At 60.3% G+C, this 56,981-nt stretch carries 55 protein-coding genes and 1 tRNA gene (1 of these 56 running past the window's edge); 22 read left to right on the forward strand and 34 right to left on the reverse strand.

Annotation, left to right across the window (positions count from 1 at the left end; translation table 11 throughout):
• Positions 1-439 precede the first annotated feature (439 nt).
• Both Q7S58_RS05375 and Q7S58_RS05380 read right to left on the reverse strand, forming a co-directional pair.
• Positions 440-2,104 carry an amidohydrolase family protein gene (locus Q7S58_RS05375; protein WP_304821626.1) on the reverse strand — a complete coding sequence of 555 codons (1,665 nt, stop codon included), beginning with the start codon at positions 2,102-2,104 and terminating at the stop codon, positions 440-442.
• A gap of 130 nt (positions 2,105-2,234) precedes the next feature.
• Positions 2,235-2,519, reverse strand: a complete 285-nt coding sequence (locus tag Q7S58_RS05380; RefSeq protein WP_304821630.1) for a DUF2277 domain-containing protein — start codon at positions 2,517-2,519, stop codon at positions 2,235-2,237.
• A gap of 253 nt (positions 2,520-2,772) precedes the next feature.
• Here Q7S58_RS05380 and Q7S58_RS05385 point away from each other — a divergent pair, with 253 nt between their 5' ends.
• From Q7S58_RS05385 to Q7S58_RS05405, 5 genes are all read left to right on the forward strand, one after another.
• Positions 2,773-3,807 (forward strand): zinc-binding dehydrogenase, encoded by a 1,035-nt coding sequence (locus Q7S58_RS05385; RefSeq protein WP_304821633.1) that lies wholly within the window; start codon positions 2,773-2,775, stop codon positions 3,805-3,807.
• A 13-nt stretch (positions 3,808-3,820) separates the two neighbouring features.
• The gene (locus Q7S58_RS05390) at positions 3,821-4,996 is read left to right on the forward strand and encodes an amidohydrolase family protein (RefSeq protein WP_304821638.1); all 1,176 of its coding nucleotides are present in this window, start codon (positions 3,821-3,823) and stop codon (positions 4,994-4,996) included.
• Between the two features lie 474 nt (positions 4,997-5,470).
• The gene (locus Q7S58_RS05395; RefSeq protein ID WP_304821641.1) at positions 5,471-6,034 is read left to right on the forward strand and encodes a hypothetical protein; all 564 of its coding nucleotides are present in this window, start codon (positions 5,471-5,473) and stop codon (positions 6,032-6,034) included.
• A 224-nt stretch (positions 6,035-6,258) separates the two neighbouring features.
• On the forward strand, positions 6,259-7,467 hold the full coding sequence (locus Q7S58_RS05400) for a CaiB/BaiF CoA-transferase family protein (protein ID WP_304821643.1): 1,209 nt from the start codon (positions 6,259-6,261) through the stop codon (positions 7,465-7,467).
• Positions 7,468-7,480: 13 nt separating this feature from the next.
• Positions 7,481-8,713: a CaiB/BaiF CoA-transferase family protein gene (locus Q7S58_RS05405; protein WP_304821646.1), complete on the forward strand. Its 1,233-nt coding sequence runs from the start codon at positions 7,481-7,483 to the stop codon at positions 8,711-8,713.
• Between the two features lie 63 nt (positions 8,714-8,776).
• On the opposite strand, the gene Q7S58_RS05410 is transcribed toward Q7S58_RS05405, so the two are convergent.
• From Q7S58_RS05410 to Q7S58_RS05460, 11 genes are all read right to left on the reverse strand, one after another.
• Positions 8,777-9,700, reverse strand: a complete 924-nt coding sequence (locus Q7S58_RS05410) for a DUF3800 domain-containing protein (RefSeq protein WP_304821649.1) — start codon at positions 9,698-9,700, stop codon at positions 8,777-8,779.
• Positions 9,701-10,026: 326 nt separating this feature from the next.
• On the reverse strand, positions 10,027-10,455 hold the full coding sequence (locus tag Q7S58_RS05415; protein WP_304821652.1) for a VOC family protein: 429 nt from the start codon (positions 10,453-10,455) through the stop codon (positions 10,027-10,029).
• A 75-nt stretch (positions 10,456-10,530) separates the two neighbouring features.
• A complete protein-coding gene (locus Q7S58_RS05420) occupies positions 10,531-12,165 on the reverse strand; it encodes a thiamine pyrophosphate-binding protein (RefSeq protein ID WP_304821655.1) in 1,635 nt (544 codons plus the stop codon).
• A 213-nt stretch (positions 12,166-12,378) separates the two neighbouring features.
• Positions 12,379-12,801 carry an ATP synthase F1 subunit epsilon gene (gene atpC / locus Q7S58_RS05425; protein ID WP_304821658.1) on the reverse strand — a complete coding sequence of 141 codons (423 nt, stop codon included), beginning with the start codon at positions 12,799-12,801 and terminating at the stop codon, positions 12,379-12,381.
• Positions 12,802-12,815: 14 nt separating this feature from the next.
• The gene (atpD, locus tag Q7S58_RS05430) at positions 12,816-14,246 is read right to left on the reverse strand and encodes a F0F1 ATP synthase subunit beta (RefSeq protein WP_304821661.1); all 1,431 of its coding nucleotides are present in this window, start codon (positions 14,244-14,246) and stop codon (positions 12,816-12,818) included.
• Positions 14,247-14,281: 35 nt separating this feature from the next.
• Positions 14,282-15,190 carry an ATP synthase F1 subunit gamma gene (gene atpG, locus Q7S58_RS05435; RefSeq protein WP_304821663.1) on the reverse strand — a complete coding sequence of 303 codons (909 nt, stop codon included), beginning with the start codon at positions 15,188-15,190 and terminating at the stop codon, positions 14,282-14,284.
• A 15-nt stretch (positions 15,191-15,205) separates the two neighbouring features.
• Entirely contained in the window at positions 15,206-16,747 is a 1,542-nt protein-coding gene (gene atpA, locus Q7S58_RS05440; RefSeq protein ID WP_304821665.1) for a F0F1 ATP synthase subunit alpha, read from the reverse strand.
• Positions 16,748-16,771: 24 nt separating this feature from the next.
• Positions 16,772-17,305 (reverse strand): ATP synthase F1 subunit delta, encoded by a 534-nt coding sequence (gene atpH / locus Q7S58_RS05445; protein ID WP_304821667.1) that lies wholly within the window; start codon positions 17,303-17,305, stop codon positions 16,772-16,774.
• The gene (locus tag Q7S58_RS05450) at positions 17,302-17,877 is read right to left on the reverse strand and encodes a hypothetical protein (RefSeq protein ID WP_304821669.1); all 576 of its coding nucleotides are present in this window, start codon (positions 17,875-17,877) and stop codon (positions 17,302-17,304) included. Before Q7S58_RS05450 ends, atpH begins: the two co-directional genes overlap by 4 nt.
• Before the next feature lie 37 nt (positions 17,878-17,914).
• Positions 17,915-18,385, reverse strand: a complete 471-nt coding sequence (locus Q7S58_RS05455; protein WP_304821672.1) for an ATP synthase F0 subunit B — start codon at positions 18,383-18,385, stop codon at positions 17,915-17,917.
• Between the two features lie 98 nt (positions 18,386-18,483).
• Entirely contained in the window at positions 18,484-19,029 is a 546-nt protein-coding gene (locus Q7S58_RS05460) for a polymer-forming cytoskeletal protein (protein ID WP_304821675.1), read from the reverse strand.
• 305 nt (positions 19,030-19,334) lie between these two features.
• Between Q7S58_RS05460 and Q7S58_RS05465 the strand changes: the two genes are divergently transcribed.
• Positions 19,335-19,739: a PPOX class F420-dependent oxidoreductase gene (locus Q7S58_RS05465; protein ID WP_304821677.1), complete on the forward strand. Its 405-nt coding sequence runs from the start codon at positions 19,335-19,337 to the stop codon at positions 19,737-19,739.
• A gap of 500 nt (positions 19,740-20,239) precedes the next feature.
• Here the strand turns inward: Q7S58_RS05465 and aroA are convergent, their stop codons facing one another.
• Positions 20,240-21,523 carry a 3-phosphoshikimate 1-carboxyvinyltransferase gene (gene aroA, locus Q7S58_RS05470; RefSeq protein WP_304821680.1) on the reverse strand — a complete coding sequence of 428 codons (1,284 nt, stop codon included), beginning with the start codon at positions 21,521-21,523 and terminating at the stop codon, positions 20,240-20,242.
• 182 nt (positions 21,524-21,705) lie between these two features.
• Between aroA and Q7S58_RS05475 the strand changes: the two genes are divergently transcribed.
• Positions 21,706-22,209, forward strand: a complete 504-nt coding sequence (locus Q7S58_RS05475) for a hypothetical protein (protein WP_304821684.1) — start codon at positions 21,706-21,708, stop codon at positions 22,207-22,209.
• 1 nt (position 22,210) lies between these two features.
• Here the strand turns inward: Q7S58_RS05475 and Q7S58_RS05480 are convergent, their stop codons facing one another.
• From Q7S58_RS05480 to Q7S58_RS05505, 6 genes are all read right to left on the reverse strand, one after another.
• The gene (locus tag Q7S58_RS05480) at positions 22,211-22,714 is read right to left on the reverse strand and encodes a heme-binding domain-containing protein (RefSeq protein WP_304821687.1); all 504 of its coding nucleotides are present in this window, start codon (positions 22,712-22,714) and stop codon (positions 22,211-22,213) included.
• The gene (locus tag Q7S58_RS05485) at positions 22,701-23,057 is read right to left on the reverse strand and encodes a cupredoxin domain-containing protein (RefSeq protein WP_304821690.1); all 357 of its coding nucleotides are present in this window, start codon (positions 23,055-23,057) and stop codon (positions 22,701-22,703) included. Before Q7S58_RS05485 ends, Q7S58_RS05480 begins: the two co-directional genes overlap by 14 nt.
• Positions 23,058-23,207: 150 nt before the next feature.
• Positions 23,208-24,443 carry an MBL fold metallo-hydrolase gene (locus Q7S58_RS05490; protein ID WP_304821693.1) on the reverse strand — a complete coding sequence of 412 codons (1,236 nt, stop codon included), beginning with the start codon at positions 24,441-24,443 and terminating at the stop codon, positions 23,208-23,210.
• Positions 24,444-24,448: 5 nt separating this feature from the next.
• Positions 24,449-25,480, reverse strand: coding sequence for a hypothetical protein (locus tag Q7S58_RS05495; RefSeq protein ID WP_304821697.1), 1,032 nt, complete (start codon positions 25,478-25,480; stop codon positions 24,449-24,451).
• Positions 25,481-25,483: 3 nt separating this feature from the next.
• Complete coding sequence (locus Q7S58_RS05500; protein WP_304821699.1) at positions 25,484-26,437, reverse strand: hypothetical protein; 954 nt, start codon at positions 26,435-26,437, stop codon at positions 25,484-25,486.
• A 135-nt stretch (positions 26,438-26,572) separates the two neighbouring features.
• Positions 26,573-27,592 (reverse strand): BMP family protein, encoded by a 1,020-nt coding sequence (locus Q7S58_RS05505; RefSeq protein ID WP_304821703.1) that lies wholly within the window; start codon positions 27,590-27,592, stop codon positions 26,573-26,575.
• Positions 27,593-28,195: 603 nt separating this feature from the next.
• Here Q7S58_RS05505 and Q7S58_RS05510 point away from each other — a divergent pair.
• From Q7S58_RS05510 to Q7S58_RS05520, 3 genes are all read left to right on the forward strand, one after another.
• The gene (locus tag Q7S58_RS05510) at positions 28,196-29,266 is read left to right on the forward strand and encodes a lytic transglycosylase domain-containing protein (protein ID WP_304821706.1); all 1,071 of its coding nucleotides are present in this window, start codon (positions 28,196-28,198) and stop codon (positions 29,264-29,266) included.
• Between the two features lie 349 nt (positions 29,267-29,615).
• A complete protein-coding gene (locus Q7S58_RS05515; RefSeq protein ID WP_304821709.1) occupies positions 29,616-30,704 on the forward strand; it encodes a Zn-dependent alcohol dehydrogenase in 1,089 nt (362 codons plus the stop codon).
• Positions 30,705-30,763: 59 nt separating this feature from the next.
• Positions 30,764-31,849 carry a Zn-dependent alcohol dehydrogenase gene (locus Q7S58_RS05520; protein ID WP_304821711.1) on the forward strand — a complete coding sequence of 362 codons (1,086 nt, stop codon included), beginning with the start codon at positions 30,764-30,766 and terminating at the stop codon, positions 31,847-31,849.
• Between the two features lie 381 nt (positions 31,850-32,230).
• On the opposite strand, the gene Q7S58_RS05525 is transcribed toward Q7S58_RS05520, so the two are convergent.
• Genes Q7S58_RS05525 through Q7S58_RS05535 form a run of 3 tightly spaced genes read right to left on the reverse strand, consistent with a single transcriptional unit; the run spans position 32,231 to position 34,411 of the window.
• Entirely contained in the window at positions 32,231-33,343 is a 1,113-nt protein-coding gene (locus Q7S58_RS05525) for an aldo/keto reductase (protein WP_304821713.1), read from the reverse strand.
• Positions 33,344-33,395: 52 nt separating this feature from the next.
• Positions 33,396-33,785 carry a VOC family protein gene (locus Q7S58_RS05530; RefSeq protein WP_304821715.1) on the reverse strand — a complete coding sequence of 130 codons (390 nt, stop codon included), beginning with the start codon at positions 33,783-33,785 and terminating at the stop codon, positions 33,396-33,398.
• On the reverse strand, positions 33,782-34,411 hold the full coding sequence (locus Q7S58_RS05535; protein ID WP_304821718.1) for a class I SAM-dependent methyltransferase: 630 nt from the start codon (positions 34,409-34,411) through the stop codon (positions 33,782-33,784). Before Q7S58_RS05535 ends, Q7S58_RS05530 begins: the two co-directional genes overlap by 4 nt.
• 198 nt (positions 34,412-34,609) lie before the next feature.
• Between Q7S58_RS05535 and Q7S58_RS05540 the strand changes: the two genes are divergently transcribed.
• From Q7S58_RS05540 to Q7S58_RS05570, 7 genes are all read left to right on the forward strand, one after another.
• Positions 34,610-35,392: an IclR family transcriptional regulator gene (locus tag Q7S58_RS05540; RefSeq protein ID WP_304821721.1), complete on the forward strand. Its 783-nt coding sequence runs from the start codon at positions 34,610-34,612 to the stop codon at positions 35,390-35,392.
• Between the two features lie 194 nt (positions 35,393-35,586).
• Complete coding sequence (locus Q7S58_RS05545) at positions 35,587-36,333, forward strand: electron transfer flavoprotein subunit beta/FixA family protein (protein WP_304821724.1); 747 nt, start codon at positions 35,587-35,589, stop codon at positions 36,331-36,333.
• Positions 36,334-36,454: 121 nt separating this feature from the next.
• A complete protein-coding gene (locus tag Q7S58_RS05550) occupies positions 36,455-37,429 on the forward strand; it encodes an electron transfer flavoprotein subunit alpha/FixB family protein (RefSeq protein WP_304821727.1) in 975 nt (324 codons plus the stop codon).
• A gap of 47 nt (positions 37,430-37,476) precedes the next feature.
• Positions 37,477-38,916, forward strand: coding sequence for a CoA transferase (locus Q7S58_RS05555; protein ID WP_304821731.1), 1,440 nt, complete (start codon positions 37,477-37,479; stop codon positions 38,914-38,916).
• 8 nt (positions 38,917-38,924) lie between these two features.
• Positions 38,925-39,884 carry an alpha/beta fold hydrolase gene (locus tag Q7S58_RS05560; RefSeq protein WP_304821734.1) on the forward strand — a complete coding sequence of 320 codons (960 nt, stop codon included), beginning with the start codon at positions 38,925-38,927 and terminating at the stop codon, positions 39,882-39,884.
• Between the two features lie 198 nt (positions 39,885-40,082).
• Positions 40,083-41,144, forward strand: a complete 1,062-nt coding sequence (locus Q7S58_RS05565) for an ATP-binding cassette domain-containing protein (protein ID WP_304821737.1) — start codon at positions 40,083-40,085, stop codon at positions 41,142-41,144.
• 66 nt (positions 41,145-41,210) lie between these two features.
• Complete coding sequence (locus Q7S58_RS05570) at positions 41,211-42,347, forward strand: amidohydrolase family protein (RefSeq protein ID WP_304821740.1); 1,137 nt, start codon at positions 41,211-41,213, stop codon at positions 42,345-42,347.
• 9 nt (positions 42,348-42,356) lie between these two features.
• On the opposite strand, the gene Q7S58_RS05575 is transcribed toward Q7S58_RS05570, so the two are convergent.
• Both Q7S58_RS05575 and Q7S58_RS05580 read right to left on the reverse strand, forming a co-directional pair.
• The gene (locus tag Q7S58_RS05575) at positions 42,357-43,127 is read right to left on the reverse strand and encodes a hypothetical protein (RefSeq protein WP_304821743.1); all 771 of its coding nucleotides are present in this window, start codon (positions 43,125-43,127) and stop codon (positions 42,357-42,359) included.
• 55 nt (positions 43,128-43,182) lie between these two features.
• The gene (locus tag Q7S58_RS05580; protein WP_304821748.1) at positions 43,183-44,229 is read right to left on the reverse strand and encodes a DUF933 domain-containing protein; all 1,047 of its coding nucleotides are present in this window, start codon (positions 44,227-44,229) and stop codon (positions 43,183-43,185) included.
• Between the two features lie 96 nt (positions 44,230-44,325).
• On the opposite strand from Q7S58_RS05580, the gene Q7S58_RS05585 reads away from it, so the two are divergent.
• Entirely contained in the window at positions 44,326-45,606 is a 1,281-nt protein-coding gene (locus Q7S58_RS05585; protein ID WP_304821751.1) for a hypothetical protein, read from the forward strand.
• A gap of 27 nt (positions 45,607-45,633) precedes the next feature.
• Here the strand turns inward: Q7S58_RS05585 and Q7S58_RS05590 are convergent, their stop codons facing one another.
• Entirely contained in the window at positions 45,634-46,743 is a 1,110-nt protein-coding gene (locus Q7S58_RS05590; protein ID WP_304821755.1) for a sensor histidine kinase KdpD, read from the reverse strand.
• A 97-nt stretch (positions 46,744-46,840) separates the two neighbouring features.
• Here Q7S58_RS05590 and Q7S58_RS05595 point away from each other — a divergent pair, with 97 nt between their 5' ends.
• Positions 46,841-47,011, forward strand: a complete 171-nt coding sequence (locus tag Q7S58_RS05595; RefSeq protein WP_304821758.1) for a hypothetical protein — start codon at positions 46,841-46,843, stop codon at positions 47,009-47,011.
• A gap of 99 nt (positions 47,012-47,110) precedes the next feature.
• Here Q7S58_RS05595 and Q7S58_RS05600 read toward each other — a convergent pair whose 3' ends face one another.
• Complete coding sequence (locus Q7S58_RS05600; RefSeq protein WP_304821761.1) at positions 47,111-48,415, reverse strand: hypothetical protein; 1,305 nt, start codon at positions 48,413-48,415, stop codon at positions 47,111-47,113.
• 8 nt (positions 48,416-48,423) lie between these two features.
• The gene (locus Q7S58_RS05605; RefSeq protein WP_304821764.1) at positions 48,424-49,092 is read right to left on the reverse strand and encodes a HEPN domain-containing protein; all 669 of its coding nucleotides are present in this window, start codon (positions 49,090-49,092) and stop codon (positions 48,424-48,426) included.
• 248 nt (positions 49,093-49,340) lie between these two features.
• On the opposite strand from Q7S58_RS05605, the gene Q7S58_RS05610 reads away from it, so the two are divergent.
• Complete coding sequence (locus Q7S58_RS05610) at positions 49,341-50,414, forward strand: hypothetical protein (RefSeq protein ID WP_304821767.1); 1,074 nt, start codon at positions 49,341-49,343, stop codon at positions 50,412-50,414.
• A 50-nt stretch (positions 50,415-50,464) separates the two neighbouring features.
• Here the strand turns inward: Q7S58_RS05610 and Q7S58_RS05615 are convergent.
• From Q7S58_RS05615 to Q7S58_RS05640, 6 genes are all read right to left on the reverse strand, one after another.
• Positions 50,465-50,547: transfer RNA gene (locus Q7S58_RS05615), tRNA-Leu, on the reverse strand.
• A 140-nt stretch (positions 50,548-50,687) separates the two neighbouring features.
• Entirely contained in the window at positions 50,688-51,083 is a 396-nt protein-coding gene (gene secG / locus Q7S58_RS05620; protein ID WP_304821770.1) for a preprotein translocase subunit SecG, read from the reverse strand.
• Between the two features lie 9 nt (positions 51,084-51,092).
• Positions 51,093-51,866: a triose-phosphate isomerase gene (gene tpiA / locus Q7S58_RS05625; protein WP_304821773.1), complete on the reverse strand. Its 774-nt coding sequence runs from the start codon at positions 51,864-51,866 to the stop codon at positions 51,093-51,095.
• 66 nt (positions 51,867-51,932) lie between these two features.
• A complete protein-coding gene (pgk, locus tag Q7S58_RS05630; RefSeq protein WP_304821777.1) occupies positions 51,933-53,108 on the reverse strand; it encodes a phosphoglycerate kinase in 1,176 nt (391 codons plus the stop codon).
• 43 nt (positions 53,109-53,151) lie between these two features.
• Complete coding sequence (gap, locus tag Q7S58_RS05635) at positions 53,152-54,156, reverse strand: type I glyceraldehyde-3-phosphate dehydrogenase (RefSeq protein ID WP_304821780.1); 1,005 nt, start codon at positions 54,154-54,156, stop codon at positions 53,152-53,154.
• A gap of 145 nt (positions 54,157-54,301) precedes the next feature.
• Entirely contained in the window at positions 54,302-55,483 is a 1,182-nt protein-coding gene (locus Q7S58_RS05640; protein WP_304821783.1) for a CaiB/BaiF CoA-transferase family protein, read from the reverse strand.
• Between the two features lie 142 nt (positions 55,484-55,625).
• On the opposite strand from Q7S58_RS05640, the gene Q7S58_RS05645 reads away from it, so the two are divergent.
• Together Q7S58_RS05645 and Q7S58_RS05650 are read left to right on the forward strand one after the other, a co-directional pair.
• Positions 55,626-56,831, forward strand: a complete 1,206-nt coding sequence (locus tag Q7S58_RS05645) for an efflux RND transporter periplasmic adaptor subunit (RefSeq protein ID WP_304821786.1) — start codon at positions 55,626-55,628, stop codon at positions 56,829-56,831.
• A gap of 5 nt (positions 56,832-56,836) precedes the next feature.
• Positions 56,837-56,981: the 5' portion of an ABC transporter permease gene (locus tag Q7S58_RS05650; RefSeq protein WP_304821789.1), read on the forward strand. The gene runs 1,949 nt beyond the window's last position; only the first 145 of its 2,094 coding nucleotides appear in the window; the start codon lies at positions 56,837-56,839; the stop codon falls past the right edge of the window.

A 56,981-nucleotide genomic window follows, 5' to 3' on the forward strand; every position in this document is an offset into this window, starting at 1 on the left:
GACGGATGCACCGCGGACTCGCATACCAATATCCACAAAGGCGCCACGACGGCCGGCAATTACAGTTGGAGCGGCGGCCTACATACGCGCGGTCAATCTTCGGGAGAACCGGGCGGAGTTTGGGGTACCCTGATCAACAGCGCACTTAGCCCGGCCGAAGTTCAGCCGTAAGACGGAATGGCATCACGCTGGACAAGGACTATGGCAGCGCGTTTCGCGGCTTTTCAAATCGCATCCATTTCGATCGTGGCACCGGGCCTTCAACACCGACGGCGGCCAGGTGTTTCTGATCGGCGGGAGCTTCGTGCACTGAGGCTGCTATTCCTGCTGAGGGCAAAATTTCCGGACGCGTCGCGACGCCGGCTCGCTGCCTTCTCGAATCGATAAGGCTGAACGGGTTGGCAAAGCCTGCCAACCTGTTCGAGCCTCACTGCGAACGTCAGACGATTTGCCCGGCGCGCGCGTCGGTGTAGCTGCCCGCATCCACCACGACTTCGCCGTTCACTATCACCTTGTCGATACCGCGGGCGTGGCGGATATAACGATTCCCGCCGCCGGGGAAATCGCTCACGAAAACTTCGTCGCCGCGCGATATTTTGTTCCGATCGAACAGCACCAGGTCGGCGGCGGCGCCAACCGCAATTCGGCCGCGATTCCTGATACCCCAAGCGTCCGCCACCTCGGCAGTGATGCGATGCACCGCGCGCTCGATGCTGAATTTTCCGAACTGACGCACGAAGCGATCGAAGAGATCGCCGGTGTCGCCGGCGCCGCAGAATTGCGACACGTGCGCGCCCGCGTCCGACGCGCCGATAAGAATCGACGGATGATTCAGGATCTGCGCGACGATATCCAGGTCGGCGTGGATCGCATCGTTGATCTGGAACTCGGTCCTGAGGTCGTCGGCCAGCGCGATATCAAGCATCGCCGCCGGAATCGACTTGCCCTCGGCCTTTGCGATGTCCGCCACCCGCATGCCCTGGTACCTGGCGTTCGACGGATTGTAAATCTCGCCCACGACCGCCATCCGGAAGAGCGGCGTGAATCGCTTCTCGGCGTCGCGCACCAGTTTGTCCCGCGCCGCGGGATCGCCAAACGCCGCGATCCTCTGCGCGATCGGAAGTTCCATCAGCTTCTGCCATGAGGGCAATCCGTATAGCAGGAACGACGTCTCCGACAGGCGGACGTTGATATTGAAGCTGCGCGGCATCGATTGGCCGAACACGTTGGCGCCGCGAGCGCGCTGCTCGTCGAGCTTGTCGAGGTTGCGCTTGTAGAGTTCCGGTGCCTGTGGGCTATAGACGATCGGCGCGATCGTGCAGAAGATGCCGCTCGCGAGACTAAGATCGCCGAGCTCCTGGATATTCTGCAATTGCTGCTCGGGGTCGATAAAGTATGGAACCGTTTGCAGCGTGCCGCGTCCGCTCTTCGCCATCGCTTTGCAGAGCGCGACCTTTTCGCGCATGTCGGCCAGACGGCTCGGCACCGGACGGCCCGCTTCGTCGATATCGACGTACGACGTGGACATCCCGATCGCGCCCGCCGCCATCGCAGCTTCGAGCAGTTCGCACATCCGCGCGATTTCGGTATCGGTCGCGACGCGATCCTGGCTCTCCGCGCCCATCACGTAGTAGCGCAGCGCCGAATGACCGACCATCGCGCCGACATTGATACCGAGCCCCGGACGAATGAAATCGAGGTAGTCGCCGAAACTCTCCCATGAAAATGGAACGCCTGCGTCGAAGGTCGGCTCCTTGATGTCTTCGATCTTGCCGAACATCCGGACGAGCTTGCGGCTGTCGCCACGATGCACCGGCGCGAGGCTGAGCGAGCAATTGCCGACGATCACCGTAGTGACGCCATGCTCGAGGCTCGGAGTCGCAAGGCGATCCCAGCATAGCTGGGGGTCGTAGTGGGTGTGCATATCGATAAAGCCGGGGCTCAGCACCTGCCCTTTCGCATCGATCTCGCGGTCGGCCGATCCGTCGATCCTTCCGATAGCGTCGATCTTTCCGCCCTTCACCGCGACGTCGCCGTTGAATGGCGCAGCGCCCGTACCATCCACAATCTGCGCGTTGCGTATGACCAGGTTTTCCTGACTCATGGGTTCCACTTTCTCCGGGATTGATTTCGAGCGCGATGAAGTTTCGCGAGTTCCGAGCAATATACGCCGTCGGGACGCGCTTTAGAATCCAGCGCCTCTCGTCGAGCGCTTTATCGCATTTCCGATGGAGTTATCGGCTCCGTTCGATCGCCGCGTCGCGATACCTTGATCGCTCAGCCAGCTTCGCCGCCACGTCTTCGCGATTCCTCGACGGCGCATCGGTCTTGAGCGAACTCAGAAGGCGGCTCGAAATCTCCGCTACTTCATCGACGGCGGCAAGAAACGAGGTTTCGTTCGCCTTCGACGGCTTGTTGAAGCCAGTGATTTTTCGAACGAACTGGAGCGAGGCCGCTCGAATCTCTTCGGCATTTACCGGCGGATCGAAGTTGAAAAGCGTTCTGATATTTCTGCACATCCGCGATCACCTCTGGCGCGAGGAATTTCTACGTCTCCAAAAAAACCTTAGTTCACCGCGCGCGCGACGTCCAAGAGCAAGCGGATTCGCTGATCGCGGGCAGATCGAGGAAATCGCCGTTCTGCGTTACATCGCGGGCGGAGTCGAAGCGGACATCGCTGGCTCTTGCACACCACGCCCGACTGTGGTGATTAGCTTCACAGGTAGCCCGAAGGCCGTTTGAAATCCAAGCTTGAAGCGAGGTGCCTGAATCATGAAAGCACTGGTGATGGAAGAAGTCGGCAAGCCGATGGTGGTCAAGGATTGGCCCGAGCCGAAGTGTCCCCCTGACGGCGCGGTCATCCGCGTGGAAGCCAGCGGCATCTGCCGCTCGGACTGGCATCTATGGCAGGGCGACTGGGGATGGATCGGCTTCAAGCCGCGGATGCCCACCGTTCTGGGCCACGAATTCGCGGGCGTCGTCGAAGAAGTCGGCAAAGAAGTCAAGACGCTCAAGGCCGGCGCGCGCGTGGTCGTTCCGCTCGCCCAGGGATGCGGCGTGTGCGACGATTGCCGCACCGGCCATTCCAATCACTGCATGGGCGCCGGCATGGGAGGCTATGCCCGCTACGGCGTGCTGAGCCATGCCGACTACAATATCGCGCCGCTGCCCGACTCGATCGATTTCGTCGAGGCGTCCTCGATGGGATGCCGTTACGTGACCGCCTTTCACGCGCTCCTCGACCAGGGGCAGGTCAAGGCCGATGAAACGGTGGTGGTGTACGGATGCGGCGGCGTCGGATTGTCGGCAATCCAGATTGCCACGGCGCTCGGCGCGCGCGTAATCGCCGTCGATCTCGATGATCGCAAGCTCGAACTGGCAAAGACGGCCGGCGCTTCCGACGTTATCAATGGCAAGAAGACCGACCCGGTCAAAGCGGTGATGGATCTCACGCATGGCGGCGCCGACGTCAGCGTGGACGCGCTCGGTATCGCGGCGACGTGCCGCAACGCCGTCTTGAGCCTGCGCAAGCGCGGACGCCACGTGCAGATCGGCCTGACCACGCAGGGCGAAAAGGGCGAAGTATCGCTGCCGGTCGATCAGATCGTGTTCAAGGAGATCCAGTTCACCGGCTCGCTCGCGATACAGTCCTTCCGCTATCCCGCGATGCTGAGCATGGTCGAGCGCGGGCGGCTGGAACCGAGGAAGCTCATCACCGAGACCATCCCGATCGAAAAGGCCTTCGGCGTCCTCGAGCAGATGTCCAAATTCGAAAACGTCGGCATCAGCGTAATCAACCAGTTCTAGGGAGTCCCCGCGCATGAGTATTTACACGATCATCGACGCTGATACGCATGTGACTGAAACGCCGGACCTGTGGACCAGCCGTGCGCCCGCTCACATGCGCGACAGCGTGCCGCGGGTCATAACCGATTCGCGGGGGACTCACCGCTGGGTACTGGCAGGAGGTCGTAACCTCGCGAGCGCCGGAATGACCGCTACCGCTGGACGGGGAACTTTCAAGAATCCGCCCAAGACTTACGAAGAGATGCACCCCGGTGCATACGACGCGAAGGCGCGCCTCAAGTACATGGATCAGATGGGCATCTGGGCGATGGTCATGTACCCGAACGTCGGCGGGTTCGGCGCTCAGCAGTTCCTGAAACTCAATGACCCCGAGCTGATGCTCACCTGTGTGCAGATCTACAACGATTGGCAGACCGAATGGGCGTCCGCCGATTCGCGGCGACTGATACCGATCACCTCGATTCCCTTCTGGGACGTCGCCGCCGCGGTGACAGAGGTGCGCCGATGCGCCGCCATCGGCCACAAAGGAATCCTCTTCACCGGTGAGCCGCAATACTACGGTCTGCCGCTGCTTGGCGATAAGCATTGGAGTCCGCTGTGGGAGGCGGCGGTCGAGCTGGATCTGCCGATCAGCTTCCATATCGGCTCGGGCGACATGGCCGAAGGCCTCGTCAAAGAGCGGGTAGCGACCTACGGCAAGATGGCGGCGTTCACCGAACTGGCAGTGGATATCTTCCTCCGCAACGGCCTCCAACTGAACGACCTGCTGATGTCCGGAGTGCTCGCGCGCTTTCCAAAAATTAAATTCGTCTCGGTGGAAAGCGGCATCGGCTGGATTCCCTTCGTGCTCGAAGCGATGGACTACCAGTTCAAGGGCAATAGCGTCGCGGAAGAGCATCCGGAATTCGATCGGCTGCCGTCGGAATACTTCGCGCGCAACGTCTATGCCTGTTACTGGTTTGAGCAGACTGCGCCGCGTCGCCTGATCGATAAGATTGGCGTGGACAACATCCTCTTCGAGACCGACTTTCCGCATCCGACTTCCCTCTATGGCGACGAAGTGCACGCCCGGATTAAAGGCGGTCTGTCTGACTGTGAAGAGTCGGTGCGGCGCAAGATTCTCTGGGGGAATGCGCAGAAGCTCTACAAGGTCACCGGTCCTTCCGCGGACGACGAGGCGAAGTTGTAGGGCTTATCGAGCTCAACACTTTGTCATTCTGAGGCGAGGGCTGCGCAGCCGAAGAATCCCGGGGAAATATATATAACGAGGTAAAGGATCCGGGATTCTTCGCTTCGCTCAGAATGACAAAATTGGTCAAGTCCGCTCGGTACAGAAAAGTTCACAAGCTCTGGGATGACACCGGCGCCGCTTACGTCCTGGATGACAAAGAAGGACCGCGCCGCGCTTTTCTGTAGTCGTCAGATGATCTGGACGGCGCGCGCCTCGGTATAATTGCCCGAGTCCTCGACGACTTCGCCGTTCACCATCACCTTGTCGATGCCGCGCGCATGGCGAATGTAGCGATTGCCGCCGCCGGAAATCGCTCACGAAGACTTCGTCGCCGCGCGAAATCTTGTTTCGATCGAACAATACCGTCCGTTCTCACTTGACAGCACTCCCACACGCAGTGGATTTAGACCGAGAGCAAAGGGAACCACACGCATGATCGATTTGCCGCTCGCGCTGAACTTTATGACCGCCGCCGCTGCGGTGATCGCTGCGCTCGCGACGATCGCCGCAGCGATCATCTATTGGTTTACGCTCCAAGGCGTTCAGGCGCAGGCTGAGGCTTCTCGTCGTCAAGCGGAAATATCGCAGGCGCAATTCGATCTAGCCGAGACGGAGAGAAAGCGTCGCTTCGATCCCGTCGTGGTCGTCAAAATAGGCCGGTTTAAAGGTAACACCATGGATCACATGCGAATTACATGTACCGTGCACAATGGCGGACTGGAGGCAATCAAAATCCGACGGTTCAAGTTCACACTCAATCGTATCAATCATCCTGCGGACTTCCTCGGTTTCGACATCGGACCCAAGCTGAGTGACGAGATCACGTTGGACGTTGATAAATTTGCCTACTCCCTAATGGACGGCTCGCGTGGAGAGGTACGAACCGAGTGCGAGTTTGAGTCGGCGGACGGACGCATCGCCGTGCGGGAAGACGACTGGAACGTATACAATAGCGACCGGGAGAACGATCACCTCAGGGGCCGCTATAAGCCCTGACGAAATTTCGCTCCAAGATCCTGACACGAAGTTTTTTTATCGACGCGCCTCAATTCTCCGACGCGAACAGCGCCCGCGCCGTGTAGATCTGCCGCTACGATTGTCGATGCCGCGGTTGATTGCTGGCGATCGGGCGTCGGAGATCGGGCAACTCGTGAGGGTTCCCGCCCGCGGCGAATTGTGGGCTATAGTCGCGCTATCCGCTCGCGCGGGAGGTGCGTGGCTTGGCCATTCGAGCACTCGATGATCTCGTCGTTGTTGAGTTCGCGCAGATGGTGTCGGGACCGATGTGCGGCAAGATGTTCGCCGACATGGGCGCCGAGGTCGTCAAGATTGAACCGCCGTGCGCCGGCGACGAAATGCGCGCGCATCCGCCGTTTCCCGGCGACGTCCCGCATCCCGAGAAAAGCGGCTCGTTCCTCTACCTTAACACCAGCAAGAAGAGCCTCACGCTCGATCCTTCAACGCCAACTGGCGCCGAGGTTTTCAGAAAGCTAATCGCGGGCGCCGACGTGCTGATCGAGAATCATCAGCCGGAATACCTCGACAGTATCGGGCTTGGCTACGAGGCGCTGAAGACGATCAATCCGAAGCTGATCGTCACTTCGATCTCGCCGTTCGGCCAGACCGGTCCGTATCGCAATTGGAAGGGTACCGATCTGATCGAATTCGCGATGAGCCTCACCGGTTACAACACGCCGACGATGGTCGATGATCCTGAGCGCGAGAATCCGATTCGCGCGCCGGGCCATCAGGCCGAGATGATGGGCGCGACGGCTGCGGCCGCCGCCACGATGTTCGCGATCTTTCATCGCGAGGCGACCGGCGTTGGCCAATGGATCGACGCGCCGTGCTGGCAGGCGATCGCGAGCACCTCGAAAATCGAGATGGCGGCGCTGACGTACGCGCGCCTGCCGTTCAGCCGGATGCGCGGCAACGTCGCGACCGGCCTCGAACCGCTGCGCTGCAAGGACGGCTACATCTACACGCTGTGGGCGGCGGATACGCACTACAAGGCGCTCAAGGCGCTGCTGCACAATCCGGTCGAGATGGAGAGCGAGGTCTTCGATTTGCTCGTGGGCCGCCAGGCGAACGACGACGTGCTGCGTCCGATGATCCGCGCGGAGTTGCTCAAGTACGACACCGAACATTTGGTCAGCGAAGGGCAGCGGCTCGGCCTCACGATCGGGCCGGTGTTCACGGTCGCGCAAGCCGCGAACCATCCGCATCTGCGCGCGCGCAACGCATTCATCGAGATCGATCATCCGATCGCCGGCCGCTTCCAGTATCCGCGCTCGCTGGTGCAGATGACCGCGACGCCGCCGATGCCGACGCGCGCGCCGCTGCTTGGCGAGCACAACGCGGAAATCTTAAGCCGCCTCGGCTACTCGCTCGACGAGCAACAGCGGATGCGCGCGGCCGGCGCGATCTGACGAGGGCATTAGGATGGCGAAAACTGCGACGGCACTTCCGCTCGAAGGAATCAGGGTCGCCGACTTTAGCTGGATCATCAACGGTCCGCAGATCGCGCAATGGCTCGCGACGATGGGCGCCGAGGTGATCAAGATCGAGTCGCAAGTCTATCTCGATATCGGGCGTATCAATCCGGCCGGGATGGCCGATCGCGTCGCCGGCCCCAACCGCAACGGCTATTACCACGCGCTCAACTACGGCAAGAAGGCGATCACGCTGAACCTGGCCACTGACAAGGGCCGCGAACTCGCCGACGAAATCATCCGCAAGAGCGATTTGGTCCTCGAATGCTTTCCTACGCCGGCCGCCAATAAACTCGGCATCACCTATGACCGTGTTCGCGCCGTCAAGCCCGACATCGTGATGATCTCCGTGTCGCTGCTCGGCAAGACCGGCCTCGAACCCGCGTCGTGGGTCGGATGGGGTCCGATGGCGTGCTCGTTCGTCGGCATGTTCGACGCGCAGGGATACCCGGGCGGACCGCCGCGCCAGACCGGCGGCACCTGGCCGGACTACGCGATCGCAAGCGCGGTTACGTTTCACGTGCTCGCCGCATTGCGCCATCGAAATCGCACCGGCGAAGGACAATGGATCGACGCCAGCATGGGCGAGACGGTCATCGGGCAGATGCCGGAACTGTACATGGATTATTTCATCAACGGCCACGACGGCGGGCGTCGCGGCAATCGCGACGACGCGATGGCGCCGCACAACACCTACCCGTGCGCCGGCGACGACAAATGGATCGCGATCGCGGTCGGCACCGATTCAGAGTGGGACGCGCTCTGCCGCGCGATGGGAAATCCGGCGTGGTGCCGCGATCCAAAATTCGCCGATCGATACGGCCGCCTAAGTCATCGCGACGAGTTGGATGCTCACCTCGCGCGATGGACTCGCGGCCATGAGCACATCGCATTGGCGCATGAACTGCAGCAGGCTGGCGTCGCGGCCGGTCCGGTGCTCGATAGCGTCGAAATCCACGAGGATCCGCATCTGTGGGAATGGGGCTTCTTCCGCAAGATCGACCATCATGAAGTTGGCGAGCGGATTTTGCCCAACATGCCGGTGCGGATGAGCAACGTGCCGGAACTCAACTACTCGATGCCGCCCGACTTAGGCCAGCACAATCGCGAAATTTTCGGCGGCCTCTTGGGCCTCTCCGATGCCGAAATAAAAATCCTGATGGAGCAGAAGATCATCTACTGAGAGTCTGCGAATCTTGACCGAGTGACGAACGACTCTTGTCATTCCGAGAAGTGTATGTGTCGGTCATGGATTATCCTCTGATTTGTGTTTCAGTAGTTCGTCCCATGTGCTCTGACGAAGCCTGAGCAGTAATTTTATCCAATCAGATTCCGTGAAAAGGTAGGTGTCATATTCGATACCGTCTCTAAGCGCTCGCCAGATGGCGTCCTCATACTTATTACCGCGTGAAGCCTCGTAGCAGAAACGCCGGAAATGCCACGCGAATAGGTCGCACGCCTGTAGTGGGCTCATCTGCTTGTCGTCTCTGAACTCCGGCCCTTTATTGATTAAAAGGTCGAGCAAATGCGGATTCTTCTCTTTGGCTGTCTTGACGAAGTTCTCAAACCCGATCTTGAGGCGCTGTTTCCGCTCCCCGCCATCGTCAAAGAGAATTTCGAGTAACTCTTTTGTTCCAGACTCCGCACACTTTTGCCCGTGTCTGATCAGCATCATTGTGAATATGTACTGAAAGCTCAGATAGTACGGATTCCGCATCATGCGGCGTTCGGCTGGCGTAATGACCGGGTGTACGGAAATAATCCGAAAGAACTCTCGATAATCCGAATGCTTCAACAAAAAAGACACGCCTCGCAGACGATGCTTCCGGATAATTGCTACAAATTTTAAAAGTCGCTCAACTCGCGCATCCGCATCGGTTCCCTTGAACAACTGGGACTCTCTTGCGTGGAGATAGGGTAATTTTGGTTCATGATCTAACTCGGCCTGCCAGTCATGGGCGAAGTCTTCCCAGACAGTTTTTTTACCGACGTAGCCAGCTAGCAGATAGACTGGCTCCTCTGTCTTGCCACTCTCATCAAACCACGCTTGCAGTACCATCAAGATACCTTCATCGCGGAGCGTTTTCGGTAGGCCCGAAAACAATGCTCCAATTAGTTCCCGATGCGAATTCTCCTGATCAATACCCCTGAACTCAGTTGGAGTTAACATTAACATAATCACCAACCTAGGGGGCGTGAGGAGGGTTCGGGTTTCGGACTGCGCGCTCAAGGAAGGGAGCGACGGAAACGGCGCCACGAGGGACCATCACGGATGGCATCAGCACCGACGGCACTGAGATAGATTGCTGCGATCGCAGCGATGATGCCGGTCCCAGGATCAGCAGGGCCGCGCCTATCTGCACAAGAGGCGTCAGTAATTTCCGGAAGACAAACCGGCCAAAGGCGACAGGAGTTACACCACGCGCCCGCGTTCCTCCCCCGAGGCGTCAAGGTCCTCGCCCGCGGCTTCAGCCGCCGCGATTCCGGGCAATGGGCTCAGTGCAGGCGCTGATCGAACTGCAGGATCGTTCCGTCGGGATCTTCGAACAAGGTGGTGAGGACCTTGCCGCCGCCTTTTTCGCCGTAAGCGATCGCGTCGGCTTCATACGGCGGAACGAGGAAGCGCACGCCGGCCTGCTCGAGCTTCTCCGCGCGCTCCTTCAGATCGTCCACCCAGAAAGCGAAATGATGCAGTCCCACCTGATGCAGCCTGAGCGGCTTGCCCGACGGCTCTCTTTCGAGCGTCTGCGAAAGAACGAGGAACCCTGAGTTGTTGCCCCATCGCATATAGACGGCGCGGCGCTTGCCTCGGCCGACGTTTTCGACGGCATCGAGCATCACCTCGAGTCCCAGCAGGTCGCGATAGAAGGGTAGCGCCCGCTCCATATCGCTTACGCCGATTGCGACGTGCGAGATTCCTTTCATGGTGTTCTCCTCGCGGCTATCTCGAGTTCAGTTGCGTTCAGCCATCCGTGTGACATCCGGCACGCTAGCGCGCTGTCAGTAGCCGGCGAATCCCATGTCGGTGGTCGCTTGCGCGTCGGGATCGGTGCAGACGTTGACCAGTGCCGTCTTGCCACTCTTGATGGCGCGCTCAATCGCGGGCCGGATCGCGTCCGGCTGCTCGACGAATTCGCCGTAACCGCCAAACGCTTCGACCATCTTGTCATAGCGCTGGAAACCTAAGTCGCGGCCGACGGCGCCGCCGGTCTGGCGCGAAGTAAATCCGCCGTTGTTCGACACCACGACCACGATCGGCAAGTGATGGCGAATCGCGGTGTCCATTTCCATCCCGTTCCAGCCAAATGCGCCGTCGCCGCTGAGCACCACCACGGGGAGATCGGGACGCGCGACTTTCGCGCCGATTCCGAACGGGATGCCGACGCCCATGCATCCGTGGGGGCCGGCATTGAGGCTGCATCGCGCCTGATAGATGGGAATCGATTGGCGCGCGAAATTCAATATTTCATGTCCATCGACGACCAGGATGGTATCGCGCGAAATGACATCCTTGACCTCGTTGCACAGGCGCAAGGGATGGATCGGAACCTTGTCGGAGTGCAGCAGCGGCGCCGATCGTTCCATGTTCGATCGATGCTTGACGGCGAGTTGCGCGACCCAATCAGACTCTGCTTTCGGATCGAATCTGCCGGCAGCTTCGGCAATCAACTGGCCGAGGACCAATTTGGCGTCGCCGATGATGCCGACGTTGGCGGCGCGATTGTGTCCGATCTCCTTGCCGTCGAGGTTCACGTTGATAAGCTTTGCGTCCGGTGAAAAACGCGGCGCCCGCATGAATGACAGCATCGAGTTGGCGCGCGCGCCGATCAGCAGCACCACGTCCGCTTCGCGAAAGGCGGTCGAGCGCGCCGCCGGGAACGATCGCTGATGATCCTCGGCAATCACGCCGCGCCCCTGCGGCGTGGTGAAAAAGGGGATGCCGGTCGCCTCGACAAATTTTTGCAGTTCGTTCTCCGCGCGCGACCACAGCACGCCGCTTCCGGTGAGGACCAGCGGCTTCTTCGCTTTGGCGAGAAGGTCTATCGCTTTGCGTATCAGGGCCGGGTCGCCGGCCGGCCGCGCGTCGGTGCGCGAGTTGCCCTCGACCCAATGAATCCGTTCCTCCTCGACTTTGCCCGATAGCACGTCGCCCGGAAGGTCGAGGTAAACCGGCCCGCGCTTACCGTCGAGCGCTTCTCGAAACGCGATGCTGATGTACTCGGGAATCCGATAACCAAGATCGACGCGATAGGCGGCTTTCACGATCGGCCGCATCATCGGAATTTGATCCATCTCCTGGAACGTGTCGAGCGTGGTACCGCGCATCGGCGCAGCTCCGCCGATTGCGATCACCGGCGTTGCGTCAGCCCAGGCATTGCCAAGACCGGTCACGAGGTTGGCGACGCCGGGACCCATCGGCGCGATGCAGATGCCGGGCTTGCCGGTAACCCGCGCATACGCATGCGCCATCATCGCGGCCGCCTGCTCGTGGCGCACGTAGATGCCCTTCATCCCGAGTTCGATGCATGCGCCAGCGGTGCCTCCGGTCGGTCCGCCCATCATGAAGAAGATGGTATCGACGCCTTCGCGCTTGAAACACTGAGCGATGATCTGTTCGCCGCGTAGAGTTCCCATCGTCGATTGCCTCCGGGCTGCGCGCCGTGCAACTCAGGCGGCAGCTATGCGGCAAGACGAGCAATACGCGGGTGCCTCTGTCAAGTGAATCAGCGAGTTGATCGGCGGCGCCGTATCGGGACTTGGCGATCAGCCTTCTCATCTCCGAGCGTGAGGGACTGAAGCAACTTGAAGGGTGCTGTGTCTGTGCCCAGCACCGGGTGAAAGTCGGGGCTAGTGGTTCGCAGTCTTGAGGCTGGCGGCTTCGACGCGGGCGCGCGCGAGTTGCAGCGCTTCGTTTACCGAGGCGTATTGAGGATCGAAAAAACTGGTCGCCGAGAACTTTTGCTCCGCCGCCTGCGCCTCTGCCAGCGCCGCGCCGCGATCGACGTTGTCCGGCGCTTCGGCACTGCTCGCGAGCACCGTCATCACGCCGTCCTTCACTTCGGCGAGACCGCCCGAGACGATCCAATGCATCGTGGCGCCGCCGGGCAGTTGTGCTTCGAGCACGCTCGGCACCAGCGAAGTGATGAAATTGATATGCTCGGCAAGCACCCCGAATTCGCCGAGCGGACCGACCGCCGAGACTTCCTCGACGTTGCTGTCGAACACGATGCCCGTCGGGGTGAGCAGCTTGAATGGAAACGTTTCCGCCATCGCAGTCTGCCGCGCTAGCGAGCCTCGCCGCGGGCGAGGCGCTCGGCCTTCTCGCGTGCCTCGTCGATGGTGCCGACCAGGTAGAACGCCTGCTCGGGCAGGTCGTCGCATTTGCCGTCGAGAATTTCGCCGAAGCCGCGCACCGTCTCTTTGCGCGGGACGTATTTGCCCGGAGTATTGGTGAACGGCTCCGCGACGAACATCGCCTGCGACAGGAATCGCTCGACGCGGCGCGCGCGCGAGACGACGATCTTGTCTTCCGGCGACAGTTCTTCCATCCCGAGGATCGCGATTATGTCCACCAAATCCTTGTAGCGCTGCAAGATCGCCTGCACACGGCGCGCGACGTCGTAATGCTCATCGCCGACGACTTGCGGATCGAGAATTCGCGAGGTCGAGCCGAGCGGATCGACCGCCGGGAAAATTGCCTTTTCGAAAATTTTGCGATCGAGCGCGGTGACTGCATCGAGATGCGTAAACGTCGTCGCCGGCGCCGGATCGGTGTAATCGTCGGCGGGCACGTAGATCGCCTGCACCGACGTGATCGCGCCTTTCTTCGTGGTCGTGATGCGCTCCTCGAGTTCGCCCATGTCGGTGCCGAGCGTGGGTTGGTAGCCGACCGCGCTCGGCATGCGGCCGAGCAGCGCTGAGACTTCCGAGTTGGCCTGCACGAAACGGAAATTGTTATCGATGAAAAAGATGACGTCCTTGCCTTCTTCATCGCGGAAATATTCGGCGACGGTAACTCCCGTCAGCGCGACGCGGGCGCGCGCGCCCGGCGACTCATTCATCTGGCCGTACACCAGTGCGGTCTTGGTGATAACGCCCGACTCCGTCAGTTCGCGGTAAAGGTCGTTGCCCTCGCGCGATCGCTCGCCGACGCCCGCGAACACCGACACGCCGCCGTGCTGCTTCGCGACGTTGTTGATCAACTCGAGAATCGTAACGGTCTTGCCGACGCCCGCGCCGCCGAACAGTCCAATCTTTCCGCCGCGCGCGTACGGGCAAATGAGATCGATCACCTTGATGCCGGTTTCGAGAATTTCCGCCTCGACCGCCTGATCGGCAAACGGCGGCGCGTCGCGATGAATCGGCATCAGCTTCTGGCCCGTGATCGGTCCCGCCTCATCGACGGGGTCGCCGGTCACGTTCATGATTCGCCCGAGCGTGCCCGGGCCGACCGGCACCGAGATCGGCGCGCCGGTGTTCGACGCTTCCATGCCGCGAACCAGCCCGTCGGTCGAGTCCATCGCGATGCATCGCACGGTGTTCTCGCCGAGATGCGACTGAATTTCGAGCACCAGATTGTCTGCTTTGTCGCTGATCGACGGATTGGTCACTCGAAGCGCCGTGAAGATCGGCGGCAGGCGGCCCGCGCCGAACTCGACGTCCACGACGTTGCCGAGCACTTGATTGATTCGTCCGGTAGCTACTTCGTTCGCCATAAAGAATGTGTTCCTGCTCGTGCGTGCGTGAAACTTTAAGTGCCGCGCAGCGCCTCGGCGCCGCCGACGATATCCATCAATTCGCGCGTGATTTGCGCCTGGCGCGCGCGATTCATCTCAAGCGTGTACTGCGCGATCATCTCGATCGCGTTGTTGGTCGCGCTGTCCATCGCGGTCATCCGCGATCCCTGCTCGCTCGCCTCGGCCTCCAGCAACGCGTGATAAATCGCCGCTTCGAGGTATCCGCGCAGCACCACCGGCACCAGCTCAGCGCGGCTCGGCTCGACCAGGTAATCGATCTTGGGCGCGTCAGCCTTGGAAATTACTGCTTCGATTTCCGCGCCTTCCTTGATTCCCGCATCGCTCGGCGGCTTCACCGGCAAGAGGCGCTCATAGGTTGGTTTCTGCGACAGCGCTGACTTGAACATGGTGTAAACGATCCCGGCTTCATCGATCGCGCCGCTGCGATAATCGTCCAGCACCTTGGTCGCGATATCGCGCGCAAGGCCGATCGTCGCGAGCTTCGGCACGTTATTGACGCGCGAAAGAGCAACCGGGATTCCGGCGCGCCGGAAGTAGTCGACGGCTTTCCTGCCGATCGCAAACAGCTCGATCGCGAGTCCACGGGTGCGAATCTCACGCTGAGTTTCCTCGGATTTGCGCAACAGAAAACTGTTGTAGCCGCCCGCGAGGCCGCCGTCCGACGACACCACGATCAGCAGCGATCTTTTCTGCGCGCCCTCGACCGGCCCGACCGAGATTCCCTCCGACGTGAGCAGCGAGTCCGCGACCCGCGCCAGCGCTTCGCTGTATGGCAGCGCGTTGGCGAGCGCCTCCTGCGCACGGCGGAGCCGCGCGGCCGAGACCAGTTTCATCGCACGCGTGATCTGCTGGGTCGATTTGACCGACGCGATCCGGCTGCGGATTGCCTTGAGCGATGCCATCGTCGAGCGCGGAGGTTAAGCCGCCGTTGCAGCGCCCTTGTTGTTCTCAGCTAGGAACGACTGCTCATACACGTCGAGTCCGGCTTTGATCTTCTTCTTCAAATCGTCGGTGAGCTCGCGCTTTTCGCGCACCTCGGTCAGCAAGTCGGCATGGCGCGCGTCAAAGTTCGCGTACAATCCCTTCTCGAACGGACGAATCTGCTCGACGGTGAGCTTGTCGAAGTAGCCTTCGTTCGCCGCGAAGATGATCAGCACTTCTTTCTCCATCGGCAGGGGATCGTACTGATTCTGCTTCAGCATCTCGGTTAGCCGCGCGCCGCGAGCGAGCAGCCGCTGCGACGAGGCGTCGAGATCCGAGCCGAACTGCGCGAACGCCGCCATCTCGCGATACTGCGCGAGGTCGAGCTTGAGCGTGCCGCCGACCTGCTTCATCGCTTTGACCGCGGCTGAAAATCCGACGCGCGAAACCGAGAGTCCGACGTTCACTGCCGGCCGCACGTTCGAGTTGAAAAGATCCTTGTCGAGAATGATCTGGCCGTCGGTAATCGAGATGACGTTGGTCGGGATGTAAGCCGAGACGTCGCCTTCCTGCGTCTCGATCACCGGCAGCGCGGTCAGCGAACCGCCGCCCATCTCGTCACTCATCTTGGCCGCGCGCTCGAGCAAGCGCGAATGCAGATAAAATACGTCGCCGGGATATGCCTCGCGTCCGGGCGGACGGCGCAGCAGCAACGACAACTGCCGATACGCCTGCGCGTGCTTGCTCAAATCGTCGTACACCAGCAGCGCATGCTTGCCGTTGTCGCGAAAATATTCGCCCATCGTGCATCCGCTGTATGGCGCGATAAACTGCAGCGGCGCGGCTTCCGACGCGGTCGCCGCGATCACCGTGGTGTATTCCATCGCGCCGGTGCGCGTTAGCCGCTCGACCACCTGCGCGACCGTCGAGCGCTTCTGCCCGATCGCAACGTAGAAGCACTGCACGTTCTGCCCGCGCTGATTGATAATCGTATCGATCGCAATCGCCGTCTTCCCCGTCTGCCGGTCGCCGATGATCAGTTCGCGCTGGCCGCGTCCGATTTGCAGCATCGAGTCGATCGCCTTGATCCCGGTCTGCATCGGCTCCTTGACCGGCTGGCGTTTGACGATTCCCGGCGCCTTGATTTCGATTCGCCGCGTCTCAGCCGCCTTGATCGGTCCCTTGTCGTCGATCGGCTGGCCGAGCGCATTCACGACGCGCCCCAGCAGTCCCTCGCCGACCGGCACTTCCGCGATTCTGCCGGTCCGCTTGACCTCGTCGCCCTCTTCGATTGCCGCCGGGTCGCCAAACAGCACCGCGCCGACGTTGTCCTCTTCGAGGTTCAGCACCATCCCGTAAATCTGATGCGGAAATTCGAGCAGCTCGCCCGACGCCGCGTTCTGCAGCCCGTAGATACGCGCGATTCCGTCGCCGCACGACAGCACGCGGCCCGTTTCGCGCACCGCGATACTGCCCTCGAAGCCTTTGATCTCGCCTTTGAGGATCTCGCTGATTTCTGATGGTCTGATTTCCGCCATAACTTGTGTTCTTTTACCCCGGCCCTAACCTGCCAGCCGGCGCTTCGCCTCGTCGAGGCGATTTGCAAGACTGCCGTCGTATATTTTGCCGCCCAATTCCGCTGTCACGCCGCCGAGCAGAGCGGCATCGACTTTTATGGTGGGAATAATCTTTTTGCCTGCGATCGCCTCGAGGCCCGCGACGACGCGCTTGATCTCGTCGTCCGACGGCTGAATCGCAAACGTCAGCGTTGCGCGCTCGCGCCCGAGCATTTGATCGACGAGATCGCGATACGCCTCGGCAATCGCGCTGAGTTCTCGAATCCGTCCATGCTGCGCGACGACAACTGCGAACGATCGCAGCGGAAAGCTGAGCTCCATCCGCTCCGCGATCTTCGCCATCGCTTCCTGCCGCGATTGCTCCGACAATTCCGGCGAGGTCAATCGCTCAACGAGTTCCGGCGAATCGGCCATCGCGGCCAATCGCTCGAGTTCGGCGCCCCACTTCTCCAGGGCGCCCTTGTCGGCCAGTTCGAGCAATGCGCGCGCGTAGCGTCTCGCGACTCGAGAACCCTTCATCGCGTCGCGCCTTCGCCGAGCTTGTCCATGAAGCCGTCGATCAGCCGGCTCTGATCCGAGCGCTCGAAGTTGCGCGCGATCAAATCGCGCGCAAGCGTCGCCGCCGATTCGGACAAGCGCTCGCGAACCCGCCGCTGCGCCGCCTCGGAGAGCGCATTGGTGCTGAGTTCGGTGTCGCGATGGATCCGCTCCTGCCCGGAGCGGGTGACGTCCTCGATTTTCGCGACCTGGAACGCAGTCTCGTTCTGAATCTCATCGGCGAGTTGCTTCAGCTCGGAGTCGAGCGAAGCGAGCTTGGCCGCGGCCTGGTTGGCGAGATCCTGCGCGCCTTTAAACGCGCTCTCCGCGCGCGAGAGCGCGCCGCGAACCGTGGCCGCCCGATCGGCAAAAAATTTCCGCGCCGGCGGACCGACGAAATAAATCAACACGGAGACGAACAGGATAAAATTGATCGCGAAGAACGCGAACATCGACCACGAACCGCGGTCCTCGGCGGCTTCCTCCGCCGCGAACGCGAGCGCGGGAAAAACCGCGGCGGCGACAATCGCCCCCGATACGATCCATTTTTTCATTGGCTAATCGAATTTATCAAGCGAACTTCGCTATGCGCTAGTCGTTTCCAGTACTCTTGCCCGATACCGCGCCGCCGTTCAGCGGACGGCCCAGCACGCGTTCGGCCAGTTGGCCCGCAAGATCGCGCCCCATCTGCTCGAGCTCGTGTTCCGCCGTCTTGAGCTCCTGCTCGATCTTCGCGCGCACCTGCTCGAGCGATTCGCGCGCTTCGGCCTTGGCCGCTTCCATTATTTCGGCGGCGCGCGCCTCCGCGTTGCGGCGCTCGGTCTCGCGCCGCGCGATCGCGTCGCGTCTGACGGCGGCGAGTCGCGCCTCGCGATCTTCCTCGGCGGCGCGCGCTTCCCGGAGCAATTGCTCGGTGCGATCGTTCAAGTCCTTGAACCTGCGCTCGCGCTCGGCAAGCAGGTTCAGGAATGGCTTAAAAAACAGCCGGCTGAATATAAACCAGAAAATGAGGAACGAAACAATCAGGGTGAAAAATATCCCCCAATTCGGCGGGATATGCATTTTACGGCGTCTCCCCTGCGGGGATTTTCAGAACATTCTCCATCTCGGGATAAGCGGACGTCGCGGCGTGTGAAGCTCCGCGCTCCGGTCGGGTCAGATCAGGCCTGCTTCTGCCCTCCGGCCGCCTGCGCCATGCGTTCCTCCTTGGGGAACACCGTCACCTTGCGGTCTTCGCGCACGCCTTCCGGCTGCATCGAGCAATGACCTTCGAACAGCGCGCCTTCCTGCACCACCAGCACCGGCGCCGAGAGATTGCCGTTGACCTTGGCCGAGGGACGAATCTCGATTCGCTGCGACGCGATAATATCGCCGCTCACCTTGCCCGCGACCGTTACCGCCGCCGCACGTATCTGCGCCGTCACCACCGCGCTCTCGCCGATCGTGAGCGCGTCCTTGGCGTTGATCTCGCCATCGACTTCGCCGTCGATTCGCGCGGGACCTTCGAACGAAATCTTGCCGCTCAGCTTGGAACCGCGATCGAGATAGGCGCGCGCTTCGCCGCCCGCAGCTCCACCGGCGCGGCCCGTCTGCGAACCGGCCGAGCCTTGAAGATTTGGCTGCGTGGATGAAGCAGAGGAGGCCGGCGGAGTGGTCGTCGGTTGAAGCTTGGGGTTCTTCTCGGGTTCCTTGGTGAATAGCGCCATCGCGATACACTCCTCAGCGTACTCGGGAAACCCCCGCGTCGCGCTCCAGCATTTTGAGTTTAGGCATGGCTATTAACCGATGCAATTGGAGGTGTCAAATTTATCGCGCCTGTCGATGCGGCTCGATTTCATCCGAGTTGCAAAATAGCCTCGATTTGCGCCGCGATTCATGCGCGCAGCGTCATCGGCATTGTGGAAAATCGATTAAATCGAGCTTACCCGTTGCTTCACGCGAACCAAGGCCTAAGCTTAAAGGCAGACTTTTTCTTCCCCGACGTTCTCGTCCAAGGAGCAAGATTAATACGATGGCATCGAAAGCGATCCCCGAAAAATTCCTCGACCTGTTCACCGGCAAGAAGGCGTTCGCGAATATCGCGACCGTGATGCCCGATGGCACGCCGCAAGTCACGCCAATCTGGTTCGACTACACCGGCGGCAAGATTCGCATCAATACGGCGCGCGGCCGGGTGAAGGATCGCAACATGAAGGTCGGCGTCAAGGTCGCGCTCGCGATCATGGACCCCGACAATCCGTATCGCTACATCCAGGTGCGCGGTCCGATCGTGAACGAGACCGAAAACGGCGCCGACGCGCATATCGACAGCCTCGCCAAAAAATACATGAACCAGGACAAGTATCCGTTCCATCAGCCCGACGTGAAGCGCGTGATCTATGAGATCGAGCCGGCATCGGTGCAGGTGATGGGCTGATCGCTCGAAAAGAGTTAACCGCAGATTTCAAGAATTGCGCAGACTAAAGAAAAAGGGGCGGCTCATCGAGCCGCCCTCTTCATTTGTAAAATCCGAATCTGCATAACCACCTCGTTGTCACTCTGAGGCGAAGGCTGCGCAGCCCCGTTCGATGGACTCAGGGCAGGCTCCGAGTCCCGGATCTTTTTTCCTTCGCTAAGCGTCGCACCGGGATCCTTCGACTCCGGCAGCCTCTGCTCAAGATGACGGAGTGGGAGCCTCTGCTCGAAATGACGATGCAGTTCTGTGTCATCCCGACGGAGCCTGGCGACGAGGGAACCCGGATCCGGGATTTCTCGCTGCGCTCGAAATGACACAGAGGCGGCAGACAAGCAGAGACAGCGCGTCATCTTGAGCAGAGGCCGTCTTTTCGATACCTCGCCCGCTTTTCGTTTCACCGCACCGCTTCGCATGCGAGCGTGGATCGACGCGCGCGTCGTACGTCGCGCCGCAGGGCGGTGTCAGGCGGCGGGTTCGAGCATCGCCAGGCGCTCGAAGAAATCGGGGAACGTCTTGGCGACGCAACCGGGGTCGTTGATGGTGACGCCACGCAGCTTCAGCCCGGCGATCGCGAAACTCATCGCGATTCGATGGTCGTCGTACGTCTCGATTGTCGCGGGATGCATCGTGGACGGCTGAATCTCGAGTCCGTCCTCCTTGTCGATCACAGAAGCACCAAGCCTTCGCAGTTCAGTCGCGAGCACGCGGATACGATCGCTCTCGTGATGCCGGATAAACGCGACGTTGCGAATGATCGTCGGCGATGATGCGAACGGAGCGATCGCCGCGAGCGTTGGCACCATGTCCGGCATCGAATTCATCGCGACGTCCACACCGGCGAATTGTCCCGTGCCGATCACTTCGACGAAATCCGGATGCCACGCGACACGCGCGCCCATCCGCTGCAGCACGCCGAGAAATTCGAGATCGCCCTGCACCGAATGCGACGTAAGTCCCTTGATTCGCACCGTACCGCCAATCAGCGCCGCGGCTGCCGCAAAATAACTCGCGCTCGAAGCGTCGGGCTCGACCGCGAAGCGTTGCGCGCGATACCACTGGCCGCCCGGCACCACGATCAGATCGCCGTCGCGCGAGCCATGCACGCCCCACGCTTCCATCAGGCGGAGCGTCATGTCGATAAACGGGCGCGCGGTCTCGCCGATCACGCGGAGCCGCAGCCCGGATTTCCAAATCGGCGCCGGCATCAGCATCGCGGATACGAACTGCGATGAGACGCGCGCATCGATTGAGGTTTCGCCGCCTTCGAAACGGCCGCGCGACATATCGACGATCACCGGGGGGCAATTATTGTCGCGCTCGCTGTAGATGCTCGCGCCGAGACGTTGCATCGCGTCGAGCAGCGGGCCGATTGGCCGCTGGCGCATCCGCTGGTTTCCGTCGATCCTGAAACGGCCTTGCCCGAGCGTCAGCATCGCGGCCAGGAATCGCATCACGGTGCCCGCGCCGCCGACGAAAATCTCCGCGCCGTGATGCGGAATGATCCCGCCGCGCCCGCCGACCGTGATTCGGCACGCCGCCTCGTCGGACTCGACGATAAACCCCAGCGCGCGGAGCGCGCCGGTCATGTAGCGCGTGTCGTCGCTCATCAAGGCGGCGTCGATCACCGAGCGTCCTTGCGCCATCGCCGCCAGCAGCATCGCGCGGTTGGTGATGCTCTTCGAGCCGGGCACGCTGACGGTCGCGTCGAGCGGCCGGCTGAGCGGAGTTATTTCGATCTGATTCACGGAAAGGCACGTAGCGATCGAGTATGCACAGATTAACCGCGCGCCTCATTCAGCCACAAGCGCCCGGCCGCGCAGCGACCGCCGCTATAGAGGCAACATTACCAGTTGCGCGCTTTGTGACTCTACGATTAGATTATTGACAGCTACAGAAAGTAGGTATCGTGGCGGGAGGTCAAAATCGAATGAGACGCGCTCGATTCACAGTTTCAATTGCGTTGCCGCTCGCGACGCTGGCGATAACGATCGTAGTGGGCGGCGCCGCATCCGCGCAGACGATGGGCGAATACGCGAGCACGACGGCGATGTCCACCGCGCGCAAGCCCGCTGCGGCCGCGATGCCTGAGCATCGCACCTGGGAGACCAACAAGTGGGGCGGCAGCTTCAGCGACCGCGTGGGGAAGGGTTCGGGCGGCGATTTTTCATCGCGCGCATCGGCCGGCAAAGGCGAGACCAGCAACGAATCGCGATGGCCCGGTTCGTCGATCGGCGAGATGAAAACGGGCGATACGAAACGATTCGATAGCGGCGAGCGGTTCAAGAGCGACGAGAAACGTTTCGCCGGATCCGAGCGCACCCGCTTCGGCGGCGACAAGGATCGCTTCGCGCCGTCAAGGTTCCACGACAACCAGGGCCTCGACGAGCGTTACAACAGTTCGGGACTCGACACGCGCTATTCAGACCACTAGATCACTGACGCCCGGGGCGATCCGCGCCGGCAGCGAGTGATTTTCGGCGGTCGGCGATCCAGTCGGAGAGCATCGCGCGATCGGCGTCATTCATGCTGGCCGCAGGATGCGTCGCGATGTAGTACCACGGCGGCATCGCGCCGCTTTTGAGTAATCGCGCAATATTCTCTAGCTTGCGATCTTCGGTGCCCGGGTCGGTCGCATAATCCTGCCACGCCGAGAAGTTCAGGCGGCGGCGGCCTGCGGCGACCTCGCCGCGAACCCAGAATGAAATGGGCGGCAGGTAGCTGTACCACGGCCATCGAGTCTGATCGGAATGGCAATCGTAGCAGGCGCGCTGAAGGATTTCGTGGACTGGCGCGGGCGCGCGCAATTCACGCGCGGGAAGTTCGGGTTGCGCGGCGCACAGCGATTTTGCGGCGATTAGGATTGCGGCGGCGACCATCGCCGCGATACACGGAAGAATTATCGTGAAATCGGGACGCCGCGAATCAGCGCGAGACAATCTGCCCCTTAACGGCGCCGTTGCTGAAATCGTCCACGAACGCATAACTGCCCGGCGACAGCGGCGGCAGATTCACCGTGATGGTCTGACCCGGCTGCACGACCCGCTCGCGGTTCAATTCGAAGCTCTCGAACTCGATCACGGCGTCGCCCAGGTTGGTGACCTGCAGCTTGACCGGCGTGTTCGCGGGCAAGGTGAGGCTGGCCGGCTCGACGCGTCCATTGTGAAAGTTCAACCGGGAATAATCGTCGTCCGCGCGCGACGTCGAGGGCACAGCGATGGCGGCGAGCAGGGAGGCAAGGGCAATCGCGAGAGTCGCGGAATTGGCTGATCGGTTTGGCATCGAATGGTCCCGCTAACGAGATTGAGAATGATTCTCATTTACGACAACGCCGCCCGATTGTCAAGCGCGATCATTCTCCGTTCGGCGAGCGCGATCATTGCGCGAGAGGCGGCGGCGCGAACGTGATCTTGCCATCGATGATGATGAGCCTCAAACCTCCCACCATTCCCCGTCATTTGCTGGCTGTACATTTGGGAAAAAGCTCCGAAAGCGCTGGGGAGCGAAGCTGTGAATTGGAACGAGGCGCTTTGGCTCAAGCGCTTTCACCAGACGTTTCAAATCAGAGATGCCGGCGTGGCCCGACGTGTGGTGAATCTCGAAGGCCACTTTGCGGGTCACACACCAGGCCTGAAGATCAAATCCGTCTCGCTCCAGGTAACCCGGCCAAAGCGAATAGAAAAGCTTGGCTCCTCGCAGCGCATTCTCGAGGTCAGCCGCCATCGATGGCCGAAAGATCATCATCAAGTCGCTCGCACACCTCGCGATCTCTTCAGGGTAGATCCGTTTAGGATAGTATGGAGCTACCAGGTCGAAGCTCTTCTCTCGTACGATCCGCCGTTTCATTGCTGAGGGCAGAAAAACCCGCAAATCATTGCCGCGGGGACTAGGCAAACTCTTGCGCCCGAGCGCGTCAAGAATGTGTGCCAGATATAGGTCAGCGACGAAGGTCCGGCCAGCACGCTTGCTCGCTTTGAAGAAGGTTACAAATCGATCGATGTTCTGAGCGGAAAAGTAAGCGAGCGCCAAGCCGGGCGTGACTTTCAGGCTTTCAAAAATCTCTCGCTCCAGCTCAGCTTCCGATTTGGCGACTTCCTTCCCGTTCTCACGCCCGATCGTGGTGCCCTCCATCAGAAGCACGTCCACCGGCTTCGGCGCCGTCTTCAGAAATTGGTCGAAGAGACGCGCCTTGCGGCCGTGTCCCCGGAGGTCGGCCGAATAGAAAAGGCTTTGGCCGTCAGCCTCGACCAAAAAGGAATAAGCGTCAAAGGCGGAATGATCGTTCAAAAAAGGCGTGATCTTAAACGGTCCGACCTCGAAGCAAACTCGGTGCTGGTAGTGCGTGACATTCTGAAATACGACGCCGAAGGAGCCAAAGGGAATGGCAGCGCGGAGAATCTTCTCGGCATCGCTGCCGATAAAAACGCGAGTGCTCGATCGCGCTTTTTGGATGAGCCCGTAGTGGTCGAAATGCGGATGAGAGACGACGATGCCGAGAAAGTTGCGATCCTCTACCTGCAAGCCTTCGATTTGAGGCAGTTTCACATTCGCTGGATCGGGCGCAGTCAGAGGCATTCCCATGTCGAGCAACAGCGTCTTCCCGCCCGAAGACAGCTCGATGCAATTGCCGCCAACCTCCTTCGTGCCGCGATGTATTCGGACACGCATTTGTTCTAACTGATTAAGTGCCGGGGATCAGAAACCGAAGCGAGGAAAAACTGCTCCTCGATCAGTGATCGGATTTCCGAGATGGTATCCGGACTAACATCGGCGTTCCGCCTACCTTTCACTTCCAAGTGAGCGAGCTTGCCGGGACTGTGAACTACAAGCACCGTCGCCCGCTCCGAACCGTTCCAGGAATAGAAGTACACAGCTCCCTCGAGGACTTCCGCTATCAATTTGTGAAGGCAGCTTCGCATTTCTCGCGCTTCATGCTGCATTTCGGCGGACGAGGTTATCGGGTTCAAGCGATCATTTCCGGGTATTGGGGGCTCCGGGAATTGCTCTCGCGATAGCAATCGCTCGCGCCATGCTTGCAGACGCGACTTTAATTCGCGAAGAGATTTTACTCGACTCAAAGACTTGACCACGCCGCGTTGAAGCTCGCACGACAAGTCCCAGAGGTGCGCCTTGAACGTAGCCTTAATAGCCACGACAGCCTCAGGCTTTTCGAGAATTGGCAGCAGGTTGGGCAAACAGATCCAGTCTGGAAGCGCCCAGATCGCGCGCAAAATAGCGGGCGAGAGGTGCTGTGCGTGCGCAAGTACTTTTGCGGTTTTCGGTTGTCTCAGATATCCGCCCAACCTCACGTAATCAGCGCGCCGGCATTCGGTAGTGTTCAGTTTGGCGAGAACCTTCAGGCCCGAGTCAGGCCAAGCGGAACCATCGCAGAGGCGTCCGAGAAGCTCGCCGCGCTTCTCGTGCATCATAGCATTCATCAGGAAAATTCTCGCTTCAGAACTGAGCTTGCGGGCGTCTGCCAGCGTGAGGCCCGCGCAAACGTAGTGCGGCCCTGAATTGCGAAGTTCCGTCAGCAAGAACTGCTCAAAGCTCGGAATCGTGCGAACACCTTCCGCGAGGACGGTTCTCCATCGAGTGCCGAAAGCCGACTCTGGAATCCATTTCGCGTTCCCAACACATCTATCCTGGGTAACCGAAGAGGGATCGGCGGATTGACTGTGATCGGGTCTGTTGTCAGCGACCATTGCCTAAGGTTCTTGGAACCTTACCCCACGGACCAGGCCTTTTGCATTACCGCGCAAGATCACTCGATCCTTCCCGAGACAGTCCTCGAGTTTTTTTTGGTGCGGCGTCCAGGCAGGCCCCGGTTTCTGGTCGTCATCGAAGCCAAACACGACGAGACGCGGCTCGGTATTGACGATGATAGATTTTTGTTCGGACACCATCGTAAGAAAGCGGCGACGCTTGCTATCTTGCGGGACGCAATTCGATTTCAACATATCGGCGCAATGAAGCTTATACGCCTTGACGATGTCGTCCTGATTGTTATTGAGCAACTTTTCGTACGTTGCGATTTGTTTGAGAACTAGTGGGGTGCCACTAGATCTGAGTTCTTGATTGGCAAAGTGTTTCGCTTCAAAGAAAGCCAACTTGAACCCCGCACCGTCTTTTTGAACGGCAACGAAATCGATCCGAAGGTTGTGGTGTGATTTGCTAAGGACAGTCTCTTCGGGAGGAGGATCGTCGTCCTCACTTGAATCACCTGAATCACGGAAAGCTACTTCGACGTCTATAATGTTCGGGTTCGCGAAGATGATTTCGCTGACTCCGTACTTTTCTTCACCCGCGTACGGCTTACTGGCTCGCTTGAGGAGATCCAGATCCGAGAAGTCCGGGATGAATGCACTGATGCCACCAGCACCCTTGGGTGATTCGGCTTGGCCGTCTATCACCCTGCAATACTCAGGCTTCAGGCGGGGGTTCAGGAGGTATTTGTAGTGGACCTTCCCGGCTAGTTTTCCGCCACTCAGTTCGAGCTTGAGCAAACGGTTCCCACGGTAGTACACGCACACGCATGTTTTGCGCGGCGCGATGAACAGCTCTGGATCTTCTACGATGGATTTCCACCAAGCGCTTCCACTGTAAGCGGCAGCTAACGCCTCGACGAAGTTTTTCTCGAGTCCGCGCCCTAGAATTTCCATAGCTCTATTGTAAGCTCAGTTAGAGTCTGATCAGCGTAGCCAGCTTTGAACGCGCAGCGCACAACCTTAAGTTCACGGCAGAGTGGCCCGCCGCCCGATTGTCAAGCGCGATCATTCTCCGTTCGGCGAGCGCGATCATTGCGCGAGAGGCGGCGGCGCGAACGTGATCTTGCCATCGATGATGTCCTTCTCGGCCGCACTCGCCCGCGCGATCGCCGTCTCGGGGACTCGATCCTTCAACTTCTCGTTGTAAACGACCTTGACCATCCCTTCCTTCATGCCCATCTCGAACATCCCCGGCTTGAAGGTTCCAGCTTTGACCTGGGTGGCGACGCGCAGGAACGCGCCGGGAATGTCCGCGACCGCGTCGGCCAGCACGACGTCGGGCGCGAGGCTTGTCTGGCCCCGGTGCGAGCCGAACGCATAGACGTGCGCCTGCCGCGCTGCCAGAAAGACGCCGAGGCTTGCCGCGTCCGCGTTGCCGATCAGCAGGTCCGCATGCTGAGCGATCTGATCGAGCGCGGCCTTCTTCGCCGCGGGGACATCGTCCAGCCGGCCGACGAAGCTCACCAGGACTTTTCCCCGTGGATTGATCGATTCGAAGCCGCGCGTGAAGCCGTCGAAGGCGAGCTTGATCCCCGGTATCTGCCCGCCGCCGACCGCGCCGGCGATGCCCGATTTCGACATACTCGCCGCGAGCATGCCCTCGACGTAGGCAGCCTCCTCGAGCTTGAAAACCAGCGAAGCGACATTCGCGCTCGAGGCGCCGCCGGAAGTGACGACGAACACCGTTCTGGGGAACGCCACCGCAACTTTAAGCGTCGGGGTCGTGTATTCGTAGCCGTGGGCGAAGATCAGGTTGAAGCCGCGCGAGGCGAAATCGGCGAGCGCCTTTTCGGCGTCGGCTGGAGACGTGGTTTGAACCACCTCGCTGACGGCGGCCAGATTGTCCTTTACGTGTTGCATCCCGTCGAAAGCGGCGGCGTTCCATCCGGCGTCGCTGACCGAGCCGGGGGTAAGGAGTGCGACCTTGAACGAAGTGGCCTCGTGGGTGACTTCGTCGGGAGTGCGCGGCGAGCGCTTGCATCCCAACGCGGCAATCGACACCGCCACTAGCATCGCACTCAGGACGGTCATCATGGATTTGTGTGGCATAAGGGGCGTCCTTCGCAGTTTTGACACGAATCGGACACTACAATCAGTCATCTGCCGTATCCGCTAAGCGATCTCGACGATGTGAGACCCTCAGTCGCAATGAATGCGTTGCGGCGTGCGCTTTCGATTCCCAATTCGGATATGGGCCATTTGGCCAATTGCGACCTTAGCATCAATTTCGCGATCGTCAGCAACCATGTCGTCCCGAAATGAGTAAGAACAGTTCGGGGTTATCGTATCAGCCTTCAACACACCGCAACGCGCCTCAACTCCTGATTCGATCACGTCAAGTCAGGCGCCTTTTGAAACTTCCAGATAGACAATCACGGTTTACCGCGGAGGTGGCTATGAGGCGCATCTCTGATCGGCTGGCCCGGCGACGGTTATCTTCTCTGGCTGCGCTACGTGCGACGTGCATTCTGTTCGCAGCATTTGGGTCAGATAGTCATCATGCGTTTGGGCGGCATACCGGCGGCCTACGGAGTTTTGAGGCGAAACTGCAACTGGGGGCTTTATTGACTATCGAAGCTGGGGCGAGTATTCGATTATCTCGGCAATTACGCGATTAATCGCTCGCGGCAGGGGGAAAGCTTGGTCGAATCGATGAGGCTCACGAAAGCTATCGGCAAAGCAGCCGCATCGCTGGCGTTGGTCGCGATGCTGTCACTTGTCCTCGCACGACCCGCACGCTCCGAATCACAAGTTCCCTTTCCAGCCCCCAAGACCATCCAGCCGAACATCGATTTCTGGGTCCAAGTTTTCACCGCGTACTCGTACCGTGACTTCGTCATTCTGGATCGCGACAACGTCTGGCGCACCTATCAAATCTATCGTTTGCCCGGCGAGGGTCAGCCGTCGCGCACGGATATCGAATGGGCCAACGCCTACTTGAAGACCAAGTACGGCGCGATCCTGACGCGCCTCGGCTCGGGCCGCGAGCCATCGAACTGGGAAGAACGGCGCGTGGCCGCGATGTTCAAGGGCGAGCCGCTGAGCGCCTACAACGAGGCGGCGCAGAATCTCCGCGTGCAGGAAGGACTCTGCGAGCAGTTCCGCGAGGGCTTGCTGCGGAGCCGCTACTATCGGCCGACGATGGAGAAGATCTTCAAGACGGCGGGCGTGCCGCCCGAACTGGTGACGCTGGCGCACGTCGAATCGGGCTTCCACGGCGGCGCGAAATCAGGCGCGGGCGCGGTCGGTATCTGGCAGTTCACGCGCGGCACCGGCAAGCAGTACATGAAGATCACGCCGTATCACGACGATCGGCTGAACCCGGTGCGTTCGACCGAGGCCGCGGCCAAGCTTTTGCGCGCGAACTATGAGACGCTTGGTGATTGGCCGCTGGCGATCACCGCATACAACTATGGCACGGGCGGGACCGCGCGGGCCGCGAGCATCTATGGCGGCGACTACTGCAAGATGGTCGAGCGGTACAATGGGCCGCGTTTCGGCTTTGCGGTAAAGAACTACTACTCTGAGTTCCTGGCCGCACTTCACGTGCATCGCTACGAGGACAAGTATTTCCCCGGAATTGCCGACGAGGCGACGATACGTCCGGCGCCGATCAAGTGCGATCTTACGCCGCCCAAGAGTGCGAGGAAATCGCGCACCGCGAAAGTCCGCAAAGTTTCGACCAAAGCATCGCATCGAACCAAGAGCCAACAAAAAATCTGACCGCGCCCCGCAGTGATTTGCGCGTCGATCAGCCGCGAGTGCTGGGCGCCAGGATTCGATCCTTGGATCTCATTGCGCGAAAACTCTCACGTTCGCGCAACATTGCAGAAGGAGCCGGGATTCTTCGGCTGCGCAACCTTCGCTTCAGAATGAGCGGGCGCAGCGCGGCGCGTTGCTCTGGAAATGGGGCGTGGTTGTGGTAGTAAGGAGTGCGCAGCCGCGTTTTGGGGCTCGATGCTATTGGCCTCGCGATCGTGACACGACAGTCCACGATCGTGAACTTGACAAGGGTCGAGTGCCGCGACGCGCGCGCGATATTTATTACTCGCCGACTACAAGGAGCAATTGGATGAAAGCTGCTGTGTTTCACGGACCGAAGCTGCCGCTCAGTATCGAGGATGTCGAACTCGACAAGCCGCAGGATCGCGAGGTCCTGATCAAAACGTTCGCGAGCGGCGTGTGCCATAGCGATCTGCACTTCGTCGATGGATTTTATCCGTATGCGGCGCCGGCCGTACTGGGGCATGAGGCGGCGGGAATCGTCGAGGAAGTCGGACGCCAGGTGACGTACGTGAAGCCGGGCGACCACGTGATTTGCTGCTTGTCGGTGTTCTGCGGCAATTGCGAGCAGTGCATGTCGGGGCATCCGAATCGATGCTCGAACAAGGTGGCGACGCAGCGCGACCCCAAGGACAAGCCGCGCATCTCGCAGAAAGGCAAGCTGATGAATCAGTTTCTCGACATCTCGTCGTACTGCGAAAAGATGCTGCTGCATGAGAACGCGGTGGTGAAGATTCGCGAGGATATCCCGCTTGATCGCGCGGCGCTGATCGGATGCGGCGTGACGACCGGGGTCGGCGCGGTGCTCAATACGGCGAAGATCGAGCCGGGCTCGACGGTGGCGGTGTTCGGCGCGGGCGGCGTGGGACTGGCGGCGATCCAGGGTGCGCGAATCGCGGGCGCGCGCAAAATAATCGCGGTCGATACGTTCGAGGGCAAGCTCGCGATGGCGAAGCGGCTTGGCGCGACCGACGCGGTCGATGCGTCGAACAGCGATCCGATCGAGGAAATCAAGAAGCTCACTGGCGGCGCCGGCGTCGATTACTCATTCGAGGCGATCGGGCTCAAGAAGACCGCGGAGCAGGCATTCATGTCGCTCAAGCCGGGCGGCACCGCGACGGTGATCGGCATGATCCCGGTGGGGCAGAAGGTCGAGATCGACGGCTTCATGTTTTTGACGGAGCGCAAGCTGCAGGGCAGCAACATGGGCTCGAATCGCTTCCGGATCGACATGCCGCGATATATCGATTTCTACTTGCAGGGCCGTTTGAAGCTCGACGAGATGATCAGCAAGCGCGACAAACTCGAAAACGTGAACGAAGCGTTCCGCGCAATGAAGGCGGGCGAAGTGGCGCGCACGGTCCTGATGTTCAATTAACCTGATCCAATTTGCGGCGCGCTGGCGCAAATCAAAAATCGAAATCAAGGAGCAATCCGATGAAAGCAGCAGTCTTCAGAGGACCGAATCAGCCGCTGACGATCGAACAGGTCGATATCGACGAGCCGAAGGAGCGCGAAGTAGTCGTCCGCACGGTGGCGAGCGGCGTATGCCACAGCGATTTGCATTTCGTGGACGGCCTCTACATGTGGCCCGCGCCCGCCGTGCTCGGGCATGAGGCGGCTGGCGTGGTGGAGAAAGTCGGCTCGCAGGTTTCGTATTTGAAGCCGGGCGATCACGTGATCGCGTGCCTCTCGGTATTTTGCGGATATTGCGAGGAGTGCATGTCGGGGCATCCGAATTTGTGCTCGAACAAGGCGGCGACGCAGCGCAAGGAAACCGAGAAGCCGCGGCTCTCGCAGAAAGGCACGATGGTCAATCAGTTCGCGGACCTTTCGGGATACGCCGAGAAGATGCTGCTGCATGAGAACGCGCTGGTGAAAATTCCGGACAACGTGCCGCTCGATCGCGCGGCGCTGATTGGATGCGGCGTGATGACGGGCGTGGGCGCGGCGCTCAACACGGCGAAGGTCGCGCCGGGATCGACCGTCGCAGTGTGGGGAGCAGGCGGTGTCGGCCTCGCGATCATCCAGGGCGCGCGAATCGCGGGCGCGCGGATGATCATCGCGGTGGACAAGTTCGCGAGCAAGCTCGAGCTCGCGAAGAAACTCGGCGCGACGCACGCGGTGGACGCGTCGAAGGGCAACCCGGTCGAGGAAGTACAGGCACTGACCGGCGGCGGCGTCGATTATTCGTTCGAAGCGATTGGACTCAAGGTCGCGGCCGAGCAGGCATACGAATCGCTGATGGCGGGCGGAATTGCGACCATCGTCGGGATGGTGCCGCTCGGGCAGAAGGTCGAGGTGGACGGCTTCTCGCTGCTGTATGAAAAGCGCATCCAGGGATGCTTCATGGGATCGAATCGCTTCCGCATCGACATGCCGCGGATAATCGAGCTGTATCAGCAGGGGCGGCTCGACCTGGACGGGATGATCACGCGGCGCGGAAAACTGGAGGACGTCAATGAGGCGTTCCGCGCGATGAAAGCGGGCGAGGTGGCGCGCACGGTGCTGATGTTCGATTAGCGGCGCGAAAAATAATTTTCGAAATGCAGAGAGCCGGTCGGAAATCCGATCGGCTCTTTTCCTTTTCATCAACCCGAGAGGAGATTGCGGTTCGAGCGGTTCGAGAGAACTCAAAATGAAAACCGCATCGTCGAATTATTTTGTCATTCAGAGGCTAAGGCTGCGACGCCGAAGAATCCCGGAGCAATGCGAGCGGGGTAAAAGATCCGGGATTCTTCGCTGCGCTCAGAATGACAAAAAGTTTGACGCAAAGGTTGTTTGATCGCTCAGGCGTGTCTAGCTATCGCGGTGCTCGATCGAGATCCCTCGACTCCGTCAGACTTCGCTCGGGATGAGGGAGCGGCGCAGCCGTCGCCTCAGAGTGACAACGGTGGTGATTGGTCAGGGTTCGTCGGGGCCTTTGAAGAGCCGCATGAATTCCTCGACGGTGGCGGGCGGTTTCGCCGCGGTCGCGAGCGCGTCGCGCACGTGTTCGGCGGATTTCATCCCGACCAGCGCGACGTCGACGCCGGGCGTCGAGCGGACGAACTGGATTGAGCGTTGCGCGTCGGTGGCGAGGCCGCTCATCGCGTCGGAGACGATCGCGGGCAGTCCGCGCGATAGCTGGCCCTGCAACAACGAGGCGCTGGCGCATACTGCGAGGCCCAAGGGTTTCGCGGCTGCGAGCGTGGTGATTTTGCGGCTACCGACAAGTTGATTTGGGCGGATCACAGCTTCGGGCATCGCAAGGTTGTGCGGCAACTGGATCGCGCGGAAGTGATGCGAGTCGCCGCCGACGTCGCGCGCGATGCGGATGAGTTCGTCGAGCGAGAGCCATCCGCGCTCGGTCGGTTGCGCGCGCAGCCCGTTCCAGGTCGCGACGCCATACACGCCGATTTTTCCCGCGACGACCGCGCCTTCGAGGAAGTCGAATATCTGCGAAATCCGGCGCAGAAATTCCTTGCGCTCGACGACCTCGAGCTGCGTCTCGGGATTGTGAAGGTAGTAGAGGTCGATAGTGTCGAGGCCGAGGTTCGCGCGAGAGAGATCGAGCATCGTGCCGATATACTTCGGCGTCATGCAGTGCGAGCCGTCCATCAGGTCGCCGGGCGCGACGATACCGGACTTGACGAAATGATCCTCGAACCACGCGCGCGGATTCTCGGGCACGCCGCCGTCGAAGGTGACGTAGCCGCCCTTGGTCGCGACGATGAATTCCTCGCGCTTGAGCTTGCCCGCGGCGACGAGTTCCGCGACGACCTTGCCGATCGTGCGTTCGCTACGCTGGAATCTGTAATTGACTGCGGTATCGATCAGGTTGATCCCACCGGTGAGCGCGGCGGTGAGCGCTTCTTCGTAGGCGCGGTCGGTCTCTTCGTCAGGCTCGCCAAGGTAGGTGCCGATTCCGATCGACGAGACCGAGACGCCAAGCATCGGGCGGAAATTTCCCGGCATCGCAGGGAAGCGTTTGGCGTATTCGGCGGTGCCGTCGGCAGTCGCGCGCCCTTTGAGCATCGATGATCTCCTTGGGTCAGATGACAGCGCGCGTTGTTCGGCTACAGAATTCTCAGAGTGATTGAGTACTCAAAGTTGGTTCGTACAGCGCCTGGATCACGTTGCCGTCGGGGTCGCGGATGTAGAATGACACCGAGCCGTCGCGATGATGCTTCAGCGGATGCACGATGTCGAGGCCGGCGCCGCGCGCCCATATGTAAGCGGCTTCGACATCTTCAACGGTCGGCACGATGAAGCCGAAGTGATCGAGCGACTGGACATCGGCGTGGCCGTAAGTGCCGCGATGCAGCGCGATATTGTCCGAGCCGGAACTCAAGTATGCGTTCTCGGGATCGGGCTGCCATACGAGCTTCATCCCGAATACGCGCGAATAAAATTCGACGGCTCGATCGACGTCGAGTACTCGCAACGCCAGATGCCGCATGCCGCTGTTCTTGATCAAGGGTTCACCTCGAGCGTTCGGTAGCCGACCACGGCCCAGATCGGATCGGAGGGCGGCGAGGTCGGCTCGCTCTTGTCGATGAAATCCATGTTCTCAAACCGGCCGCCTTCAATAAAGTACCGCGCGACGAGTTTGGAGCGGTCGTAATCGTCTAGATGCTGCCAGACGGCGATCGCCTTGGTCGGGAACATCCGATTGGAATACGTCACGACGAAGGGCGCGCCCGGTTTCAGGATCCGGCCGACTTCGGCGAAGACCTCGAGCGGCCGAATCATGTATTGAATCGAGACGGTGACGACGGCGGCGTCGAACTCGGCGTCGTTGAAGGGGAGGCGCGGCTCGCGATTGAGATTGTGGATCACGATTTCGTTAAGCGCCGGATTATTTTCCATCTCGGGGCGATTCATACCGAGGCCGACGACGCGCGAAGGCCGGAGATGCGCTGGCAAATGCGATCGCCAACTGCTCATCAGGTCGAGAATCATGCCGCCTTGCGGAAGAAGTTGGGCGTAGATGTCGGAGACTTTGGCGATCGCGCCGTCGTCGATATGAACGACGAGCCGCGGCGTCGAATAAAATAGCTCATCGTCGGAGTCGTCGATGCGGAGGAAGAATTCCAGTGGCATAGGTTTGTCCATGGGGGTGAGGTCCGATGAAGGATTATGCCTGCCTCAGTTTATCCTTAAAAATCAAATAGTTAGGTGCAATTGCAAAATTTTCAGATGCGGCGTTGACGAGTCGCGGCGGTCCGTCTAGATTAAAACACCTTTCCAATTCGTACGCAGCCACCGATTTTAGACCGCGCCGCGACGAACGGGGAACCGATGGTCAGACGCGACAAAACCAACTACGTGATCCAGTCCGTCGCGCACGCGCTCGACGTGCTCGAACAGTTTTTCGGCGAAGCCGATGAACTGGGCGTAACGGAATTGTCGAAGCGGCTCAAGCTGCATAAGAACAATGTCTTCCGTTTGCTCGCGACGCTCGAAGCGCGCGGCTATATCGAGCAAAACAAGGCCACCGAAAATTACCGGCTCGGAATCAAGTGTCTGCATCTCGGTCGCAGATACATCCATCATATGGGCCTGGTCAGGCAAGCGCGGCCGATCCTGGTCGATTTGGCGCGCAAGTGCCATGAGAGCGCGTACGTGGCGATCGTGCGGCGCGACGGTGTGGTTCCACTCGAGGCGGCGGAGGCGGAAGAGCGCGCGGTGCGGATCACGCCGCCGATCGGAATCACGCTGCCGCTCCATTGCACGGCCGCCGGCAAGGCTCATCTTGCGTTCGACGCCGAGGAGCAGCTCAAATCGGCGCTGCCGGAATCGCTCCGGCGCTACACCGACCGCACGATCGTCGAGCGCGCGGCGCTGCTGGCGCAGTTGGAGGCGGTCGCGCGCGAAGGATACGCCGTCGATGCGGGCGAGTTCACTGAAGAAGTATCGTCGGTCGCGGTGCCGATCCGCGACTACACGCGCTCGGTGGTGGGATCGGTCGCGGTCGCGGGGCCGACGTATCGAATCGGGCCGGAGCGCATCATCAGCGAGATCGCGCCGAGCCTGCTCGACGCGGGGCGCGAGCTGTCTCATCGCCTCGGCTACAACGAGTGAAGCGCGCTCGCGGGCTTATCCGAGCTGGCTTTGCGCCGGGCAGCCGCGGTTAGTAATGTTTGACTGGCTCCCGGGCCGTTGTTACCTTCTCTCGGCTTTATCAGCGCTATTTTCGAGCACCTACGGCGATTTTTGATTCGCATCGATCCCGAAACCGATGCTTGGCATGAACCAATGCGTGGAGTGATTTTGCTGTGAAAATCCTGGTACCGATCAAACGAGTTCCCGATCCTGCGACGACGATTCGCGTGCTGCCCGACGGCAGCGGTATCGCGACCGACAACGTGAAGTGGGTGATCAATCCGTTTTGCGAAATCGCGATCGAAGAGGCGCTCAGAATTAAGGAGAAGCAGACCGGTGAAGTCGTCCTGATCTGCGTCGGGCAGACGCCGTGGCAGGAGCAATTGCGCACGGGGCTCGCGATGGGCGCCGATCGCGCGATCCTGGTGAAAACCGACGCGGCGCTGGATTCGCTGGCGATCGCCGGGATTATCGCGAAGATCGCGGGCGACGAAAAGCCGGAATTGATCATCCTCGGCAAGCAGGCGATCGACGACGACGCGAATCAGATCGGCCAGATGGTGGCGGAGATGCTCGGCTGGCCGCAGGCGACGTTCGCCTCGAAGATCGAGATCGGCGCCGACAAGACCACGGTCGTGCGCGAAGTCGATGGCGGCCTCGAGACGCTGGCGTTCAAGTTGCCGGCGGTGATCACGACCGACCTGCGGCTTAACGAACCGCGCTATGCGTCGCTGCCGGGAATCATGAAGGCGCGCAAAAAAGAGATGAAGGAAATCGCGGCCGACAGCCTGGGCGTCGATCTTACGCCGAAGCTGAAAGTAAAATCGCTCGCGGCGCCGCCGAAGCGTCAGGCGGGGCGCAAAGTCGCGTCGGTGCAGGAACTGGTGGCGGTGCTGCACACGGAAGCGAAGGTGATCTAGTCGCGGCGAATCGCGCTGAATCGATCGGAACATTTTGCGAAGAATTTTGCAGAAAATAAAATTGGACTGGGCGCCCGAATCTGACGGAGACGCAGGAAGCCGGACGCTGGAGTGGTAGCAAATGGGTGACGTACTAGTTTTCGCGGAACATCAGGACGGACATTTTCCCAAGACTACGCTGGTGGCGATCCACGCCGGCCTCGAGCTCGCGAAAAAGCGCGGCGGCAATGCGATCGCGGTCGTGGCGGGCGATGCGCCGGAAAGCGCGGCGACTGCGATCGCGAAGTACGGAGTCAGCAAAGTGATCGCACTGAAGCATCCGGCGCTGAAAAATTATCTCGCCGACGCGCATGCGCAGGCGTTCGCGGCGCTGGCGAAGAAGACCGGCGCGGAATTTATCCTCGCCACGGCGACCGCGATCGGCAAGGATCTGTTTCCGCGGCTGGCGGCGCGGCTCGGCGCGCCGATGGCGTCGGAAATCACCGCGATCGGCGACGACCATACCTTCGTGCGCCCGACCTACGCGGGCAACGTGATGGCGACGGTCGAGCTCGAGGGACCGATCAAGGTGCTGACAGTGCGCGGAACCGCATACGACGCGGCCAAGCCGGGCGACGCGGCTGCGACGGTCGAAGCGCAGGACGCTGAGATCGATGCGAGCGCGCTCAAGATGGAGTTCGTGTCGTTCAACGCGACCAAGAGCGATCGCCCGCAGCTTACCGAGGCGCGGATAATCGTGTCGGGTGGACGCGGGCTTAAGTCGGGCGACAATTTCAAGACGGTGCTCGAGCCGCTGGTCGACGAGATGGGCGCGGCGATGGGCGCGTCGCGCGCGGCCGTCGATGCGGGCTTCGTGCCCAACGATTTGCAAGTCGGGCAGACCGGCAAGGTCGTCGCGCCGGAGCTTTATATCGCGGTGGGAATTTCGGGCGCGATCCAGCATCTGGCGGGGATGAAAGACTCGAAGGTCATTTGCGCGATCAACAAGGACGAGGAAGCGCCGATTTTCGCCGTTGCGGATTACGGACTGGTCGCGGATTTGTTCAAGGCGGTGCCCGAGATGGCCGAGGAAATCAAGAAGCTGAAGCACTCCTAAGGTGCTGGATGCGCCGATTCTCGTAAGAAAGTCAAAGGGTTGAAACGATGGCAACTGTAGACTCAAAAACCTCGCAACAGGCACTGGACATGATTCTCGCTGCGATTGGGCTGCGCGAATCAGATTGTAAAGGTTCAGTAACAATCCAAGGGAAAGATCCGATTCTGGCCTCACGGCACCGTTTCGGCGAGCTGATGGCTGCGTCCCAAGCGGCGTTTGGCATGGCGCTCAGCGAGCTCTGGCAACTCCGGGGTGGCAAGCCCCAAAGCGTGACGACAAGCGTGCGCAATGCCGTGCATCAGCATCACGGCATCGCCTTCATGCGTCAAAACGGTCGGCAACTTCCCTTCACCGACTACGGGTCCGGTGTAGGTGTTGATTCACCCCTGAGCGGCGAGTTCTATCCGACCCGCGACGGGCGGTTCGTCAAAATCGAAATTTTCTATCCACGTCTGCGCGATGCGATGTTCAATGTCCTCAAGTGTGCTCCCACCCAACGCGCCGCCGAGGCCGCGATCATGCAATGGGATGCCGAAGCACTTGAACTTGCCATCCGCGAAGAGGCGGGCGCTATCGGTATAGTGCGATCCGCTACGGAATGGCTGGCTCATCCAGTGGGGCGCCGGCTGGCAGCCAAGCCAGTAATTGAAATTGAAAAGATCGGCGATAGCGATCCAGTGCCCCTTCCAGCGGGTTGCGATACGCCGCTCGGAGGCATTCGAGTGCTCGACTGCACCCATGTCGTTGGCGGACCGATCACAGCACGCACCATGGCCGAGTTCGGCGCGGACGTATTGCACCTCTCCAAGCCGAACTACCCGGACCATGTGAATTGGCGCTTGGAAACCGATATCGGAAAGCGCGCCGCATATTGCGATTTCGACAACGAAGCTGACACGCGCCGCTTCTTTGGGCTTCTCCAGAAAGCAGATGTCTTCACTTGCTCGTATCTGAACCTTGACCAGCGTGGTATTTCGCCGCGGCGCCTCGCCACCAGCAGACCCGGGATCATTTCCCATGAATTGCGCTGCTTCGATTTCGAGGGTGAGTGGGCAAACTTCCGGGGCTTCGACATGATCGCCGTAGCGGTGTCGGGTTACGTTGATGCGGAGGGAGCGATTGACGCTCCTATAATGCCCTTGCAGGTGATTTTCGCCGACTACCTCGCGGCCTACGCAGGCGCGGCAGGAATCGCAGCCGCACTGCGTCGCAGAGCGATCGAAGGCGGCAGCTACCAGGTGCGGGTATCTCTCACCCGGATGTGCATGTGGGCGCAGGAGCTCGGACTCCTCGACAGCAGCGCGCTCAACGGCACGATTGCCTTCGCCGATATGATGAAAGAGACAGACGTGCCGGTTACGACGATAGACAGCCCGTTTGGCAAGGTCACCTACTTGCCGAGCCTGATCGAAATGCCTGACATCAAACCGGGTTTCGTGAGAGGTCCTCAGCCACTCGGTTCCTCGCTTCTGGAATGGCAGGATTAGGAGCCGCGATGGCTGATTTGCAGCATAAATTTGTAACGACCAACGGCATCAGGATGCACTACGTCGAGCAGGGCAGCGGTCCGCTGGTGGTGCTGTGCCACGGATGGCCGGAGTCCTGGTACTCGTATCGGCATCAGATTCCGGCGCTCGCGGCGGCGGGATTTCGCGTCGTCGCGCCGGATCAGCGCGGCTACGGGCAGACCGACAGGCCCGAGCCGATCGAGTCGTACCACATTTTGAATCTGGTCGGCGACATTGTTGGATTGGTGAACAGTCTTGGCGTCGATTCCGCGGTGATTGTGGGTCACGATTGGGGCGCGCCGGTCGCGTGGAATTCGGCGCTGCTCCGCCCGGACATCTTCCGCGCGATTGGACTGCTCAGCGTGCCGTATTTCCCGCGCACCCCGGTGCATCCGATCGAAGGGATGAAGGCGCTCGCCGGCGATCAGAATTTTTATCAGCTCTATTTTCAGGAGCCCGGCAAAGTCGAAAAGGAACTCGACGCCGATCCGCGCCGCTCGATGGCGATGATCCTCTACTCCGCCTCGGGCGATCCGCCGCCGAACGAAGTCTGGAAGCACGTGTTTCCGAAATCGATGAAGTTTATCGATACCGGCGTGGTGCCGAAGCAGTTGCCGCCGTGGCTGACGGAGGCGGACCTCGATTTTTTCGCGAACGAGTTCAAGCGAGCGGGCTTTCGCGGCGGGATTAACTGGTATCGCAATTTCGCCCGCAACTGGGAACTCACGCCGTTTCTCGATGGCGCCAAATTGCGCCAGCCAGCAGTGTTTGCGGCCGGCGAACATGACGTGGTCGGCAAGATGTATCCCGGCGCGTACGACATGGCGGGTGCGTTTACGCCGAATCTCAAAAAGAAAGTGATCATTCCCGGCGCCGGGCATTGGATTCAGCAAGAGCGGCCTCGCGAAGTGAACGATATCCTGATCGAATTTTTGAAGGGACTCTAGGAAAGAACTTCACCACCAGGACACCAAGTCACGAAGTATCACGCTACTTGGTGTCGCGATGTCTTTTAGTGGTAAATTCTAGCTATTCAATCTCGAGGAGAGACTAAAGGCGTGCGGAAGTAACTGCTCCAGTTTCGTGGTTTGGGACAACCAGCGCGTGCGACGCGATCGCGCGCGTGTTGCGTGGGAGCAGTTACGATGTTCGTGCGACTTTCCGGTCTCTCTTTTTCATACGCCGATTCAGTTTCGATTCTGTCAGACGTGAGCTTCACGCTCGCGCCCGGATGGACCGGAATCGTCGGCGCCAACGGCAATGGCAAGACGACTCTGCTGCGCCTGATCGCCGGCAGCCTCGAGCCGGCGGCCGGGCAAGTGCGCCTCGATCCGCCGACGGGCGCAGTGCGCGTCTGCGCGCAAACGGTCGAGACGCTGACGCGCGAAATCGAGCAGTTTGCGAATTCGACCGACGGCCTCGCGCGGTGCCTGCACGGCGAATTGCGGCTCGATCCTGCGACGCTCGCGCGATGGCCGACGCTCTCGCCGGGCGAGCGCAAGCTATGGCAGGTCGGCTCGGCGCTCGCGCAGGAACCGGCGGTGCTGATGCTCGACGAGCCGACCGATCATCTCGACGTCGAAGTGCGCGAATTGTTGATCGGCGGACTCGAGCACTTCCGCGGAATCGGCATTGTCGTTTCGCACGATCGCGCGCTGCTCGATCGAATTACGTCGTACACCGTGCGGGTGCATCAGGGGTCGGCGCGAATCTGGCGCGGCGCGTACACCGATGCGAAGTGCGCGTGGGAAGCCGAAGAACGCGAGCGTCATGCGGAATACGAGCGGTTGAAGCATCAGCGCGAGACGCTCGCACGCCGGCTCGCGGACAAGCGGCGGATGCAAGCGACCGCGGCGGCGAATGCGCGGACCAGCAATCGCATGAAAAATCCGCGCGACCACGACGCGACGAGCATGCTCGCCAAGGGCAAAGCGCGCGCCGGTTTCGCGCGGCAATCTTACGAGGCGGGACTCTTGAGGCGCGAAGTGGATCGCGTGTCCGACAAGATCGGCGAGTATCGCTTCAGCAAGCAAGAAGGACGATCGATTTTTGTCGAATATTACGTTGCGGCGCCAGTCGCGAAAATCTTCACGCTCGACGAAAACGAAATCCGCGCCGGCGATACGACACTGCACGACGACGCGCTCGCGCGGCGCTGCACGACAGTGGAATGGCGTCTCGAGAATCATCGAATCGAAGTCCGGTGAAATCGTGGTGCGATTTGTTGGCGTCGCGTTGACACGATGCGGGAGGCGCGGCGAGAATCTTGGGTCATGGCGCTCGGCGAATTCAGAATTATCGACGCGGACGGTCACGTGACGGAGCCGGCGTCGCTCTACCAGACGCATATCGATCCGAAATTTCGCGATGACGCCGATGCGATGCTGTCGCGGCTCGGTGCCGGAAATCTTGGAATCGTGCCGGCGCTGTATCCGAAGTGGCGGACGTCGGAGCGGCCGCTCGGCGAAGCCGAGGAAGTTCACGGTCTCGGTAAATTTCCGTCGGGGCGCAATCATCCGCTGGCGTCGCCGGACGGTGGGCACGACCCGGCCGAGCGGATTCGCGACATGGACAAGGAGGGAATCGACGTCGCGGTATGCTTCGCGACGGTCGCGACGTCGGTGTGCGGCGCCGCCGATCCGGCGATGGAAGCGGCGCTGGCGCGTGCCTACAACCGCTGGGTCGGCGAGTACTGCGCGGCGTTTCCGAATCGGATCAAGGCGGTCGGTATCGTGCCGCAGCGCGACATGGAGCGATGCGTCGCGGAGGTCGCGTATCTTGCCGACGAGCCGTGGGCGGTCGGTATCATGACGTTCGGCAATCTCGACGGGATGCTCGCCGACCATCCGTATTTCGCGCCGTTGTATGAAGTCGCGCAGGATGCGGAGTTGCCGATTTGTCTGCACGGCGGCACGGACCGGCCGCCGTTTGCGCCGGGGCGCGAGGACGTCGGCAACAACATGTTCATGATGCATCTGACGGGGCACGTGTGGCATCAGATGCGCGCGATGGCGTCGGTGATCGGCGGCGGAATTCTGGAGCGCTATCCGAAACTGACGGTGGGATTTTTCGAAGGCGGCATTTCGTGGGTGCCGTGGTGGGCGGAGCGGATGGATGCTCACTACAAGCATTTCGCGCGGCATACGCCGCATCTCAAATGCAAGCCGTCGGAACATTTGCGCGGCGAGCGATGCTACTTCACGTTCGATCCCGACGAGGAGCTATTGCCGGAAGCGCTGCGCATACTCGGGCGATCGCGCTTGATGTGGGCGTCTGACTATCCGCACTTCGATGCGGAGTTTCCCGATGCTGCGGAGATTGTGGTGAAGCATCCGCGACTCACGATCGAGGACAAGCGCGCGATCCTCGCCGACAACGCACTCCGCTTCTTCAAGCGCATCTCGTTGTAATCAATCTGGTTAATCCGGCGGCGGCAACTCGGTCGCCAGGAATTCGTAAGCGAACGCCCTTGCGCTCGCTATAGCTGCCCAAACGAACATGCTAACGACTGCCTGCGGGACGGCGATGCGTCCATAGCTGAACCCGATCTGTGCATCTTTAACGCGTTCAATGATAAACGATAAGACGACAATTGGCCAGCCAACCATCTGCGATATTGCGAAGAGTCTCCAAAAAGATCCGCGCGTCCGACGCCAGCATGCGACGATGCCATCATAGCGATCAAGCGCGATCGCGGGATATATCAGAGCCAGTCGGACGCCCAATAATAGCGCCACTGCCGTCGCCGGAATCGCGACTAAGGCGGCGACAAGAATCAGGTGGCCGTAGTATCCGATCAAGATGGGGACAGCTAGCGGACCGAACGCTGCGAGCAGCAGTGAAAGATTAGCGATGAAGTATCGCCTCTCGGTGGTTCCGTAAACGTAGCTCGATCGGCCTTCGACTCCCTTGGAGCCGAGTAGTGCTATCCGCGTAACGGCGACCTCGTAGGGCGCGAGGATCGCCAAATGCGGGATAGCCAGCCACCCTATGACAACCAAGGAACTGGTCACCTTTTCGAGCAACCAGCTGATCCCAATCAGCACCAGCATCAGTCCGAATGGTATTGAACCGTACCTGACTATTTCACGAAGGTGCGCGAACGGAAGGCGCAACGCGCGAGCTACGATCGCGATAACCGGAAGTTTCCGGTCGCTCAGTGGCTCGTTACCGATTTCGGCTTGGCTCATACTGCGACACTGATACTTTCACTCTCTCAATGACAGAGTAAGGGGTGGCGATGCTTCACACCTTGAAGCGGACGTGGATCATGTCGCCGTCGCGCATCACGTAGTCGCGGCCTTCGAGCCGCAGCTTGCCCGCCTCTTTCACCTTGGCGTCGGATTTGTGCGTCGCGAAATCTTCGTAGCTGACGACCTCGGCCCGGATGAAGCCGCGCGCGATATCGGTGTGAATCACGCCGGCCGCGTCGAGGACCGTCTCGCCGCGCTTGAGCGACCAGGCATGCGCCTCCGGCTCGCCGGCAGTGTAGAAAGTGATCAGCCCGAGGTGATGATAAAGCGCCGCGATCAGGCGATCGCGCGCGGGTGCTTCGAGGCCGGCGTCGTTCAGCATCTCGCGCTGGCCGGCCTCGTCGAGTTCCCAAAGCTCGGCTTCGAAGGCGGCTGCGAGGCGGAATACGTCGAGGCCGTGGCCGCGAACCGCATCGCGCTCGGACGCGGTGACGTCGGCGGATGCGCGTTCCATCTCGCAATTGACGGTGACCAGCGCGGGCTTTCGCGATAGAAAGCCGAAGCTGGAAAATGCCTGGAGTTCCTGCGGCGTCAATTCAAAGTTGCGCAGCGCCTTGCCGTCGGCGAGCCACGCGATCACCTTTTCGAGTGCGCTGCGTTCGAAGTCGCTGCCACCTTTTTCTTTTTTGAGGCGCTCGAGCCGCCGCTCGGCCTGATCGTAGTCGGCGAACACGAGTTCCCCTTCGATGCCGGTGAGCGTCGCGATCAGATCCTGCTCCATGCCGGAAAATTGCGGAACGACAATCAGCAGCGCGTCCATATCGCGGACGAGCGGCAGCAGGCTGGGATCGAGCGCCGCGCCTTCCTTCTGTTCTTTTGGATTCGGCGCGAAATCGATGATGGTCAATTCGACCGGAATTTTCTTTTTCGAGCCGTAAGCCTCTTCGAGAAAATCGAGACGCGGATCGGCGACCTTGATCTGGCCGGGGCGCGCGCGATTCCTGCCCTCCGCGGTGCCCGGAATCGGCGCGAGTCCGGTGAGCGCGTGAAAGACAGTTGATTTGCCGGCGCCGCGAGCGCCGATGATCCCGGTTTTCAATTCGTGCTACCTCGAAACTCTCAATTCTACACGACGGCGATTCATGAGTAAGCTCGCGGCTATTGATTTTTCGGGGCGAGTGCGGGAGATCGAACCATGCCCAAGGCACCAGCAGACTACCAGGCGCGCTATCCAATCGACTTCGGCGATATCGACTCGGCCGTACGGCAGCATCCGGTGCAGCTTTACGCGGCGGACTTGGGCAAGTCGCGCGGCATCCTTTATGTGCCCGCGAAGGGCAAGCCGCGCACCGTCGTGATCATGGCGCATCCGCGCGGCGACTTCAGCACGCACTACTCGATTCCGTTTTGGGTCGAGGCCGGCTTCGCCGCGTTCGGATTCAACACCCGCTATCTGAACAACGACGCGATGATGCTGCACGAGAACCTGATGCTCGATATGGCGGCGGGAATCCGCTGGCTGCGCGAGGAGCAGGGCTTCGAAAAAATCGTGATGCTCGGAAATTCCGGCGGCGGCTCGCTGTTCGCCTACTACGACGCGCAAGCGCGCACGCCCGTCGGCAGCAGGAGGTCGGCGCCGCCGGGTGGCGGTCCGCCCGATCTCAACAAGTTCGATTTGCCCACGGCCGATGGATATATCGCGCTCGCGGCTCATCCGGGACAGGGGATGGTGCTGCTGTCATGTCTCGACGCGTCCGTCGTCGATGAGTCCGATCCGATCGCGAGCGATCCGGCGCTCGATATGTATGACGAGCGCAACGGCTTCAAGACGCCGCCGGCCGAGACGCGCTACTCGAAGGAATTTCTGGAACGGTACCGGCGCGTGCAGATCGATCGATGCGCGCGGATCGACGCGATTGCGCGGCGGCATATCGCGGAGGCGAACCTCGCCCGGGCCGAGATGCGCGCGGAGAATTTCGCGAAGTCGAGCAGCGAGCATCGGAGCTACGCCGCGCGGCGCGCGATGGCGCCGCGCTACATGATCGTTTATCGCACGCAGGCGAATCCGAACTACCTGGACCTGTCGCTGGATCCGTCGGAGCGCGCGGTCGGGTCGATCATCTCGCCGCGGCCGGATATCGCGAACTACTCGGCGTTCGGACTGGGCCGGATCGTCACGCCCGACGCGTGGCTATCGACCTGGTCCGGGCTATCGTCATACGCGAAGATGGCGATCAACCTGCCGAAGGTGACGGTGCCGACGCTGGTGGTCGGCGCGAACGGCGATCAGGACATATTCATTTCGCACGTGCACGGCGAATTCGCGGCGTCCGGCGCGGGCGACAAGACGCTGGCATTCATCGACGGCGCGGATCATTTCATGCGGACTGGCGGCGCGAAGAGCACTCTCGGCGATCCGCGTCCGCGCCTGATGAAGGTGCTGACCGCCTGGACGCAGGATCGATTCCCGGCGTGATCGCTCAGTAGGCTCGGAGTCGGCGAATCAAGAGAGACGACGAGGCAGGCGCACGCAGAAAGTCGTGCCGGCATCTTCAGTCGAAGTCACCACGATCGTTCCGTGGTGCGCGGCGACTATTTCGTTCACGATAAAAAGCCCAAGGCCGAGACCCACCCGGGTGGGATCGGGCGTCTTGCCCTGAACCAGCGGATCGAACATCGTCGCCTGCGTTTCGGTCGGTATTGGCGGACCCTCATTCTGTACCGCCAGCACAACGGAGGTTTTCTCGCCGGTGGCAGTGACTCTGATCTCTTTGCCGGAGCCGTGGTGAATCGCGTTCAACAACAGATTCGATACGACCTGCTTCAAGCGTTCGACGTCCCAATGGCCTTCCAGGTCGCCGTTCGAGTCGAAATCAACAATGAACTGCGGATTAGCGGTCTGAACTTCATTGACCACTTCACTGACGAGCTGTCCCAGGTTGGCCGCGGTCGCCGCAATCGGCATCGGACTGCCAAGGCGGCCGCGCGAGAAATCGAGCAGGTCGCTGACCATGCGATTCAAGCGTCGCGCGCTGTTCGAAATCCGCGAAACTGTGCCGAGCTGCCTTTCGTTCAATCCGTTCGTGGCGAGCAGCGACGCTCCGACCGTGATGGCATTGAGCGGGCCGCGCAAATCGTGTCCCAAAATGCCGAGGAATCGATCGCGGAAATGAGTCTCGCGCTCTTCGTAGTAGGGAACTGCCTCCGCGACGTTTTGATCGATCGCTTCGGCGAACCTGGTTATCTCCTCGGCGCCGCCGGCGAAACTCTCGGCGTAGCTTTGACGCCACAGTCGGAGCACGCACGAGCGCAGCGCGCGATACTCGGCCATGATCTGCACCAGGTCGAATCCTGATTCGATTCTCAGGCTGACGTGAACCGTGGCGACATGTTCGATCGGGCCGCTCGGCCCGCCGCCTTTGCTTTTCGCTTCTTCCTCGAGGGGAGCCTGGGGCACGTCCATATCGTCGGCGATGTACTTGACGATGGCGGGGGCGTGATCGCGAAGAATCCATCGAGGCAGAGCCTTGCCGGCGCTGAGAGTTTTGGCAAACTCCTCCCATTCGTGGACGATCTTATCGACATTGGCTCGGATGAATTCAGAGAGACGCACCAATCCTCCCTAGCGAGGCGTACTGGAGGCCTAGCAACGCCATAGCTACGAGAAGAGATACGAACAAAATCGCGCGCGGATTGCAACTCAGTTCGCTTTGATTGTTGACTCATTCGAGGCGTCCGGCGCGGGCGACAAGACGCTGGCGTTCATCGACGGCGCGGATCATTTCATGCGGACTGGCGGCACGAATAGCAATCTCGGCGGTCCGCGCCCGCGCCTGATGAAAGTGCTGACCGCCTGGACGCAGGATCGCTTCCCCGCGTGATCGCGTAGCAGACGCGAATACCGAAATCGGGCGAGCGGGCGCAAGAGTGGCCCGAGAAGAGTGGTGCAGAAACGATCTGAGCAATTCCGAGAAGGGAACTCAGAGCCTGAGTTCTCCGTCTGATTTAAAAAGAACTCGGATCTGGTCGGACGAGATTGTACGAGCGAGAAGATTTTGTCCTAGTCGAAATAGGTCCCAAGTAGTAGCCAAGCAAATCCGATCCGATAATGAATCGCGGACTACAGCTTCGCTGAAGGCTTTAGGACGGATGTTTGCGGGAACAGCATAGGCGTGATTGATCACCAACAAGCCGCGAAGCTCACTGTTCTTATATTCAGTTTTTCGGCGATTCATGTACTTGACCAACTGACTGTAGTCGTCTTCTTTGGTCGTACCACGCTCGCTCGATTTGATTTCAGTAATTAGCAGTCCTGCCACTGAAGGGTCGGGTTCAAAACCATCGGCCACCCACAAATCCTCTTCATGTGTGCTTACACCTTTCAGCTTTAACAGTTGGTCAACATCCGTCACGCGGAACCCAAAGAACTCCAGAGCCCTTTGAATCGCTCGCTCAAGCTCGCGCCCGGATGACGCAAGCAGTTGATTCCACTGCTCCTGAACGTTCGTCCTCTCTAGGTCGTACTTTGCCTTTAAATCCGTATCAGCGGCCTCGTAATCCTGCCTCGCTTTCTCACGCTTGAATCGCAATTCTGCGAGTGATGGCATCAAAAACGTCGGTTCTTCCAACCATTTGAACTTATCGTCGTATACGAGGTGCGGGCAAAAGACAGGCAACACATTCGTCAGAATTTCCTCTACTGCCTCTGGCACAGAGTTTCCGAAACTGGGAAGAAAAGTGCAGCGCCCTGAATCGAAGGGTACAAAAAATCCGGTCGAATGTCCGGAAGGACTTTTCAGAAATACACTCCACGATGGGTCACAATTTGTTATTCTGGGCGCAATGGCAATGCGATTCCCGAGCTTAGCGAACAGAGATTCCAACGGTGTTTCGCCTTGCAATTTGCAGGAGGTAGGACTGTTTTCGGAAGGACTTAAGGCAATATGAACACCTGTCAAATTTTCAATGTGAAAAGGTCTACTGTTACCGACAAAGACAAAGACAGCGCTTCCGTTCTTGAGTAAGCGTTGCAGATTTCTGTGTTCATTCGTATGAAGAGAACTCGATTCGAGGTCCGAGTAGTTTGCGTTAATGAACACAATATCGGCGTTGTTTAGCTCCAATGGCGCATTCCCGCCATTCCACGCAGTGGCAGTGCGATGAAATTCGTAACGATCGCCAAGAGCACCAGTGATCAATGATAATTTATTTACTGCATCTTGCGTCTGGAGACATACGCCTCCCGGAATAAAGTCAACTAACAGGACGCGAAGCTTAGCGGCCAATGACGTGCTCACTTCAAATAGTCGGCGAGGAATCTCCGGACCCACTTCAGCATGTCGTCTACGTCTTCCTTCTTGAACTTGTCGAAATGCCCGTGGTCAGCATTATTCCGTATATCTGCAATCGCGGTGATACGCTTCTGGATCAACTTCTCGTAAACTCTCGCCTTTGCTAGTTCAGAATTGAGCGAATCAATTTTTGTACTTGATGGATTTGTAATGCCCTTTTGTTCACATAGGCGTCGTAAGCCATCCTCCAAGACAGCTCCTGCCAACGACGCTGCGGGATTGAGGTACCCATGAGAGAACAGTGTTTCAGCTTGCTCCAACACGTCACCCAATACCTCCGCTTCCACTAGGGCTTTCAGATCCATCAGAAGGTTTCGCTGGAAATCGTCTCTTGCTGCTTCAAGGATTCCTTTGCACTGAGGGAATAAGTAGCTTTTCTCACCGGAATGATCTTCGGTTGCTATGCTAAGCAGCGCTTTGAAGTGATCGCTCTGCGTGCCGCAAGATTTGCCTATAAGGTTGAGCGATCGCGTCCTGATTCGGATGTAATGGTCGCGGGCGGGCCACCTTTCCCATTGCACACTACCGTTCCAGCCACCATTCTGGATTATCTGGTTCGATTCTTGGAGTAATTCTTGGAACTCGGTCAAGATACGATCGCGGTAATCCACTATTCGATCCTTCCTTCAGGGGATAGTTTCGACCAATTTATCTCTATGACGTAAGAACCTCAATTTAAGCCGGATCTCTTGGTAATCATACAAACAGACGGCTTTGGTATCGTGAACAACGAGTGTTTGCAGAGATAAAGATTGACTCATCCGAAATGCCTAACGTATGTTAGGTAGGTCGGCGGCGAGCGGAGATGCGAATCCCTCTCGGCGTCGGAAGCAGCGTCCACTGTGAGGTCATCAAATCAATGTCGAAGGAATCGCGACTGAAGTTCAGCGCCGACGAAATTCTAGCCAACGTGCCGGTCAAGGAACCGCTGATCGTCAATGGCGTGAAGTGCCACGGCGGTTTCGATGACGACGGGCGGTATCGCTCGCCGCGCACGCTGATGCGGGTGCCGGCGATCAAGGCATGGCAGGAACAGCATCGCGCGACCTCCGGAATGGCGCTGGTCGAGATTCCCGCCGATACGATTCCGCCGTACATGCCGAACGCCGCGCAGGCAAAATTTCTGCTCCGATCGGGCGTGCGCGAGCCGATGGTGCGGACGCTCACGGAAATCGCGATCGTGGAAGGCTTCGGCGCGATGATTCGCGAACTGCCGGTGCCGCCGCTGAAAAGCTTCATCCGGGAGAACACCGAAGGCACTGCGCTGGCGCATCTTACGACTGGGCTCTTCGAGGCGCACGCGCGCGACGAAGCGGGATGGTCGGAGGAGGGTGGTCACCGCCAGATGTGGGAGGCGGCGCGCGATGCGGCGCTCTCGAAGCCGGAGATCTCGTCGGAGATTTTCGCGAGCATCATGACGCGGCGCGGCCCGGCGAATCCGCCGGCGCTGTTTCCGGAGTTGGGCGAGGGGGTCGAGCGGCTGATTCGGTTCATGGTGAACGTGCTCGCGATCGAGGTGTTCGCGGCCTCGACCTTCGCGTGGGCGGAGGAGGTGCTGTCGGATCCCGAGGTGTCGGACGCGCCTGACGATACGGCCCGCCTGGTGCGCTTTATCCGATCGGATGAAGCGCCGCACGTCGAGTATCTGCGCACGGCGCTCTCGGAAATCGCGGCGCGCACGATTCTCACGCTCGACGGCAAGCCGCTCGCGGCGAACGTCGTCGTCGATCAGATGATGGATCGATCGATCCGCATGATGCTGCGGACCCGGATCAACGATCGGCCCATGATGATTCGCGAGGTGATCCGCAGGACCGCGAAGGTCAACGACGTCGAGGAGTTGATGCGCCAGTTCGACGCGCTGGGAACGTCGTGGACGCCGCCCTCGCGCTTCGCGGACGTGGCGAATCAGTCGAGCGCGACGGTGGGCTAGGGTCGGCGTCTGCCGCCGGCCGAATAGTGGCGCGAAGAGTCGCTGAAAAATGCGCGGGGCGGGACTTGAACCCGCACGGTATTGCTACCACCAGCCCCTCAAACTGGCGTGTCTGCCATTCCACCACCCGCGCACTGACGGAGCCGGCGTCTGATGAGCGCCGCTGAGGGTCACACGCGCTCTCGCCGTTCTCAAACTCTGTTGTCACATCGCGAGCGAGAGACGAATCGCGACGATTCTATCTATCGCGATACCTCAACCGCTTTTCTCGCGCTACTTTCTCGTCGCCGGCGTATTGCCGCTGGCCGGATTCTGCGCCGGCGCAGCTTGATTCGCGGGCGCTGCGCTGAGCGGCGCCGCTTTGGACGGCGCCTTCGCCGGGGGCATCACGCTCGATGACGGCGCCGACGAGAACGGGCGATCGAAAATGCTGCCGGTCACGCGGCGCGCCGACGAGAGCGCGAGAAAAATCGAGGTCGCGAAAAAAATCGCGGCGAGCGACCAGGTCGCCTTGGTCAGCGCATTGCCGGCGCCGCCCGCGCCGAACACGGTCTGGCTCGAGCCGCCGAACACCGCGCCGATATCCGCGCCCTTGCCGTGCTGCAGCAGAATCGTGATGCATAACGCGAAGCATACGATCACGTGAATCGTGATGACGACTGTAACCATCTTGTTTCTTCAGTGAGTCCGCGCCTTTACGATGCGCGCGAACGAGTCAGCCTTCAAGCTTGCCCCGCCGACCAGAGCCCCGTCAATATCGGGTTTGGAGATTAGCGAGTCAACATTATCCGCGGTCACGCTGCCGCCGTAAAGGATGCGGACCAGGTCCGCGCGCTGGCGATCGTAGCGCTCGAGGATTACGCCGCGGAGCGCGCCGTGAATCGATTCGGCCTGCGCGGGTGTCGCGGTGCGTCCGCTGCCGATCGCCCAGACCGGCTCGTAGGCGAGCATCATGCCGCCGATCGCCTCGTGGCTGACGCCTTCGAGTCCGCGCTCGAGCTGGCGGAGCACGACTTCGAGCGCGCGGCCAGCATCGTGTTCCTCATGCGTCTCGCCGACGCAGAGGATCGGGATGATGCGATGCTTCAGCGCGGCGAGAACTTTCTTGTTGATCAATTCGTCGGATTCGCCGAAGACGTGGCGGTGTTCCGAGTGGCCAAGAATCACGTGCGTGACGCCGTACGATTTGAGCATCGGGGGTGAGATTTCGCCGGTGAACGCGCCCTTGTCGTCGAAGTGCATGTTCTGCGCGCCGAGCATGATCGAGGAGCCGGCGAGTGCCTGCGCGACGGCGGGAATCATGATCGAGGGCGGCGCGATCATTACCTCGCGGTCGCCCGCGAGCGCGGCGGAATCGCGATCGATTTCCGCGCGGAGCCCTGCGATCAGTGCGCGCGCCTCGGTCGGCACGAGGTTCATTTTCCAGTTGGCCGCGAGTAATTTTTTTCGCACTGCGATTATTCGTCCTGATTGGGTCGGTCTCGACAATCAAAAAATGACGCGCGGCTCGCGGCGTCATCAAACGTCGAGCGCTTTAACTCCCGGCAGTTCGATGCCTTCGAGGTACTCGAGCGTCGCGCCGCCGCCGGTCGAGATATGCGTGAACTTGTTCGCCCATGGCGCGTGAGCGAGGGCTGCCGCGGTGTCTCCGCCGCCGATGATCGATTTGACTCCGCTTTGATTCGCGAGAGCCTCGCCGACTTTCAGGGTGCCTTCGGCGAAGGCGGGGATTTCGAAAAATCCGAGCGGTCCGTTCCAAATGACGGTTTTCGCGCGCCCGATTTCGGCGATAAATGCCTCGACGGTTCGTGGACCGATGTCGAGCGCCATCATCGATGACGGAATTTCGCTGACCGAATAGGTGCTGAGGTTGGCTTCCGGCTCCGCGGCGACAATGTGATCGGATGGCAGCACGATTTTGACTTTCTTCGAATCGGCGAGCGCGAGCAGTTCGCGCGCGAGTTCGATTTTGTCGTCCTCGACTCGCGACCGGCCGATCGCGATACCCTTGGCTTTCAGGAACGTGTAGGCCATCGCGCCGCCGATCAGAATCGCGTCCACCTTGGTGATCAGATTTTTGATCACGCCGATCTTGTCGGAGACCTTAGCGCCGCCGAGAATTGCAATCGAAGGACGCTCCGGATTCTCGGTCACCGCACGCAAGGCTTCAAGTTCGCGCATCATGAGGAAGCCGGCCGCGCGCTGCGCGATAAACCGCGTCACGCCGACGGTCGAGGCGTGAGCGCGATGCGCCGTGCCGAACGCGTCGTTGACGTACACTTGTTTGTGCCGCGCAAGTTCGTGAGAGAAATCGCGATCGTTGGCTTCTTCCTCGCGATGAAAGCGCAGATTTTCGAGCAGGAGCGCGTCGCCCGGCTTCAGCGCCTCGACCATCTTGCCGGTGTGATCGCCGATGCAATCAGGCGCGAGCACGATCTTCTGACTGAGCGCGGCCGAGAGATATTCGGCGATCGGCTTGAGGCTCAGCTCGGGACTCCGCTCCTTGGGCCGTCCGAGGTGCGAACACAGAATGGCGCTGCCGCCATGCTGCAATATGTATCGAATGGTATCGAGGCTCGCGTCGATCCGCCCGCTATCCTGGATTTTGCCGTCCTGGATCGGCACGTTGAAATCGCATCGCACGAGCACCTTCTTGTTTTGGAGATCGAGGCTCGTGATCGATTGAGCAGGCATCGGAGCGATCCTTTACGGGCGCAGATATTCTCGCCGAATCGAGTTACAGCCGGTCGGCGACGAATGCGGTCACGTCGGCAAGCCGATTCGAATAGCCCCATTCGTTGTCGTACCACGAGAAAATTTTCACCATCCGCTTGCCGATCACCTTGGTCAGCGGCGCATCGAAAATCGACGAATGAGGATTGCCGTTCAAGTCGATCGAGACGAGCGGCGCCTCGCTATACGCCAGGATATTTTTGAGCGGACCTTCGGCGGCGGCCTTCATCGCGGCGTTGATCGATTTTTCGTCGGCGTCCTTTTCAACGGTAGCGGTGAGATCGACCACCGATACGTTGGGCGTCGGCACGCGAATGGCGAAGCCGTCGAGCTTGCCCTTGAGCGCCGGCAGCACGAGGCCGATTGCCTTGGCGGCGCCGGTGGAGGTTGGAACCATCGAGAGCGCCGCCGCGCGCGCGCGCCGAAGATCCCTGTGCGGACCGTCCTGCAGGCTCTGGTCCGAGGTGTAGCTGTGAATCGTCGTCATGAGTCCGTGCACGATACCGAACTCCTTGTGCAGGACCATCGCAACCGGCGCGAGGCAATTAGTGGTGCACGAGGCGTTCGAAATCACGTCGTGCTTCTTCGGATCGAACGCGTCCTGATTGACGCCGAGGCAGAGCGTGACGTCGGCGCCGTCGGCGGGCGCGCTGATGACGACCTTCTTCGCGCCGGCGCTGAGATGCATCGCGGCCTTGTCGCGCGCAGTGAAGAGTCCGGTCGATTCGACGACGACCTGCACCCCCAGTTTGGCCCACGGCAGCTTGGCGGGATCGCGCTCGGCGAGCACTTGCAGCGCCTTGCCGTCGAGCATGATCGCCCCGCCCTCGACCTTCACCTCGTGTTTGAGCGGGCCGTGGATCGAATCGTACTTGAGCAGATGCGCAAGGGTGGCCGCGTCGGTGATGTCATTGACGGCGACGACCTCGAGATCGCTCTTGGTGAGCGCGGCGCGCAAGAACATCCTGCCAATCCGGCCGAAACCGTTAATCCCAACTTTTATCGCCACCGAATCAATCCTCCTCGATGAGCCGCGAGATGAAAGAGCGATCTCGAACCTTAGAAATTCCGGGTGCGGTATTCAAGGGCGAGCCGAAAGCGATTGTATGCCGCGGCGCGGCTCGAATCACGCCGGTCGGAACGGATTGCGCGCGCTAAGCGATCACTTTGTCTTCGCGGAGGCGTTTCAAGTCCGCGGCGGGAACGCCGTGCGCGATCAGCACCTCGTCGGTGTGCTCGCCAAGGATCGGCGGGCGCGTGATTTTTCCCGGCGTAGCCCCAAGTTTCGCGGCGAGGCCGGTGGTTAGGTACTCGCCCAGTTGCGGATGCGGCAAGCGGAGCAGCATCTCGCGCGCGGCAGTTTGCGGATGCTTGAACATCTCCTCGATGGTGAGAATCGGGCCGGACGGGATGCCTTCGCGATTCAGCAGATCGATCCAGTGCTCCGCCGGATGCGCCACGAGCGCGCGATTGATCTCGGCCGTGAGCGCGTCGCGATTTTTCACGCGGCGGCCGGTCCCTTTGAATCGTTCGTCGGCGCCGAGTTCCGGCCGTCCGATCACGACCACGAACTTTTTCCACATCGGCTCGTTGCCGCAGGCGATGTTGAACGATCGATCGGACGCCTTGAACACTCCATGCGGCGACGACAGTGGATGATTGTTGCCGGCCGGGCCAGGCGTCTTGCCGGTATCAAAATAGATGCCCGCCGACCAGGTCAGGATGCTCACGATCGATTCGAGCAGCGAGGTCTCGACGGGTTGACCGCGGCCAGTGCGATGGCGCGCTTCGAGCGCGAGCAGGATTCCCTGCGCCGAGAAAATTCCGCCGAGCAGATCGCAGATCGCGATGCCGACCCGCGTCGGTCCGCTCTCCGCGGTGCCCGTCACGCTCATCAGGCCGGACATCCCCTGCGCGATCTGATCGAAGCCGGGAAAATCGCGCAGCGGACCGGTCGAGCCGAAGCCGGAGATGCTGCACGTAATGATGCGTGGATTGCGCGGCGCCAGCGTGTCGTAATCGAGCCCGATCGCGGCCATCACGCCGGGCCGGAAATTATCGACCAGCACGTCGGCGCCGTCGATCAGGCGCATCAGGAGTTCGCCGCCCGCGGGCTTTTTGAAATCGATGCATACGCTCTTTTTCGATCGATTCGTGCTGAGGAAAAAATAACTGTCCTTGTCGCTATCGCCGAGTTCGCCGCGCGCATTTTCCACCGGCTCGATTTTCAAAACTTCAGCGCCGTAGTCGCCGAGGATCTGCGTGCAAAACGGGCCTGCGAGGTAGCGGGTGAGATCGACAACTTTGATGCCGTCGAGCGGCGGTTGTTCTGCCATAGTGATTGATGCTCCGATTTTCGTGCCGTGCTGACTATTTCACGGATGGCGGTCGGAGTTGAAACCTGTTCGCCGGCTATCCGTCTAACAATTGATAGTTACTGGCCTCGGTCGCGCGGGGCGATCAATACTTGAGTTACCGATGAAGCTTCCTTCTCTGAAAATCTCCGCATGGATCGCGGTCGCGGCGATAATCGCGATCGCGGGATTCTATTTCTATGGCGGCAGTTCGTCGGCGACCAAAACCGTCTCCGCCAAGGTCACGCGCGGAGCGATCGTCCGCTCGGTGAGCGCGACGGGCACGGTGAATCCGGTGGTCACCGTGCAAGTCGGCAGCTATGTCTCGGGACCTATCTCGGCGATTTACGCTGACTTCAATTCGCCGGTCAAACAGGGGCAACTGATCGCGAAAATCGATCCGCGCCAGTTCCAGGTAAAAGTGAACGCGGCGAAAGCAGCGCTCGCCAATGCCAAGGCTCAGCTCGGCAAAGATTCCGCCGACATGGTTTACAGGAAGGTGACCTACGAGCGCGATGCGGCGCTACTCGAGGAAGGCGTGATCTCGAAGGACGCAGTCGATTCGGCGAAAAGCACTTACGAACAGGTGCAAGCGCAGCTTGCACTCGATCGCGCGAACATCCAGCAGCAACAGGCGAATCTCGAGGATGCCGAAGTAAGCCTCAATTACACGAATATTATCTCGCCGGTGGACGGCACGGTCGTCTCGCGCAACGTCGATGTCGGCCAGACGGTCGCGGCCAGCTTTCAGACGCCGACGCTGTTCCTGATCGCGAAGGATCTGACCAAGATGCAGGTCGATTCGAACGTCAGCGAATCTGATATCGGCGACGTGCGGCAGGGGCTGCGCGCCGATTTCAAAGTCGATGCGTTTCCGGATCGCATGTTCGAAGGCGTGGTGGGCCAGGTGCGCCAGGCGCCGATCACCGTGCAGAACGTGGTGACTTACGACGTCGTGGTGAATGTCGAAAATCCGGAACTGCTGCTGAAGCCCGGCATGACCGCCAACGTCACGCTGGTGACTGCGCGCCGCGACAACGTGGTGCGAATCCCGATGGAGGCGCTCAGGTTCGCGCCGCGCGGCTCGCCGATTCGCGAGGGCAACGCCGTCGACGGCGCCGCCGGACGCGGTCATGCGCGCGTCTGGATTCCCGACGGGCGCTCGATCAAGCCGGTATCGATCACGATCGGGCTGAGCGATGGCAGCTTCGTCGAGATGCTCGAGGGGCCGCTGCGCGAAGGCGATCTGGTGGTGACAGATCAAATCAAGACGGGTCCGAAATCGACGGGCAACACTTCGCCATTCGTGTCGGGACCGCGGATGCGCTGAACGCGATGCGCCCATTAATCGAAATCGTTAACCTGACCAAGACCTACGTGCTGGGCGAGGTCGAGGTGCATGCGCTGCGCGGCGTCAGCCTGACTATCGAGCGCGGCGAGTTCGTCGCGATCATGGGCTCGTCGGGCTCCGGCAAATCGA

This window comes from Candidatus Binatus sp. (assembly GCF_030646925.1).
GTDB lineage: Bacteria > Desulfobacterota > Binatia > Binatales > Binataceae > Binatus.

Coding starts and splice junctions, on each gene's coding strand:
- Q7S58_RS05375 (WP_304821626.1), bottom strand. CDS start 2,104: ATGAGTCAGGAAAACCTGGTCATACGCAACGCGCAGATTGTGGATGGT.
- Q7S58_RS05380 (WP_304821630.1), bottom strand. CDS start 2,519: ATGTGCAGAAATATCAGAACGCTTTTCAACTTCGATCCGCCGGTAAAT.
- Q7S58_RS05385 (WP_304821633.1), top strand. CDS start 2,773: ATGAAAGCACTGGTGATGGAAGAAGTCGGCAAGCCGATGGTGGTCAAG.
- Q7S58_RS05390 (WP_304821638.1), top strand. CDS start 3,821: ATGAGTATTTACACGATCATCGACGCTGATACGCATGTGACTGAAACG.
- Q7S58_RS05395 (WP_304821641.1), top strand. CDS start 5,471: ATGATCGATTTGCCGCTCGCGCTGAACTTTATGACCGCCGCCGCTGCG.
- Q7S58_RS05405 (WP_304821646.1), top strand. CDS start 7,481: ATGGCGAAAACTGCGACGGCACTTCCGCTCGAAGGAATCAGGGTCGCC.
- Q7S58_RS05410 (WP_304821649.1), bottom strand. CDS start 9,700: ATGTTAACTCCAACTGAGTTCAGGGGTATTGATCAGGAGAATTCGCAT.
- Q7S58_RS05415 (WP_304821652.1), bottom strand. CDS start 10,455: ATGAAAGGAATCTCGCACGTCGCAATCGGCGTAAGCGATATGGAGCGG.
- Q7S58_RS05420 (WP_304821655.1), bottom strand. CDS start 12,165: ATGGGAACTCTACGCGGCGAACAGATCATCGCTCAGTGTTTCAAGCGC.
- atpC (WP_304821658.1), bottom strand. CDS start 12,801: ATGGCGGAAACGTTTCCATTCAAGCTGCTCACCCCGACGGGCATCGTG.
- atpD (WP_304821661.1), bottom strand. CDS start 14,246: ATGGCGAACGAAGTAGCTACCGGACGAATCAATCAAGTGCTCGGCAAC.
- atpG (WP_304821663.1), bottom strand. CDS start 15,190: ATGGCATCGCTCAAGGCAATCCGCAGCCGGATCGCGTCGGTCAAATCG.
- atpA (WP_304821665.1), bottom strand. CDS start 16,747: ATGGCGGAAATCAGACCATCAGAAATCAGCGAGATCCTCAAAGGCGAG.
- atpH (WP_304821667.1), bottom strand. CDS start 17,305: ATGAAGGGTTCTCGAGTCGCGAGACGCTACGCGCGCGCATTGCTCGAA.
- Q7S58_RS05450 (WP_304821669.1), bottom strand. CDS start 17,877: ATGAAAAAATGGATCGTATCGGGGGCGATTGTCGCCGCCGCGGTTTTT.
- Q7S58_RS05455 (WP_304821672.1), bottom strand. CDS start 18,385: ATGCATATCCCGCCGAATTGGGGGATATTTTTCACCCTGATTGTTTCG.
- Q7S58_RS05460 (WP_304821675.1), bottom strand. CDS start 19,029: ATGGCGCTATTCACCAAGGAACCCGAGAAGAACCCCAAGCTTCAACCG.
- Q7S58_RS05465 (WP_304821677.1), top strand. CDS start 19,335: ATGGCATCGAAAGCGATCCCCGAAAAATTCCTCGACCTGTTCACCGGC.
- Q7S58_RS05475 (WP_304821684.1), top strand. CDS start 21,706: ATGAGACGCGCTCGATTCACAGTTTCAATTGCGTTGCCGCTCGCGACG.
- Q7S58_RS05485 (WP_304821690.1), bottom strand. CDS start 23,057: ATGCCAAACCGATCAGCCAATTCCGCGACTCTCGCGATTGCCCTTGCC.
- Q7S58_RS05490 (WP_304821693.1), bottom strand. CDS start 24,443: ATGCGTGTCCGAATACATCGCGGCACGAAGGAGGTTGGCGGCAATTGC.
- Q7S58_RS05495 (WP_304821697.1), bottom strand. CDS start 25,480: ATGGTCGCTGACAACAGACCCGATCACAGTCAATCCGCCGATCCCTCT.
- Q7S58_RS05500 (WP_304821699.1), bottom strand. CDS start 26,437: ATGGAAATTCTAGGGCGCGGACTCGAGAAAAACTTCGTCGAGGCGTTA.
- Q7S58_RS05505 (WP_304821703.1), bottom strand. CDS start 27,592: ATGCCACACAAATCCATGATGACCGTCCTGAGTGCGATGCTAGTGGCG.
- Q7S58_RS05510 (WP_304821706.1), top strand. CDS start 28,196: ATGAGGCTCACGAAAGCTATCGGCAAAGCAGCCGCATCGCTGGCGTTG.
- Q7S58_RS05515 (WP_304821709.1), top strand. CDS start 29,616: ATGAAAGCTGCTGTGTTTCACGGACCGAAGCTGCCGCTCAGTATCGAG.
- Q7S58_RS05520 (WP_304821711.1), top strand. CDS start 30,764: ATGAAAGCAGCAGTCTTCAGAGGACCGAATCAGCCGCTGACGATCGAA.
- Q7S58_RS05525 (WP_304821713.1), bottom strand. CDS start 33,343: ATGCTCAAAGGGCGCGCGACTGCCGACGGCACCGCCGAATACGCCAAA.
- Q7S58_RS05535 (WP_304821718.1), bottom strand. CDS start 34,411: ATGCCACTGGAATTCTTCCTCCGCATCGACGACTCCGACGATGAGCTA.
- Q7S58_RS05540 (WP_304821721.1), top strand. CDS start 34,610: ATGGTCAGACGCGACAAAACCAACTACGTGATCCAGTCCGTCGCGCAC.
- Q7S58_RS05550 (WP_304821727.1), top strand. CDS start 36,455: ATGGGTGACGTACTAGTTTTCGCGGAACATCAGGACGGACATTTTCCC.
- Q7S58_RS05555 (WP_304821731.1), top strand. CDS start 37,477: ATGGCAACTGTAGACTCAAAAACCTCGCAACAGGCACTGGACATGATT.
- Q7S58_RS05560 (WP_304821734.1), top strand. CDS start 38,925: ATGGCTGATTTGCAGCATAAATTTGTAACGACCAACGGCATCAGGATG.
- Q7S58_RS05565 (WP_304821737.1), top strand. CDS start 40,083: ATGTTCGTGCGACTTTCCGGTCTCTCTTTTTCATACGCCGATTCAGTT.
- Q7S58_RS05570 (WP_304821740.1), top strand. CDS start 41,211: ATGGCGCTCGGCGAATTCAGAATTATCGACGCGGACGGTCACGTGACG.
- Q7S58_RS05575 (WP_304821743.1), bottom strand. CDS start 43,127: ATGAGCCAAGCCGAAATCGGTAACGAGCCACTGAGCGACCGGAAACTT.
- Q7S58_RS05585 (WP_304821751.1), top strand. CDS start 44,326: ATGCCCAAGGCACCAGCAGACTACCAGGCGCGCTATCCAATCGACTTC.
- Q7S58_RS05610 (WP_304821767.1), top strand. CDS start 49,341: ATGTCGAAGGAATCGCGACTGAAGTTCAGCGCCGACGAAATTCTAGCC.
- secG (WP_304821770.1), bottom strand. CDS start 51,083: ATGGTTACAGTCGTCATCACGATTCACGTGATCGTATGCTTCGCGTTA.
- pgk (WP_304821777.1), bottom strand. CDS start 53,108: ATGCCTGCTCAATCGATCACGAGCCTCGATCTCCAAAACAAGAAGGTG.
- Q7S58_RS05640 (WP_304821783.1), bottom strand. CDS start 55,483: ATGGCAGAACAACCGCCGCTCGACGGCATCAAAGTTGTCGATCTCACC.
- Q7S58_RS05645 (WP_304821786.1), top strand. CDS start 55,626: ATGAAGCTTCCTTCTCTGAAAATCTCCGCATGGATCGCGGTCGCGGCG.